This window comes from Actinocorallia sp. API 0066, from assembly GCF_020991275.1.
Taxonomy (GTDB): domain Bacteria; phylum Actinomycetota; class Actinomycetes; order Streptosporangiales; family Streptosporangiaceae; genus Actinocorallia.
In genome coordinates, this window is sequence record NZ_JAJLQY010000003.1 from 519045 (window position 1) to 574948 (window position 55904).

The 55904-nt window shown below is 71.9% G+C and carries 55 protein-coding genes, 2 pseudogenes and 1 CRISPR repeat array (2 of these 58 cut by a window edge); of the genes and pseudogenes, 27 read left to right on the forward strand and 30 right to left on the reverse strand.

From position 1 onward, the window contains the following. Positions 1 to 245: the 5' end (the start) of a DUF2306 domain-containing protein gene (locus LO762_RS10190; protein ID WP_230614293.1), read on the reverse strand. 505 nt of this gene lie to the left of the window's left edge; 245 of the gene's 750 nt are visible here — the first part of the coding sequence; the start codon lies at positions 243 to 245; the stop codon falls past the left edge of the window. Between the two features lie 88 nt (positions 246 to 333). Between LO762_RS10190 and LO762_RS10195 the strand changes: the two genes are divergently transcribed. The 6 genes from LO762_RS10195 to LO762_RS10220 all read left to right on the forward strand — a co-directional run bounded on the left by LO762_RS10195 (position 334) and on the right by LO762_RS10220 (position 4769). Then, positions 334 to 1371 (forward strand): sensor histidine kinase, encoded by a 1038-nt coding sequence (locus LO762_RS10195; protein ID WP_230614295.1) that lies wholly within the window; start codon positions 334 to 336, stop codon positions 1369 to 1371. Continuing rightward, a complete protein-coding gene (locus LO762_RS10200) occupies positions 1368 to 2012 on the forward strand; it encodes a response regulator transcription factor (RefSeq protein WP_230614297.1) in 645 nt (214 codons plus the stop codon). The genes LO762_RS10195 and LO762_RS10200 overlap by 4 nt, the downstream gene beginning before the upstream one ends. 91 nt (positions 2013 to 2103) lie before the next feature. Further along, positions 2104 to 2256, forward strand: a complete 153-nt coding sequence (locus tag LO762_RS10205; RefSeq protein ID WP_230614300.1) for a lasso RiPP family leader peptide-containing protein — start codon at positions 2104 to 2106, stop codon at positions 2254 to 2256. Next, entirely contained in the window at positions 2253 to 4088 is a 1836-nt protein-coding gene (locus tag LO762_RS10210; protein WP_230614302.1) for an asparagine synthase-related protein, read from the forward strand. Before LO762_RS10205 ends, LO762_RS10210 begins: the two co-directional genes overlap by 4 nt. Next, the gene (locus tag LO762_RS10215) at positions 4076 to 4333 is read left to right on the forward strand and encodes a lasso peptide biosynthesis PqqD family chaperone (protein WP_230614309.1); all 258 of its coding nucleotides are present in this window, start codon (positions 4076 to 4078) and stop codon (positions 4331 to 4333) included. Before LO762_RS10210 ends, LO762_RS10215 begins: the two co-directional genes overlap by 13 nt. A 4-nt stretch (positions 4334 to 4337) precedes the next feature. After that, the gene (locus tag LO762_RS10220) at positions 4338 to 4769 is read left to right on the forward strand and encodes a lasso peptide biosynthesis B2 protein (RefSeq protein WP_230614311.1); all 432 of its coding nucleotides are present in this window, start codon (positions 4338 to 4340) and stop codon (positions 4767 to 4769) included. On the opposite strand, the gene LO762_RS10225 is transcribed toward LO762_RS10220, so the two are convergent. Both LO762_RS10225 and LO762_RS10230 read right to left on the reverse strand, forming a co-directional pair. Continuing rightward, positions 4759 to 5397, reverse strand: coding sequence for an HAD family hydrolase (locus LO762_RS10225; RefSeq protein WP_230614316.1), 639 nt, complete (start codon positions 5395 to 5397; stop codon positions 4759 to 4761). The genes LO762_RS10220 and LO762_RS10225 overlap by 11 nt on opposite strands. Positions 5398 to 5565: 168 nt before the next feature. Beyond that, the gene (locus LO762_RS10230; protein WP_230614317.1) at positions 5566 to 6117 is read right to left on the reverse strand and encodes a YceI family protein; all 552 of its coding nucleotides are present in this window, start codon (positions 6115 to 6117) and stop codon (positions 5566 to 5568) included. Positions 6118 to 6209: 92 nt separating this feature from the next. On the opposite strand from LO762_RS10230, the gene LO762_RS10235 reads away from it, so the two are divergent. Continuing rightward, complete coding sequence (locus tag LO762_RS10235; RefSeq protein WP_230614319.1) at positions 6210 to 6740, forward strand: MarR family winged helix-turn-helix transcriptional regulator; 531 nt, start codon at positions 6210 to 6212, stop codon at positions 6738 to 6740. Here the strand turns inward: LO762_RS10235 and LO762_RS10240 are convergent. Next, positions 6704 to 7039, reverse strand: coding sequence for a hypothetical protein (locus LO762_RS10240; protein ID WP_230614321.1), 336 nt, complete (start codon positions 7037 to 7039; stop codon positions 6704 to 6706). The genes LO762_RS10235 and LO762_RS10240 overlap by 37 nt on opposite strands. A 161-nt stretch (positions 7040 to 7200) precedes the next feature. Here LO762_RS10240 and LO762_RS10245 point away from each other — a divergent pair, with 161 nt between their 5' ends. After that, positions 7201 to 7710, forward strand: coding sequence for an NUDIX hydrolase (locus LO762_RS10245; RefSeq protein ID WP_230614323.1), 510 nt, complete (start codon positions 7201 to 7203; stop codon positions 7708 to 7710). 58 nt (positions 7711 to 7768) lie between these two features. Next, positions 7769 to 8203 (forward strand): CoA-binding protein, encoded by a 435-nt coding sequence (locus LO762_RS10250; RefSeq protein ID WP_230614479.1) that lies wholly within the window; start codon positions 7769 to 7771, stop codon positions 8201 to 8203. A gap of 48 nt (positions 8204 to 8251) precedes the next feature. Here the strand turns inward: LO762_RS10250 and LO762_RS33420 are convergent. Next, positions 8252 to 9331, reverse strand: a pseudogene (locus LO762_RS33420) (PucR family transcriptional regulator); the annotation flags it as partial. Between the two features lie 481 nt (positions 9332 to 9812). Between LO762_RS33420 and LO762_RS10260 the strand changes: the two are divergent. Continuing rightward, positions 9813 to 13250 (forward strand): bifunctional glycosyltransferase family 2 protein/CDP-glycerol:glycerophosphate glycerophosphotransferase, encoded by a 3438-nt coding sequence (locus LO762_RS10260; protein ID WP_308103655.1) that lies wholly within the window; start codon positions 9813 to 9815, stop codon positions 13248 to 13250. A 474-nt stretch (positions 13251 to 13724) separates the two neighbouring features. Here LO762_RS10260 and LO762_RS10265 read toward each other — a convergent pair whose 3' ends face one another. The 3 genes from LO762_RS10265 to LO762_RS10275 all read right to left on the reverse strand — a co-directional run bounded on the left by LO762_RS10265 (position 13725) and on the right by LO762_RS10275 (position 16190). After that, positions 13725 to 13928 (reverse strand): EF-hand domain-containing protein, encoded by a 204-nt coding sequence (locus LO762_RS10265; RefSeq protein ID WP_230614324.1) that lies wholly within the window; start codon positions 13926 to 13928, stop codon positions 13725 to 13727. 178 nt (positions 13929 to 14106) lie between these two features. After that, positions 14107 to 15243 (reverse strand): serine hydrolase, encoded by a 1137-nt coding sequence (locus LO762_RS10270; RefSeq protein WP_230614326.1) that lies wholly within the window; start codon positions 15241 to 15243, stop codon positions 14107 to 14109. Positions 15244 to 15365: 122 nt separating this feature from the next. Further along, positions 15366 to 16190 (reverse strand): phytanoyl-CoA dioxygenase family protein, encoded by an 825-nt coding sequence (locus LO762_RS10275; RefSeq protein ID WP_230614328.1) that lies wholly within the window; start codon positions 16188 to 16190, stop codon positions 15366 to 15368. Positions 16191 to 16327: 137 nt separating this feature from the next. Between LO762_RS10275 and LO762_RS10280 the strand changes: the two genes are divergently transcribed. The 5 genes from LO762_RS10280 (at position 16328) to LO762_RS10300 (ending at position 23055) form a co-directional block, all read left to right on the forward strand. Continuing rightward, positions 16328 to 17920, forward strand: coding sequence for an acyl-CoA synthetase (locus LO762_RS10280; RefSeq protein ID WP_230614330.1), 1593 nt, complete (start codon positions 16328 to 16330; stop codon positions 17918 to 17920). A gap of 30 nt (positions 17921 to 17950) precedes the next feature. Beyond that, positions 17951 to 18646, forward strand: a complete 696-nt coding sequence (locus LO762_RS10285) for a DUF1266 domain-containing protein (RefSeq protein WP_230614332.1) — start codon at positions 17951 to 17953, stop codon at positions 18644 to 18646. Between the two features lie 96 nt (positions 18647 to 18742). Continuing rightward, positions 18743 to 19339, forward strand: coding sequence for a TetR/AcrR family transcriptional regulator (locus tag LO762_RS10290; RefSeq protein ID WP_230614334.1), 597 nt, complete (start codon positions 18743 to 18745; stop codon positions 19337 to 19339). A 33-nt stretch (positions 19340 to 19372) separates the two neighbouring features. Continuing rightward, positions 19373 to 21106, forward strand: a complete 1734-nt coding sequence (locus LO762_RS10295) for an ABC transporter ATP-binding protein (RefSeq protein ID WP_230614336.1) — start codon at positions 19373 to 19375, stop codon at positions 21104 to 21106. Continuing rightward, positions 21103 to 23055 (forward strand): ABC transporter ATP-binding protein, encoded by a 1953-nt coding sequence (locus tag LO762_RS10300; RefSeq protein ID WP_304523636.1) that lies wholly within the window; start codon positions 21103 to 21105, stop codon positions 23053 to 23055. Before LO762_RS10295 ends, LO762_RS10300 begins: the two co-directional genes overlap by 4 nt. Positions 23056 to 23125: 70 nt before the next feature. On the opposite strand, the gene LO762_RS10305 is transcribed toward LO762_RS10300, so the two are convergent. The 4 genes from LO762_RS10305 to LO762_RS10320 form a co-directional block, all read right to left on the reverse strand. Next, the gene (locus LO762_RS10305) at positions 23126 to 24121 is read right to left on the reverse strand and encodes an aldo/keto reductase (protein ID WP_230614341.1); all 996 of its coding nucleotides are present in this window, start codon (positions 24119 to 24121) and stop codon (positions 23126 to 23128) included. Positions 24122 to 24186: 65 nt separating this feature from the next. Further along, positions 24187 to 24822: a hypothetical protein gene (locus LO762_RS10310; protein WP_230614342.1), complete on the reverse strand. Its 636-nt coding sequence runs from the start codon at positions 24820 to 24822 to the stop codon at positions 24187 to 24189. 70 nt (positions 24823 to 24892) lie between these two features. Continuing rightward, positions 24893 to 25360 (reverse strand): helix-turn-helix domain-containing protein, encoded by a 468-nt coding sequence (locus LO762_RS10315; RefSeq protein WP_230614343.1) that lies wholly within the window; start codon positions 25358 to 25360, stop codon positions 24893 to 24895. 26 nt (positions 25361 to 25386) lie between these two features. Continuing rightward, positions 25387 to 25890, reverse strand: coding sequence for an ATP-binding protein (locus tag LO762_RS10320; RefSeq protein ID WP_230614344.1), 504 nt, complete (start codon positions 25888 to 25890; stop codon positions 25387 to 25389). Positions 25891 to 26033: 143 nt separating this feature from the next. On the opposite strand from LO762_RS10320, the gene LO762_RS10325 reads away from it, so the two are divergent. Then, positions 26034 to 27158: a helix-turn-helix domain-containing protein gene (locus LO762_RS10325; RefSeq protein ID WP_230614345.1), complete on the forward strand. Its 1125-nt coding sequence runs from the start codon at positions 26034 to 26036 to the stop codon at positions 27156 to 27158. 363 nt (positions 27159 to 27521) lie between these two features. Further along, positions 27522 to 27882: a CRISPR direct-repeat array (repeat unit 30 nt; unit sequence GTCCTCATAGCCCCTACAAGGGATCGCAAC). 310 nt (positions 27883 to 28192) lie between these two features. After that, the gene (locus tag LO762_RS10335) at positions 28193 to 29272 is read left to right on the forward strand and encodes a serine hydrolase domain-containing protein (protein WP_308103659.1); all 1080 of its coding nucleotides are present in this window, start codon (positions 28193 to 28195) and stop codon (positions 29270 to 29272) included. Between the two features lie 54 nt (positions 29273 to 29326). Here LO762_RS10335 and LO762_RS10340 read toward each other — a convergent pair whose 3' ends face one another. The 4 genes from LO762_RS10340 to LO762_RS10355 are packed head-to-tail and all read right to left on the reverse strand — an operon-like array spanning position 29327 to position 34032. Next, on the reverse strand, positions 29327 to 30763 hold the full coding sequence (locus LO762_RS10340) for an aspartate aminotransferase family protein (RefSeq protein WP_230614347.1): 1437 nt from the start codon (positions 30761 to 30763) through the stop codon (positions 29327 to 29329). A gap of 30 nt (positions 30764 to 30793) precedes the next feature. Next, positions 30794 to 32140: an MFS transporter gene (locus LO762_RS10345; RefSeq protein ID WP_230614348.1), complete on the reverse strand. Its 1347-nt coding sequence runs from the start codon at positions 32138 to 32140 to the stop codon at positions 30794 to 30796. A gap of 42 nt (positions 32141 to 32182) precedes the next feature. Next, on the reverse strand, positions 32183 to 32797 hold the full coding sequence (locus LO762_RS10350; protein WP_230614349.1) for a TetR/AcrR family transcriptional regulator: 615 nt from the start codon (positions 32795 to 32797) through the stop codon (positions 32183 to 32185). Positions 32798 to 32850: 53 nt separating this feature from the next. After that, positions 32851 to 34032: a thiolase family protein gene (locus LO762_RS10355; protein ID WP_230614350.1), complete on the reverse strand. Its 1182-nt coding sequence runs from the start codon at positions 34030 to 34032 to the stop codon at positions 32851 to 32853. Positions 34033 to 34216: 184 nt separating this feature from the next. Here LO762_RS10355 and LO762_RS10360 point away from each other — a divergent pair, with 184 nt between their 5' ends. Continuing rightward, on the forward strand, positions 34217 to 35497 hold the full coding sequence (locus tag LO762_RS10360) for an ammonium transporter (RefSeq protein ID WP_230614351.1): 1281 nt from the start codon (positions 34217 to 34219) through the stop codon (positions 35495 to 35497). Positions 35498 to 35501: 4 nt separating this feature from the next. Here the strand turns inward: LO762_RS10360 and LO762_RS10365 are convergent, their stop codons facing one another. The 3 genes from LO762_RS10365 to LO762_RS10375 form a co-directional block, all read right to left on the reverse strand. Next, complete coding sequence (locus LO762_RS10365; protein WP_230614352.1) at positions 35502 to 35981, reverse strand: MarR family winged helix-turn-helix transcriptional regulator; 480 nt, start codon at positions 35979 to 35981, stop codon at positions 35502 to 35504. Between the two features lie 40 nt (positions 35982 to 36021). Further along, positions 36022 to 36165 (reverse strand): hypothetical protein, encoded by a 144-nt coding sequence (locus tag LO762_RS10370; protein ID WP_230614353.1) that lies wholly within the window; start codon positions 36163 to 36165, stop codon positions 36022 to 36024. A gap of 112 nt (positions 36166 to 36277) precedes the next feature. Further along, positions 36278 to 37795, reverse strand: coding sequence for an MFS transporter (locus LO762_RS10375; RefSeq protein ID WP_230614354.1), 1518 nt, complete (start codon positions 37793 to 37795; stop codon positions 36278 to 36280). A 162-nt stretch (positions 37796 to 37957) separates the two neighbouring features. Here LO762_RS10375 and LO762_RS10380 point away from each other — a divergent pair, with 162 nt between their 5' ends. Further along, on the forward strand, positions 37958 to 38536 hold the full coding sequence (locus LO762_RS10380; RefSeq protein WP_230614355.1) for a TetR/AcrR family transcriptional regulator: 579 nt from the start codon (positions 37958 to 37960) through the stop codon (positions 38534 to 38536). 18 nt (positions 38537 to 38554) lie between these two features. On the opposite strand, the gene LO762_RS10385 is transcribed toward LO762_RS10380, so the two are convergent. From LO762_RS10385 to LO762_RS10400, 4 genes are all read right to left on the reverse strand, one after another. After that, positions 38555 to 39148 carry a TetR/AcrR family transcriptional regulator gene (locus LO762_RS10385; RefSeq protein ID WP_230614356.1) on the reverse strand — a complete coding sequence of 198 codons (594 nt, stop codon included), beginning with the start codon at positions 39146 to 39148 and terminating at the stop codon, positions 38555 to 38557. Next, positions 39138 to 39947, reverse strand: coding sequence for an SDR family NAD(P)-dependent oxidoreductase (locus LO762_RS10390; RefSeq protein ID WP_230614357.1), 810 nt, complete (start codon positions 39945 to 39947; stop codon positions 39138 to 39140). Before LO762_RS10390 ends, LO762_RS10385 begins: the two co-directional genes overlap by 11 nt. 64 nt (positions 39948 to 40011) lie before the next feature. After that, positions 40012 to 40629, reverse strand: a complete 618-nt coding sequence (locus tag LO762_RS10395; RefSeq protein WP_230614358.1) for a pentapeptide repeat-containing protein — start codon at positions 40627 to 40629, stop codon at positions 40012 to 40014. Between the two features lie 68 nt (positions 40630 to 40697). Continuing rightward, entirely contained in the window at positions 40698 to 41081 is a 384-nt protein-coding gene (locus tag LO762_RS10400; RefSeq protein ID WP_230614359.1) for a DUF6221 family protein, read from the reverse strand. 182 nt (positions 41082 to 41263) lie between these two features. Between LO762_RS10400 and LO762_RS10405 the strand changes: the two genes are divergently transcribed. After that, positions 41264 to 41659 carry a CopD family protein gene (locus LO762_RS10405; RefSeq protein ID WP_230614360.1) on the forward strand — a complete coding sequence of 132 codons (396 nt, stop codon included), beginning with the start codon at positions 41264 to 41266 and terminating at the stop codon, positions 41657 to 41659. Positions 41660 to 41774: 115 nt separating this feature from the next. After that, positions 41775 to 42161 carry a VOC family protein gene (locus tag LO762_RS10410; RefSeq protein ID WP_230614482.1) on the forward strand — a complete coding sequence of 129 codons (387 nt, stop codon included), beginning with the start codon at positions 41775 to 41777 and terminating at the stop codon, positions 42159 to 42161. A gap of 171 nt (positions 42162 to 42332) precedes the next feature. On the opposite strand, the pseudogene LO762_RS10415 reads toward LO762_RS10410, so the two are convergent. After that, positions 42333 to 43136, reverse strand: a pseudogene (locus tag LO762_RS10415) (acyl-CoA desaturase); the annotation flags it as partial. Positions 43137 to 43349: 213 nt separating this feature from the next. Here LO762_RS10415 and LO762_RS10420 point away from each other — a divergent pair. Genes LO762_RS10420 through LO762_RS10430 form a run of 3 tightly spaced genes read left to right on the forward strand, consistent with a single transcriptional unit; the run spans position 43350 to position 48528 of the window. Continuing rightward, positions 43350 to 44597, forward strand: coding sequence for a cytochrome P450 (locus LO762_RS10420; protein ID WP_230614361.1), 1248 nt, complete (start codon positions 43350 to 43352; stop codon positions 44595 to 44597). Beyond that, the gene (locus LO762_RS10425) at positions 44594 to 46177 is read left to right on the forward strand and encodes a peroxidase family protein (protein ID WP_230614362.1); all 1584 of its coding nucleotides are present in this window, start codon (positions 44594 to 44596) and stop codon (positions 46175 to 46177) included. The genes LO762_RS10420 and LO762_RS10425 overlap by 4 nt, the downstream gene beginning before the upstream one ends. Then, positions 46174 to 48528: a hypothetical protein gene (locus LO762_RS10430; protein WP_230614484.1), complete on the forward strand. Its 2355-nt coding sequence runs from the start codon at positions 46174 to 46176 to the stop codon at positions 48526 to 48528. The genes LO762_RS10425 and LO762_RS10430 overlap by 4 nt, the downstream gene beginning before the upstream one ends. A gap of 682 nt (positions 48529 to 49210) precedes the next feature. Here LO762_RS10430 and LO762_RS10435 read toward each other — a convergent pair. The 5 genes from LO762_RS10435 to LO762_RS10455 are packed head-to-tail and all read right to left on the reverse strand — an operon-like array spanning position 49211 to position 52743. Further along, a complete protein-coding gene (locus LO762_RS10435; RefSeq protein ID WP_230614363.1) occupies positions 49211 to 50452 on the reverse strand; it encodes a styrene monooxygenase/indole monooxygenase family protein in 1242 nt (413 codons plus the stop codon). A 15-nt stretch (positions 50453 to 50467) separates the two neighbouring features. Further along, a complete protein-coding gene (locus LO762_RS10440) occupies positions 50468 to 51043 on the reverse strand; it encodes an ATP/GTP-binding protein (RefSeq protein WP_230614364.1) in 576 nt (191 codons plus the stop codon). Beyond that, the gene (locus tag LO762_RS10445; protein WP_230614365.1) at positions 51024 to 51368 is read right to left on the reverse strand and encodes a DUF742 domain-containing protein; all 345 of its coding nucleotides are present in this window, start codon (positions 51366 to 51368) and stop codon (positions 51024 to 51026) included. Before LO762_RS10445 ends, LO762_RS10440 begins: the two co-directional genes overlap by 20 nt. Then, on the reverse strand, positions 51365 to 51799 hold the full coding sequence (locus LO762_RS10450) for a roadblock/LC7 domain-containing protein (RefSeq protein WP_230614366.1): 435 nt from the start codon (positions 51797 to 51799) through the stop codon (positions 51365 to 51367). Before LO762_RS10450 ends, LO762_RS10445 begins: the two co-directional genes overlap by 4 nt. Next, positions 51796 to 52743, reverse strand: a complete 948-nt coding sequence (locus LO762_RS10455) for an ATP-binding protein (protein ID WP_230614367.1) — start codon at positions 52741 to 52743, stop codon at positions 51796 to 51798. Before LO762_RS10455 ends, LO762_RS10450 begins: the two co-directional genes overlap by 4 nt. Before the next feature lie 195 nt (positions 52744 to 52938). On the opposite strand from LO762_RS10455, the gene LO762_RS10460 reads away from it, so the two are divergent. The 3 genes from LO762_RS10460 to LO762_RS10470 all read left to right on the forward strand — a co-directional run bounded on the left by LO762_RS10460 (position 52939) and on the right by LO762_RS10470 (position 55740). Further along, a complete protein-coding gene (locus LO762_RS10460) occupies positions 52939 to 54300 on the forward strand; it encodes a helix-turn-helix transcriptional regulator (RefSeq protein ID WP_230614368.1) in 1362 nt (453 codons plus the stop codon). 237 nt (positions 54301 to 54537) lie between these two features. Then, positions 54538 to 54984 (forward strand): cold-shock protein, encoded by a 447-nt coding sequence (locus LO762_RS10465; protein ID WP_230614369.1) that lies wholly within the window; start codon positions 54538 to 54540, stop codon positions 54982 to 54984. 51 nt (positions 54985 to 55035) lie between these two features. Beyond that, entirely contained in the window at positions 55036 to 55740 is a 705-nt protein-coding gene (locus tag LO762_RS10470; RefSeq protein WP_230614370.1) for a hypothetical protein, read from the forward strand. Between the two features lie 74 nt (positions 55741 to 55814). Here the strand turns inward: LO762_RS10470 and LO762_RS10475 are convergent, their stop codons facing one another. Next, positions 55815 to 55904, reverse strand: the 3' end of a protein-coding gene (locus LO762_RS10475) for an ABC transporter ATP-binding protein (RefSeq protein WP_230614371.1). Its footprint extends 945 nt past the window's final position; the window shows 90 of its 1035 coding nt (coding positions 946–1035); the start codon falls outside the window, past its right edge — the gene reads right to left on this strand; its stop codon occupies positions 55815 to 55817.

Here is a 55904-nt window from a genome sequence, read left to right on the forward strand (position 1 = left end):
GGCCGTCCCGCGACGTGCGCGGCGGTGCCGTGGTCGTCGGCGGCGAGCGAGTCGAGCGAGCTGAGCAGGTAGGGCAGCGGGGCGAGCAGGGCGATGGCCACGGCGCTGAGCGCGAGCCACCAGCCGCCCGCCCTACGGGCCGCCCGACTGCCGGGCTGTGTTTGATGTGCCCGGAAGACGGCCGCTTCGCGACCCCGACTTCGTCGGGAGCGGCCGTCTCCGGGCTGGTTCTGGGTCGTCGTCATGGACGGCACGCTAGGAACCGGCGGCGTCCGCGCGCCTCCCTCAGCCGAGTGATGTCGGGAATGCTGGTGTTCGGGCAGGATGCGGGGTATGCGCATCTGGCTGGCCGCGGGGTTCCTCGTGCTGGCGGGGCTGGCGACGCTGGCCACCCCGCCCGCGCCGCCCTACCGCGACCTGGACGCCCTCGGCCTGACGCTGAGCGCCCTCGCGGCCCTCAGCCTCGTCTGGGTGCGCTCGGCGCCGCTGCGGGCCTTCGTCGCCGCCTGCGCGGTGCTCGTGGCCAACGCCGCGCTCGGCTACCCGGCGACGCTCGTGCACTGGCCGCTCTGGGTCGCGCTGTTCGCCTGCTTCGCGCTGGACCGCGACGTCAGGTGGCGGATCGGCTGCGGAGCGCTCTTCGCCGTCGCGCTCACCGGGTTCTTCGTCCTGGACCGTGAGCCCGGCGAGACGCTGTCGGGCATCGCCGTCGGTGTGTTCATCGCCACCGTGGGCGGCGACGCCGTACGCAGCCGTCGCGCGGCCGCCGAGGCCGACCGGGCGAGGCTGCTGCTGGAGGAGCGCACCCGGCTGGCCCGCGAGCTGCACGACGCGCTGGGCCACGCCGTCAACGTCATGGTGATGCAGGCGGCGGTGGGGCGCCGGGTGCAGGCCACCGATCCGGGGTTCGGCGCGGAGGCGCTGCGGCACATCGAGACGCTCGGCCGCGGCGCGCTGGAGGAGCTGGACCAGGTGATCCAGGCGCTCTCCCCGGACGGCGAGACGCCCGGCATGACCGATCTCGCGGCGCTCGCCGACCGGGTGCGCGCAGCCGGGCGCGCCCTCGACCTCAACGTCGGCGCGGTCGACCTCACGCCCGACGGAGCGCGCGCGCTTCACCGGATCGTCCAGGAGGCGGTGACCAACGCGCTCCGCCACACCGACGCGGGACGGATAAGGCTGAGCCTCGCCCAGGCGGGCGACCGGGTGCGGCTGGAGGTGCTCAACGAAGGCCGGGGCTTCCCCTCGCCCGAGCCGGGCCGGGGCCTCGCCAACATGCGCCGCCGCGCCGACGCGCAGGGCGGCGAGTTCCACGCGGGCCCGGTGCCCGGCGGGTTCGCGGTGCGCGTCACCCTCCCGGCGGCGCCGTGATCCGGGTGTTCCTCGCCGACGACGAGCCGCTGGTCCGCACCACGCTGCGGGCGCTGCTCGCGGCCGAACCCGGCCTGACCGTCGTCGGCGAGGCGGCCAGCGGCCACCGGACGGTCGAGGGGGTGCGCGCGCTGCGCCCCGACGTGGTGCTCATGGACGTGCGGATGCCGGGCTGGGACGGGGTACGGGCGACCCGCGAGATCGCCGCGTGGGATCCGCCTCGCCCGCGCGTCCTGGTGCTCACCACGTTCGACCTCGACGACATCGTGGACGACGCGATCGCCGCCGGGGCCGACGGGTTCCTGTTGAAGCGGGCGACCCCTGAGGAGATCGTCTCGGCGGTGCGCACGGTGGCTTCCGGGGACGCCGTCCTTGCGCCGCGCGTCACGCGCCGTCTCCTACGCGACCTGGCGGCCCGGCCGCGCCCCGCGCCGCTGCCCGTGCCGCTCACCGACCGGGAGGAGGCGGTGCTGCGCGCGCTCACCGAGGGCCTGTCGAACCCGGAGATCGCGGACGCGCTCACCATCTCACTGGAGACGGTGAAGACCCACATCAAGAGCATCCTGCTCAAGCTCGGGGTGCGGGACCGAACCCAGGCGGTCATCTGGGCATACCGGACGGGCTTCGCCAACGAACACTGAACCCGTCACCCGTGATGTTTCCCTAAAGAGAGGGATATAACTCGCGGCCCGCTTTCTACCCTCGGAGCGCAGGCACCGAAGGGAGAAAGACATGCAGCCTCGCACCGACGGCCCCGTCCCCGTGGACGCGGTCTACGAACCGCCGCTGCTCACCGAGGTCGGCGGGTTCACCCGGCTGACCCTCGGCGGCGGCTACCTCGGCCTCGACAACTTCTGGCAGACCGACTGGTACGCCCGGCGGTGACCGCCGACTGGCTCGCCGTCGTCCCCGACGGCAGGGCGGGGAGCGCGGTCGCGGCCGGGCTCCCCGCCTCGCGGGTGCTCCGCCACGCGTCCGGACGGCCGTGGCTGCTCGCCTCAGGGCGGCGCGCGGCGGAGATCACCGAGGCGCGGGCGGGCGGCCTGCGCGCCGCCGTCATCGGGCCGTGCGGGACGGACGCGGACGGCCTCGCCCGGCTGCTCCGCCGCGTCCGCTCCCTCACCGACGTGGACCGCCTCGCCTCCCGGCTGTCCGGAAGCCATCACCTTGCCGTCTCACTTGATGGGAGGGTGCGCTTTCAGGGCACGGTCGCGCAGGTCCGGCGGGTGTTCTCGCGGCGTGTCGGCGGGGTCGTCGTCGCGGCGGACCGTGCCGACGTGCTCGCCGCGCTGCCGCCGTCCGCCGGGATCGACGACACGGCGCTGGCGCTGCGGCTGCTGTACCCGCTGGTGCCGCCGCCGCTCGCGGGCCTGCCCCTGTGGCGCGGGGTGCGGGCGCTGCCCGGCGACCACTGGCTCGGCCTCGACGGCGACGGAAGCGTCCGTGAGGTGCGCTGGTGGTATCCCCCGGAGCCTCGCCTTTTGTTGGACTCGGGTGCCGGACTCCTGCGGGAACGGCTTACCGAGGCCGTCGCGGCGCGGCGTGCCGAACGGCTCAGCGCCGACCTCTCCGGCGGGCTCGACTCCTCGACCCTGTGCTTCCTCGCCGCAGGGCGGGGCGCGGCCCTGACGACGCTGCGGGAGGCCGTCACCGATCCGGGCAACGACGACGCCCGGTGGGCCGCCCTGTGCGCCGCACGGCTGCCCGACGCCGCGCACACCGTGTTCGCCCCGACCGACCTGCCCGGCAGGTACGCGGGGCTCGACGGGCCCGCCGACCCGGAGGAGCCGTTCCCCTGGGTCCGCTCGCGGGCCGACCTCGCCGCGCTCGCCGGACACGCGGGCCGGGCCGGAACCGTCCACCTGGCCGGGCACGGCGGCGACGAACTCCTCACCGTGCCTCCGTCGCACCTGCACGACCTCGCCGGGCGGGCTCCCCTGCGCGCGCTGGCCGCCCTGCGTAGGCAGCGCGCCCGGTGGGGGTGGCGGCGGCGCGACCTGCTCGCGCTCCTCGACCGGACGGGCTACGCCGCCTGGCTGGCACGGGCCGCGCCGCACGTCGAGGATCGGGAGCCCCGCCTCGCGCCGTTCGCCTGGGGCACGCACGGGATGATGCCGCCCTGGGCGACCCCGGACGCCGTCGCCCTCGTGCGGGACGCCCTGCGGGAGGCCGCCTCCGATCGTCCCGAGCCGCTCGCCCCGCAGCGCGCCCACCACACCCAGCTCCACTTCGCCGCCCTGTGCGGACGGGCCGTCAGGCTGGCCGGACGCCACCACGACGCCCACGGCACCGCGCTCTCAGCCCCCTACCTGGACGACAGGGTGATCGAGGCCGCTCTCGCCGTCGACCTCGCCGCGCGGGCGCGTGCCGACACCGTCAAACCCGTACTCGCCGCGGCGGTGCGCGGCACCGTCCCGGACGCGCTGCTCACCCGGCGCACCAAGGGCGAGTTCAGCGCCGAGGTGTTCACCGCCCTGCACCGGCGGCGGGCCGACGTGCTGGCGCTGCTCAACGACCCTCTGCTGGCCGGACGCGGCCTGGTCCGCGCGTCCGCCGCCCGCGCCGCCGTGTTCGCCGTGGGCCCCACCGCGGGCCCGCTCTGGCACCTGGACATGACCCTCGCCTGCGAGACCTGGCTACGCGCGCGCCCTCCCGTCGTCGCCGCGCCCCCCGCCCCGTCCCCACCCGACCGATCGGAGGAGACATGCTCACCCTGAGACCCCACGTCGTGACCGCCGACACCAACGGCCTGACCGTCCTCCTGGACGCCCGCTCAGGCCGCTACTGGCAGCTCAACCAGACCGGCAGCACCGCCCTACGCGCCCTCCTCGCGGGCCGCCCCCCGGCCCAGGTCGCCGCCGACATCGCCGCCCACTCCCACACCCCCGAAACCACCGTGGCCACCGACATCGCAACCCTCATCCACGCCCTCATCACAGAACGCCTGGCCACCGATGAGTGAACCCATGGCCCTGGAACTCCCGCCTCCCGTCACCCGCCGCTCCCGAGCCATCGCCCGCCTCGCCGTCGCCCTCGCCACCCCCCTCTCCCACCTCGCTCCCGCCCGCCTCGCCACCGTCCTTCGCGCCGCCCGCCACAAAGCGCCCCCCGCCTCCCGGGACCTCGCCGCCACCGCCCGCGACGCCGTCGTGGCCGTCAGCGCCCACTGCGCGGGCCAGGGCTGCCTACGCCGCTCCATCGCCGCCGCCCTCTACTGCCGCCTCCACGGCGCCTGGCCCACCTGGCACGTAGGCGTCCGCACCACCCCCTTCCGAGCCCACGCCTGGATCGAAGCCCAAGGCACCCCGGTGAACGAACCCTTCCCGCCCGCCTACTACACCCCCATCCTCACCGTCCCCCCACTGACGGGCCTTCCGAAACGGGGGGTCAGAGGTTGAGGAGGTGGAGGGCGGCCAGGAGGGAGTCGACTACGGGGGCGCCGGTTTGTTCCAGGTCGGTGCGGCGTTGCATGCCGCCGGTGTAGAGGATGGCGCGGGCGCCGATGTGGGCGGCGGCCACCGCGTCGTCGGCGGCGTCGCCGATGACGGTGAGGTCGGCGGGGGCGATGCCGAGAGCGGCGGCGTGGCGGACCATGTGCTCGGCCTTGCCGCCGCCCGGAGCGCCTACGAGGCCGTCCACGCGGGTGAAGTAGGAGGTGATGTCGAAGCTTCCGACCGCGCCGGTGAGGTGGGCGTGCCCGGCCATCGAGAGGATCGACTGGGTGCGTCCGGCGCTCGCCACGAGGTCGAGCGCGGCGCGCGCCTCGGCGGCCAGCGGCGCGGTGGGCATCAGCCGCTCGTAGTGCGCGTGGAACTGGGTGTCCAGGTACTCCCACTCGCCCTCGCGCAGCGGCCGCCCCAGCAGCCGCTCGTAGGCGACCCAGATCGGCCGCGTGTAGGCCGCGACGACCTCAGGCCCGGTGACGCCCTCCGCCTCGGTGCCCTTGAACACCTCGTACGTCGCCCCCAGGACGACGTCCCGATCGTCGAACAGCGTCCCGTTCCAGTCCCACACCACGTGCTTCACCGGCCCAGTTTAGGCGCGCCCCCAGAACCCGCGTCCACCGGATTTCCACGCGGAAGGCGGAGCGGCCGGACACGAACGGCGGCCCCGTCGCCCCGGAGCCGCCGTTGGTCTGTGGGGAACTGTCCTGAAGCGCCCCGCGCCGACCCACAACGCCGGGGGCGGCGCGATCTACCCGGCGCTCTTGATGGCGGAGATCTCGAACTCCAGGGTGATCTTCTCGCTGACGAGGACGCCGCCGGTTTCGAGGGCGGCGTTGAAGGTGACGCCGAAGTCGCTGCGGTTGATCGTGGTGGCGCCCTCGAAGCCGATGCGGTCGTTGCCGAACGGGTCCTTGGCGGCGCCCTGGTACTCGAAGTCGATCGTGACGGGCTTGGTGACCGCCTTGATCGTCAGGTCGCCGCTGACGCGGAAGACGTCGTCCTTGATCTGCTCGACGGAGGTGGACCGGAAGGTGATCTCCGGGTAGGTCTCCACCTCGAGGAAGTCGTTGGTGCGCAGGTGCCCGTCGCGCTGCTCGTTGCGCGTGTCGATGCTGGCGGTGGCGATCTTGACCTCGACGGACGAGGCGGCCGGGTCGGCGCCGTTGACCTGGGCCGTCCCGGAGAACTCGTTGAACGCGCCGCGGACCTTGGTGACCATCGCGTGCCGGGCGGAGAAGCCGATCCGGGTGTGCGCCGGGTCGAGCGTGTAGGTGCCGGTGAGCTCGGTGAGGTCGGACATCGTTGACTCCTCGGGATCTGCGTGGGAAAGAAGTTGAACGTTCAACTCTGAGCATACGCAGCTTTGGTGACGTGTCAAGTAAACTGACGTCCATGACTCGATGGCTCTCCGACCTGGAACAACACGCGTGGCGCGGGCTCATGCAGATGCACGCGGAGGTCTGGGCCGCCGTCACCAGGGACCTCCAGGCCGACTCGGGCCTGTCCGCCGGCGACTACGCCGTCCTGGTGCCCCTCAGCGAGCAGGACGACCACCGGCTACGCGTCACCGAACTCGCCCGCGCGATGCGGTGGGAGCGCAGCCGCCTGTCCCACCAGTTGTCGCGGATGGAGAAACGCGGCCTGATCGTGCGCAGGGAGTGCCCCGAGGACGCGCGCGGCGCGTTCGCCGAGATCACCGAGCACGGCCGCACGGTGATCACCACGGCGGCGCCGCACCACGTGGCGAGCGTGCGCAGGCACTTCTTCGACGCGCTCACCCCCGAGCGGGTCGCCCAGCTCTCGGCGATCTCCGACGCCGTCCTGGCCGGGCTCGGCGGGCCGGACGGGCCGGACGGCCCGGGCGGATCAGAGGCCGAGCCGTGCCCTCAGTCGTCCTCGGACGGGATGAACGGGAGCACCTGAGTCTCCACCGAGCCGTGCTCCCTGATGCCCCGCTCCAGGGCGGCGACCCGGTGGTGCAGGGCGCCGTTCTCGCGGAGCAGCTCGTCGTTGTCGGCGCGCAGCGCGGCGAGCCGACGGGCGGTGCGCCACAGCGCCGCGGCGGCGCCGAGGAGGATCCCGACGGCGAGCGCGCCGAGCGCGGGCAGCCACAGCGCCCCCGCCCCGGCGACGAGCAGCAGGACCACCGCGCCGAGCGCTCTGCCGTGGCGCTCCGCCCGGTCCCACGCCCTGTCCACGCTCCTCGGAATCCGCACCCGCACCTGGCCCCCTCCGTGACGTCTCCAGCCTGCCGAAGGACAACGGCGGACGCGAACCGGGGTGTTCCCGTTCCGGCGGGATGCCGGGAATCTCACACGGTACCGCCTCCCAGGCCGGAAGAACCCCACCCAAAATGATCTTGTAAAAGGCTAAGATCGGGGGGATGAGCACTCCCCCGCACCGCCCGAGCGCCCGTGTCCTGCTGGTGGACGAGCAGGACAGGCTGCTGCTGTTCCTCGACGGGCTCAAGGACAAGTTCTGGCTCACCCCCGGCGGCGGGCTCGACCCCGGCGAGACGGTCGAGCAGGCGGCGGCGCGCGAGCTGTTCGAGGAGACCGGCCTCAGCGTCGAGCCCGCCGCGCTCGGGCCCGTGGTGGCGACGGCGTCGGGGTACTACATCGGCGAGTGGGACGGGGTGCTGCGCACCGCCACCGACACCTACTTCTTCCTGCGGACCGAGCACTTCGAGCCGGACACCGCCGGGTTCACCGACTACGAGCGGCAGACCGTCGACGAGCACCGCTGGTGGCCGCTCGCCGACATCGTGGCCGCGCCGCCCACCGTCGTCCCGTGGGGCCTGTCCGGGCTGCTGCCGGGCCTGCTGTCCGGACGGCCCCCGCAGGCGCCCGTCGCGCTCCCCTGGCACCACCCGGGCGTCGGCCCCGCTCTGTGACGGACAGCGGGCGGCGGACGGCGGAAATAACGGGACGGCGCGCCGGGTTGGGCCGGACATGAGCACCCCGTACACCGACGCCCCGTACGCGGACTTCACCACCATCCGCCGTCTCCTGTGGGACTCCAGGACATGGGCCTTCGTGGGCCTCAACGACGACCCCGAGCGGACGGTCCACAGCCAGGCCCGGCTGCTCCAGGGGCGCGGCAAGCGCATCATCCCCGTGCACCCGACGGCGACGACGGTGCTCGGTGAGCCCGTCTACCGGAGCCTCGCCGAGGTGCCCGAGCCGATCGACGTCGTCGGCGTGTACCGCAGGACGCCGGAGGCGGGCGCCGTCGTCGACGAGGCGATCGCGGCGGGCGCCAAGGCGGTGTGGCTGCCCCTGGACGTCATCGACGAGGCGGCCGCCGCGCGGGCCACCGCCGCCGGGCTCGACGTGGTGATGAACCGCTGTCCGGCCGTCGAGTGGACCGTCAGGCACCGCCGCTAATTCGTCGGCGCCGGGCGGGTTCAAGGCGAGCCAGCCGTGCAGCGCCAGGTGTAGTTCCAGCCGCCCCGCCGGGTCGTAGATGCTCTCGCCCAGGAGCCCTTCGAGCTGCCGCACGCGGTAGCGGATGGTCTGGGCGTGCATGTGGAGGCGCTGGGCCACCTCGGTGGCGTTGAAGCCCGACTCCAGGCACGCCAGCAGCGTCTCGGCGAGCACCCGGCGCTGGCGCGGCCGCAGGTGCAGCAGCGGGCCGAGCCTGCGGGCCGCGACGCGCCCCACCAGGTCCGCGTGCGGCACGATGGCGAGCGACGGCACGTGCTCGTCCGCGACGAGCACGCCCTCGCCCGGCAGCAGCCCGCGCCGCACCAGGTCGAGCGCGCGCCGCGCCCACTCCCGGGAGCGCGCCGCCTCGGCGGGCGGCACCGGCGGCCCGGCCGCCGCGTACCACTCGCCCAGGCCGTGCTCCAGCATGCGGCGGCGGCCGGGGCCGTCCGGGTCGGGCACGACCAGGCACGGCTCGGCGAGGTGCAGGCCGACGAGGACCTCCGACGGCAGCGCGGGCCGCCGCGCGGGCCCGCCGTCGCGCTCGTGCAGCGCCACGACGGCGACGGTCTGCGGCACGGTCCAGCCGGTCTTCACCGCGAGTTCCCGCACCTCCTTGAGCGCGCGTTCGCCGCCCTCCAGGAGCAGCTCCAGCATCCTGCGGCGACGGCCCTGGAACTCCCCCACCTCACGGGCGCCCGCCTCGGCGTGCCCGGCGGCGACGGCCTCGGCGAGGAAGTCGATGTAGGTGAGCACCGACGTGGTGATCTGCCCGACGACGGTGCCGGGCAGCTCGAACCCGCGCTCGGCGTTGCGCCGCGTGATGTGGTCGATCGCGGCGCGGGTGCCGACGCGGGCGGCGCTCTGCCACGCCTCCATCGATCTGCCCTCGCGTGCCTCCCCCACCCCGATCTCACGGAAGAACGCCAGTGTCTCGCGGGAGTCCACGGCGGGGTCGGCGACCATGTCGAACCAGTGTCCGAGCGCGATGTCCATCGAGAGCCGCATGACCTCGGCGTAGCGCGGGTCGTGCGGCCTGACGTACTCGGGGATCGCCTTCTCTATCGCGGCGACGCCCTCGGTGGTCATGGCAGGGAGTTCTGGCCGGTACAGGGCCACGAGCCGGTCGAGGGCCTCCCGGTGGGTCTCGTAGTCCAAGACCCCTTGGAGCAGCCCCACGCCACGTCTCTCCTCTCGACCAGGGAAAGAGCAAAGTTACTCCGCGTTGCGTCCGGGTTTCAACAGCGGTACGGGGAAATGTGCCGTGGCACGGGGCCGGTCCGGCAGATCCGATCACACGAACAGGTGTGAACACCGTGCCGGGTGGTGAGGACGTGATCAAGGGCGGAGGCGGCCATGTCGCGGAAGGGGTGGCCGCCTCCCGCCCCTTACCTCCCCGTAACAAACCCCCGGTAAATGCAACGGAACCGAGATTCGTCCGCTTCTTCTCCGCCGGGTGACCGAGCACTAAGATCACGGTAAGCGGACAGCAGCAGGTCATCAGCCTGTTCCCACCCTCTCGCCACGCCGCCTCCCCTTTTGGCATGCCTTGACGAGAGGTGCCCCTTCTGTGCCCATCCTGAGCGTCGTCGTTCCGTTTCACAATGTGGCCGAATACCTGGATGCCTGCCTTTTCTCCCTTGCCTCCCAGACCGTAACGGATCTGGAAGTGATAATGGTCGACGACGGTTCCACGGACGACGGCGCGCGCGTCGCCGAGTCCTGGACGGCACGCGACGAACGTTTTTTCCTCGTCCGGCGCGAGCACGGGGGGCCCGGCGCGGCCCGCAACACCGGCGTCGCCCGCGCGCGCGGCGCCTTCCTCGCCTTCGCCGACGGCGACGACATCGTCCCGCCCGACGCCTACGACCTCATGCTGCGCACCCTGGAGCGCACCGGCTCCGACGTCGTGTCGGGCGGCGTGCAGCGGATCGGCTCCTTCGGCACCAAGCCGTCCCACCTGCACGGACGCGCCATCGAGGCCGAACGGTTGAGCACCCACATCACCAGGACGCCGAGCCTCCTTTATGACGTGACGATGTGGAACAAGGTGATCCGGCGCAGCCTCTGGGACGAGCACGGCCTCGCCTTCCCTGAGGGCGTCCTGTACGAGGACATCCAGCTCGCGATAAGGCTGCACTGCCTGGCCCGGCGGGTGGACGTCATCACCGAGCCGATCTACCTGTGGCGTGAGCGGTCGGGCGGCAACCCGTCGATCACCCAGCGCCGTGACGCGCCGGAGAACCTGCGCGACCGGGTGGCGGCGCTGCTGAACATCGACTCCTTCCTGGCCGGGCACGCGCCGCGCGGGCTGCGCCGCGCGCACCACCACAAGGCGCTCACCAACGACCTGCCGCTGTACTTCAAGGAACTGCACCGGGTTGGCGACGACTACCGCGACCTGTTCCTGGACCGGGTGAACGCCTACCTCGACCGGGTGCCGCGCCGCGCCTACCGGCAGTTGCCCTCCGGCGAGAAGCTCAGGTTCCACCTGACGCGGCGACGGCGCATGGCCGACCTGCTGGAACTGCTCGCCTGGCAGCGGGCCGCCAAGCCGGGCGCGCTGCCCGTGGTGCGCGAGCGGCTCCGGCTGTACGCCGACCTGCCCTTCCGCGGCGACAAGGAGATCCCGGCGCGGGTGTTCCGGCTCACCGCGGCCGAGACCAGGCCCGTCACGCGCGTCGACGAGGTCGCCTGGAGCGACGGGCGGCTGCGGCTCGCGGGCCGCGCCTACGTGCCCTACCGGGACCTGGACGACCGGCGGCACACCTCCAAGTTCCTCGTGCTGCGCGCGCCCGGCAGGCTGCCGCGCCTGGTGCGGATGCGCAGCGAGCTGCACCCCGAGGCCACCGCCCGCTCCGGCCAGGACCGCTACGTCTACGACTGGTCCGGGTTCTCCTGCGCGGTGGACCCGGCCAGGCTCTCCGGCGAGTGGCGCTGCCATGTCGTCGTGCGCGGCCACGGGCTGGTGCGCTCGGCCCCGCTCACCGTGCCGGTGCGCGGCAGGCCCCAGCGCCCGCCCTACGCCGAGCTGGGCCGCGACGTGCGGATGGTGACGCGGTGGTCGGGCGACCAGCTGTGCGTCTCGGTGCAGCCGCTCCGGGTGCTGGCCACCGGCTTCCGCCTCGACGGCGACGCGCTGGAGCTCACCACCCGGCTGCGCGAGCCCGCCGAGCGGGCCGAGCTGCTGGTGAAGCGCGGCGCGACCGTGCTGGAGCTGCCCGCCGAGCTCACCGGGAGCCGCTGCGCCGCCCGGCTGCCGCTGGACGCGCTCGTGGACACCGAGAGCCCCGACGACTACGCGTCCTGGGAGACGTACCTGCGGCTCGACGGCGGCGAGCCCGTCCGGATCGCGGTGACCGACCGGCTGCCGGAGGAGCGGTTCACCTACCGCGCCCGCGAGGTGGCCGTGCTGCACACCCGCGACGGCAACCTCTCGCTCGCCGAGCGGACCTTCCGGCCCGTCATCGAGACCGAGGAGTGGACCGAGGACGGCGTGCTGGTGCTGCGCGGCTCCTACCTCGGGCCCGGCCCGCTCGTGGCGGTGCTGCGCAGGCGCGGCACCGGCGACCTGCACACCTTCCCCTTCACCCAGGACGGCGCCCGCTTCGAGGTGCGGCTCGCGCTGCGCGAGGCGGAGGCGTTCGGGCGGCGCGCCCCGCTGCTCGACGGCACCTGGGACATCACCGTGCGGGAGCAGGCCCCGCGCGAGGACCGGCTCATCTACACCAAGTTCGACCACGGGCACCTGCCGAACCTCGCCGAGAAGCCCGTCGTGTTCGACGGCAAGCGGCTGCGGTTCCTGTGCTCGCAGTTCGACACGCCCGTCATCGAGGTGGAGGCCGACTCGCGGCCGGACGAGCGCGGCGCGTACTCCCAGCGCCTGCTCCAGCAGCGGTACTACCCGCTGCACCGCGACCTGCGGATGCGCGACCAGCTCGTGTTCGTGAGCTGGAAGGGCAAGCAGTGCTCGGACAACCCGCGCGCCGTCGCCGACGAGCTGCGCCGCCGGGGCGACGACCGCGAGCACATCTGGGTGGTGCGCGACACCGCGCTGGAGACGCCGCCGGGCGCGACGGTCGTGCGGCAGTGGAGCCGCGACTACTACCGGGCCCTCGCGCGCTCCAAGTACGTGATCGCCAACGACGACATGCCCGCCTCGTACGTCAAGCGCGACGGCCAGGTGTACCTGCAGACGTGGCACGGCACCCCGCTGAAGAAGATCGGCTTCGACATCGGGCAGGTGCGGTTCGCCAGCGGCGACGCCTACCTGGAGCACCTGGAGCGGGACGTCGCCAAGTGGGACATGATGCTCTCGCCGAACCCGTTCGCCACGCCGATCCTGCGCGGCGCGTTCCGGTTCGACGGTGAGGTGCTGGAGACCGGATACCCGCGCAACGACCTGCTGCACTCGCCTGACGCGCCGCGGGTGGCCGCGCGGGTCCGGGCGCGGCTGGGCATCCCCGTGGGCAAGAAGGTGGTGCTGTACGCGCCGACGTGGCGTGACGACCAGTTCTACGGCGGCGGCCGCTACCGGTTCGACAACCGCCTCGACCTGCTGCGGGCCCGCAAGGAGATGGGCGAGGACCACGTGTTCCTCGTGCGCGGCCACCACCTCATCGCCGACGACCTGTACGACCCGTCCTACGGCGACTTCGTCATCAACGTCTCCGCCTACCCCGACATCACCGACCTGTACCTGATCAGCGACGTGCTCATCACCGACTACTCCTCGGCGATGTTCGACTTCGCGGGCACCGGCAGGCCGATGCTGTTCTTCACCTACGACCTGGAGACCTACCGGGACAAGCTGCGTGGCTTCTACTTCGACTTCGCCGAGCGGGCCCCGGGGCCGCTGCTCACCACGTCCGACGAGGTGCTGGACGCCCTGGGCGACCTCGCCACCGTGGCGGGCGCGCACGCGGCGGCGTACCAGCGCTTCGCCGCCGACTTCCACCCGGTGGGCGCCGCGCCGGCCGCGAGCCTGGTGGCCGACCGGCTCTGCTGAGGCGAGCTCCTGGGCGGCGGCACCCGCCGCGGCCCGGGAGCACCGCGCCGCAGCGCGCAGGCGATCTGATAGGGCAGCGAGGCCAGGTAGGCGCAGATGAGGTCGAGCATGAGCGGGCTGCCGTACCCCTCCGGCCTGGTGTGCAGCCCCGCCACCACCATCCCCAGATACCCGCAGCCGACCGCCCAGCCCGGCCACCCCCAGCCGCCGCCCGACGCGCAGCGCCACAGCACATAGCCGACGCCCGCCAGGTAGCCGAGCGAGGGCCCGAACACCAGCACGACAGCGCTCCGCCCCGTCCCCCGACCGGCGAGCTCCCACAGGACCGGCGCCCCGAACACCGTCGCCAGCGCCGCCACCGCCAGCGCCGCAAGACAAGCGCCCCCCACCACAACTCCTCGCACCCGCCAGAGCCAAGCCCCCGGCGCGTCCGTTCACCCGCCGCGACGCGCCGTCTTGACCGACTCCGGCTCTTCAAACGAGGAACGTGATGAACTCCTCCAGCGAGATGAGGCCGTCGTTGTCGGTGTCGGCCTTGCCGAAGATCGCGTCCTTCTCCTCGTCGCTGATCGGCTCGCCGTTGCGCTCGTACAGCCGGACCAGCTCCGCGGGCGAGATCTGCCCGTCGTTGTTGGTGTCCACGACCGGGAACAGCTGCCTTGCCTGCGCCTCGTTCATCGTCTTCGTCCCTTCTTTCCGGTTGGTGCCGGGCGGGTGCTCCCCGCCCCGACGGCCCCGCCGCGGCTCCGTCCGCGACTGATCAAAACCCTAACGCGCCCCACCGACACTTCGAGTTTTTCCACAGGCCGATCTCGCTCCGCCGCGCGAGCGCGCCGCCGGGTCCGCGCCCCCGGCGTCAACACGGGTTGTCGTCGGAGCCGGTGGCGATGCGGTACGCGGTTTCCATGAGGGCGGCGGGGGTGTCCTGATCGTCGGCGTTGGTGGCGGTGCCGGTGATCGTGAGGTCGCGGGACGGCACATATCCGGCGAAGGCGCCGAAGAAGCCGGTGTGGTACCAGGCGTCGTCGCCGTCGAGGTCGGTGCGGCGGAGTCCGAGGGCGTAGGAGTCGTCGCTTTCGGGGGTTGTCGTGAGGAACGCGGCGCGGGACGCCTCGGTGAGGAAGTCGCCGGTGATGACGGCGCGCAGGAAGGCGGCGAGGTCCTCGGCCGTGGAGACGAGGCCGCCGCCTCCGTGCGTGTCGAACGTGGGGTTCCAGTCGCCCGTGTCGGCGCCCCCGATGACGGCGTGCGCGTGCACCCGTTCCGCGCCGGGCCGCTCCAGCCGGGTGGCGGTGAGGTCGAGCGGTTCGGTGACCAGGGTGCGGTAGGCGTCGGCGAGGGACCCGCCCGTGACGCGCTCGATGACCATCCCGACGAGCACGTAGCCGGTGTCGGAGTAGTGGAAACCCTCGCCGGGCGGGAAGTAGGGCTGCCCCCGCTCGACGGCCCAGTCGACGAGTTCGCGGGCCGTCCATGTCCGCTGCGGCTCGTCCTGGACGCGGGCCAGCCACTCCTCGTCGGTGGCGTAGTCGTACAGGCCGGCGGTGTGGTCGAGCAGCCGCCTGAGGGTGATCCGCTCGGCGACCGACGTCCCGTCCCAGACGGCCACCCGGGCGACGAGGTCGGCGTCGAGGTGGGTGCCGATCGGGTCGTCGAGCCCGAGCACGCCGCGTTCGGCGAGGCGCAGGGCGGCGACGGCGGTGAACGCCTTGGTCACGCTCGCGGTCCGGAACGGGTCGCCGGGCCGGAGCGCCCTGCCGCCGGGCGCGAAGACCCCGGCCGCGCCCGTGTAGGCGATCCCCGGCCCTTCCAGCCGCAGCAGGGCCCCGTGGTCGTCGCCGGAGGCCGACTCCAGCAGGCAGGCGTACCGCTGGTCGGCGGGAGGCGGCGGCCCGGTAGCCTCGCGCACCCTCCAGACGACGACGGCCACCGCCGTCACCACCAGCGCGGCGACCGCCACCACAGCACCGACGCGTGCCGCCCTACCTGCCACGGGCACTCCACTCAACGGATCCGGCACCGGGCCCGACCAGCACAGCCCGCTCGCCGCGACGCTAGTCCCGTTTCATCACCGTACGGTGCCCGGAAAGCCGCGATCCGGCCGCATCCGCGCGGTCAGCGCGCCGCGTTCTTGACGAAGACCTCACGGGAGCCGTCGGCCGCCTTGTCCCCGGTGAAGTAGCCGCCCCGGATGTGCCGCCGGGTGGTGTCGTCGTCGGAGGCGCGGGCGGCCGAGTGCCAGAGGTAGGCGTCGTGCAGGAGGAGGTCGCCCCGCTCGCAGTAGACGGCGACCTCTCCGGGGATCTTCTCGAAGCCGAGCGGCATGGGGAAGGGCGCGGGGCTGGAGGTGTGCCCCCCGAAGGGCCGGGACGCCTCGGGCAGCGGCACGTTGCGGGGCGCCGGGGTGGCCCACAGGTGGCTTCCCGGCACGACGCGCAGGAACCCGTTGGCGGGGCTCGTCGCGTCGATGTGCAGGGTGAACGCGGTGGACGGCCAGATCGCCAGGTTGGGGGCGGCCTGCCAGTCCGCGTGCCAGCCGATCCGGGAGTAGCCGGACTCCCGTCCCGGCCGGGCGTCCTGATAGACGACGCCGAAGCGGTGCGCGTCGTTCAGCCAGCAGTCCGCGCCCAGCAGCCGCCGTAGCAGCGCGACGAGAGCGGGTTCGGTGACGGCGGCCAGGACGGCGGGCGACAGCTCGTTGACGTACTCGACGTAGTTGGCGAAGGCCGCGGCTTTGCTTTCGTCGTCGAGGAAGGCGGTGGAGCCGTACCGGGGCGGCAGCGCGCCCGCGACGACGTCGGACTGCGCGCCGACGCAGTCGGCCTCCACACGCTGGAGGACGTCCTCGGAGTACAGGCCACGGATGAGCGCGAAGCCGTGGGCGCGGTAGTGCCGCTCGATCGCGTCGAGGTCGGTGACGGAGAAGGCTGCGGGTTCCATGTCCGGAAGGTAACCCGTGCCGGTTTCCGGCCTTCTGTACTCCTGTTAAAGGACTGCTACCCCTACATAAGTACAGACTTACATGACGGCGGGAAGCCGGGGTACGTTGGGGTTCCCGCAGGGAAGGAGCCCACCCCATGCCGTCCTTCAACCTCGCCGACCTCTTCGAGATCGTCGCGGACGCCGCGCCCGACCGCCTCGCCCTCGTCGCCGGAGACGCCCGCCGCACCTACGCCGACCTGGAGGCCCGCGCCAACCGTGCCGCCGCCGCCCTGGCCGCCGCAGGGGTCGGCCCCGGAGACCGCGTGGCGATCCTCTCCTACAACCGCGCGGAGTGGCTCGAAGCACAGATCGCCGCTTTCAAGCTCCGCGCGGCCGCCGTGAACGTGAACTACCGCTACACGGCGGGCGAACTCGCCCACGTCATCGCGGATTCCGGCGCCAAGGCGCTCGTCGCCGAACGCTCCCTGGCGGCCCGGCTCAACGGCGTCCGGGACACCCTCCCCGAGTTGCGCCAGATCCTCCTCATCGAGGACGGCGACGACAGCGACGTCCCGGGAGCCGAGGGCTACGAGGAGGCCCTCGCGGCGGCCTCCCCGGAGCGGGTATCGGCCGAGCGGTCGGGGGACGACCTGTTCCTCCTGTACACGGGCGGCACGACGGGCCTGCCGAAGGGCGTCATGTGGCGCGCGGAGGACATGTTCTTCCAGGCGATGGGCGGCGGCCGGATGATCGGCGACCCCGTCACCCGGCCGGAGGAGGCGGGCGAGAACGCGGCGGCGGGCGGTCTGACGATCATGGTGACGGCCCCGCTCATGCACGCGGCGGGCATCTGGATCTCGTGGGCGGCCTTCACCTCGGGCTCCACCCTTGTCCTGTGGACGGGCCGCAGCTTCGATACGACAGCCGTCCTACGGGTCGCGGAAGCAGAGCAGGTCCAGGTGATGAACCTGGTCGGCGACGCGATGGCCCGCCCGATCGCCGACCTGCTCAGCGCGGACGCGGCGGCGTTCGACCTGTCGTCGCTGCTCGTCCTGGCCTGCGGCGGCTCCGCGACCTCCCCCGACGTCAAGGAGCGGCTGACGGCGGCGCTCCCCCACCTCATGACGGTCCTGGACGCCATGGGCGGCTCCGAGACGGGCGTGGCGGCCGCCGGGGTCGAGCCGGACGAGCACGGCAACGCGAGGTTCGCCGGACGTCCCGGCATGGCCGTCCTCGACGAGAAGCTCCGCCCGATCCAGCCGGGTTCGAACGAGATCGGGGTGTTCGCCCGCAGCGGCCGCATCCCGATCGGCTACTGGAACGACCCGGACAAAACGGCAGCGACGTTCGTCACCGACGCCGACGGAGTCCGTTGGGCGCTCCAGGGCGACATGGCCAGGGTGGACGCCGAAGGGTTCATGGTCCTGCTCGGTCGCGGCTCCACGGTGATCAACTCCGGCGGCGAGAAGGTCTACGCCGAGGAGGTCGAGACGGCCGTCAAGTCCCATCCGTCCGTCTATGACGCGCTCGTCGTGGGTGTCCCGGACGAGCGGTTCGGGCAGCGTGTCGCCGCCGTGGTCGCCACGACCGCCCCGCTGGACGCCGAGGAGTTGCGCGACCACTGCCGCCGCACCCTCGCCGGGTACAAGGTGCCGCGCGAGGTCCGCTTTGTGGCGGAGGTCAGGCGGACGCCGACAGGCAAGGCCGACTACCGGTGGGCCAAGCAGGCGGCGCTCGAAGGGGCCTGACCCGCCCACGGGGGCCGTGGCTGCGTCACAATGAGTCTCCTCGGGGCCGAGCGCGGGGAGATGCGGGTGGAGCGGTTGGACGACCTGCGACGATGGTGGCTTGCGCTGTCGGCGATCCAGGTGGAATGGGGCGGCGGCAGCCACGACGCGCTACGGATGGACGAAGGGTCGGCCGACGCCTACCGCAGGGCGCTCCACGACAACTGGGGCGTCGACTCCACCGCGTCGCTGCTGGACATGGCGCGCTGGCTGACGACGTCGGGCCACGCCCGCGAGTACCGGCGGCACCTGGGCCGCGCCCCCCTGGCCTGGGACGCGGCCCGGCTCGTGTTCCTCGTGCGCGCCGCCTATTCGGCGGGCCTGCTCGCCGACGAGGAGGCCGCCTGGGAGCTGTGCGAGCGGATGACGGTGCCCGTCCTGTGCCACTACTCGTCGTGGCAGGGGTACGCGGAGGACTTCCTGGCCGCGCGGCGGGTCTGGGTGGGCGACGGCCTGCACGACCCGCAGCACGCCAACCGCCAGGAGGAGTTCGCCAGGGCCGCCGAGCGGCTGCTCGACCCAGCGAACGGCGCGAGCCCGTGGCGGCGGCTCGCGTTCGCGGCGCCCGCGCCCTACCTGGTGGTCCGCAGGCCGCCCGTGGGAGGGCGCGCCGAAGCGGCCGAGGGCGGCGCGACGGAGAACCGGAACGCGGCGCTCAGGCGCGGCTTCGGGGTGCCGCTGCACTGACGACAAAGTTGCGCACTCCGAAATTTTGCGTGATGCGAAGATTTTCACCCTATAAATGATTGCGCGCCGCGCAAGGCCATGGATACCTTGTCCGGCGTGAACGAGGGGCTGCGCGAGCGCAAGAAGCAGGCGACCCGCCGCGCGCTCGGCGAGGCGGCCCTACGGCTCGCCCTCGAACACGGGCCCGAGAACGTCAGGGTGGAGGAGATCGCCGCGGCGGCGGGCGTGTCCACCCGGACGTACAACAACTACTTCACCAGCCGTGAGGCGGCCATCTGCGCCGTCGGAGTGGAGCGCGCGCGCCGGCTGGGCGACTCGCTACGGGCCCGCCCCGAGGACGAACCTCTGGCCGACGCGTGCGTCAACGCCTATCTGGCCCACTACCGGGGCCAGGAGGACCCGGACCGCGAGGCGATGCTGATGATCTTCTCGCACCCGTCGCTGCACGTGGAGTTCCTGCGCGACGCCGCGGCGATGTCGGGGCCGCTCGTCGAGGCCATCGCCGCGCGCTGCGGCCTCGACCCGAGGACCGACCCCTTCCCGCTGCTCCTGGCCACCACCCTGGGCAACGCGGTCAGGATCGCCACCCTGTTCTGGCTCGACGGCGACGGCTCCCACCCCTTCATCGAGGTGCTACGCGAGACGCTGGAGCGGGTCGCCCCCGTCGCCGCCGCCTACGAGCGCACCCGCTGACCCACCCTTCTACCCCCAGAGCGAGAAACCCCTGTGCTGATCCGACTCGTCACCGCGACACTGCGGCCCTACCGGCGCGACCTCGCCGTGCTCGTGGGGCTGCAGTTCCTCGCGACCCTCGGCATGCTCTACCTGCCGACGCTCAACGCCGACATCATCGACCACGGGGTCGTCGTCGGCGACACCGGCTACATCATGCGCGCGGGCGGCGTCATGCTGCTCGTGTCGGTGGCGCAGCTCGCCTGCTCGGTCGGCGGCGTGTACTTCGCCGCCCGCACCGCCGCCGCGCTCGGCCGCGACCTGCGCCGCGGCCTGTTCCGCCGGGTCCAGGACTTCTCGGCCCGCGAGGTCGGCCAGTTCGGCACCCCGTCGCTCATCACCCGGACGACCAACGACGTCCAACAGGTGCAGATGCTCGTGCTCATGGCGCTCACCATGGCGGTGGCCGCGCCCATCATGGGCATCGGCAGCATCCTCATGGCGCTGCGCCAGGACGCCCCGCTGTCCCTGCTGCTCGTGGTCATCCTGCCGCTGCTCGCCGCGGTGCTGGCCTGGGCGCTGACCAGGATGCACCCGCTGTTCTGGAGCATCCAGGGCAGACTCGACGACCTCAACCAGATCCTGCGCGAGCAGATCACCGGCGTGCGGGTGGTGCGGGCGTTCGTCCGCGACTCCCAGGAGACGGCGAGGTTCGCCAGGTCCAACGACGAACTCCTCGACGTCTCCCAGCGGGCCGGGTACTTCATGGGCACCCTGTTCCCGCTGATCCTCGGGGTGGTGAACGTGGCGAGCGTCGCCGTCCTGTGGTTCGGCGGGCACCGGATCGCGGACGGCGACATGCAGGTCGGGGCGCTCACCGCGTTCCTGTCGTACCTGATGCAGACGATGTTCTCCGTGATGATGGCGATGTTCATGTTCATGATGGCGCCGCGCGCCTCCGTCTGCGCCGAGCGTATCCAGGAGGTCCTGGACACCCGCTCCAGCGTCACGCCGCCCGTCGCGCCCGTCACCGAGACGCCGCTGCGCGGCACGGTCGAGCTGCGCGACGTCGCGTTCGGCTATCCCGGCGCGGAGGAGCCGGTGCTGCGCGGGGTGAGCCTCACCGCGCGGCCCGGCGAGACGGTGGCGATCATCGGCTCGACGGGCAGCGGCAAGACCACGCTGCTCAACCTCATCCCCCGGCTGTTCGACGCGACCGGCGGCACCGTCGTGCTGGACGGGGTCGACGTACGGGAGCTCGACCCGGTCCGGCTCGCGCGGATCGTCGGGCTCGTCCCGCAACGTCCCTACCTGTTCTCCGGCACGATCGCGTCGAACCTGCGCTACGGCAACCCCGACGCCACCGACGCGGACCTCTGGCACGCGCTGGAGATCGCCCAGGCGAAGGACTTCGTGGAACGGATGCCCGAGGGGCTGGAGACCCCCGTCGCGCAGGGCGGCACGACCGTCTCGGGCGGCCAGCGCCAGCGGCTCGCGATCGCCCGCGCGCTCGTGCACAAGCCCGAGGTGTTCCTGTTCGACGACTCCTTCTCCGCGCTCGACTACACCACCGACGCCCGGCTCCGCGCCGCGCTTGCCGCTGAGACGTCCGACGCCACCGTGATCATCGTGGCGCAGCGCGTCAGCACCATCCGGCACGCCGACCGGATCGTGGTCCTCGACCACGGCGAGATCGTCGGCGTCGGCACCCACACCGCGCTCATGGCGGACAACGAGACCTACCGGGAGATCGTGCTCTCCCAGCTCACCGAGCAGGAGGCGGCATGACCGGGGAAGAACGCCCGCAGACCAAACCCCAGCAGCGCCCGCCCGGGCCCGCCGCCTGGATGGCCGGGCCGACCCTGGAGAAGTCCTCGGACTTCGTCGGCTCGGCCAAACGGCTGCTGCGCGACATGCGACCCGAACGCGGCCTCATCATCGCCGGGACGGTCCTCGGCGCTGTCAGCGTCATCCTCACCGTGCTCGGTCCGCGGGTGCTCGGCGCGGCCACCGACCTGATCTTCGACGGCGCCGTGTCCGCCAAGCTCCCCGAGGGGCTCAGCAAGGCCGAGGCCATCGCCCAGCTTCGGGCCTCCGGCGAGGACACGTTCGCCGACATGGTCGCCGCGATGGACGTCGTCCCCGGCACCGGCATCGACTTCGGCACGGTCGGCGGCGTGCTCCTCGTCGTCCTGGGGATCTACCTCGTCGCCGCGGCGCTGGGCATCGTCCAGGGGCGGCTCACCGCCGCCGTCGTCCAGCGGTCCATGCACCGGCTGCGCGAACGCGTCCAGGCCAAGCTGGCGCGGCTGCCGCTCAGCTACTTCGACGGACGGCAGCGCGGCGAGGTGCTGAGCCGGGTCACCAACGACATCGACAACCTCTCCCAGACGCTCCAGCAGACGCTCAGCATGGCGGTGAACTCGATCCTCACCATCGTCGGCGTGCTCGCGATGATGCTGTGGATCTCGCCGCTGCTCGCGCTCATCGCCCTCGTGACGGTGCCGCTGACGGTGTTCGTCACGGCGAAGATCGGCGGCCGGTCCAAGCCGCAGTTCGTCCAGCAGTGGGCCAGCACCGGCAAGCTCAACGGGCACATCGAGGAGATGTACGGCGGGCACGCGCTCGTCACCGCGTTCGGCCGCAAGGAGGAGTCGGCGGAGGCGTTCACCGAGCAGAACGAGAGCCTCTACCGCGCGTCCTTCAAGGCCCAGTTCATCTCCGGGCTCATCCAGCCCGCGACCATGCTCATCGGCAACCTCAACTACGTGCTCGTCGCCGTCATCGGCGGCCTGCGGGTGGCGAACGGGTCGCTGTCGCTGGGCGAGGTGCAGGCTTTTGTCCAGTACTCACGGCAGTTCACCCAGCCGCTCACCCAGGTCGCGAGCATGGCGAACCTGCTGCAGTCGGGCATCGCGTCGGCCGAGCGGGTGTACGAGCTGCTCGACGCCGAGGAGCAGCGCCCCGAGCCGGACCAGGCGGCCGTCGTCGCCGAGCCGCGCGGAAGGGTCGCGTTCGAGGACGTGTCGTTCTCGTACGCGCCCGACAAACCGCTCATCGAGCACCTCTCGCTCACCGTGGAGCCGGGCCAGACCGTCGCGATCGTCGGGCCGACCGGTGCGGGCAAGACCACGCTGGTCAACCTGCTCATGCGGTTCTACGAGGTGACAGGCGGGCGGATCACCCTGGACGGCGTGGACATCGCCGCGATGGACCGGGCCGACCTGCGCGCCCGCACCGGCATGGTGCTCCAGGACGCGTGGCTGTTCGGCGGCACCATCGCCGAGAACATCGGGTACGGCGACGTCACCGCGTCCCGCGAGCGGATCGTCGAGGCGGCCAGGGCCACCCAGGTCGACCACTTCGTGCGGACCCTGCCCGACGGCTACGACACCGTCCTCGACGACGAGGGCGGCACCGTCAGCGCCGGGGAGAAACAGCTCCTCACCATCGCCCGCGCGTTCCTCGCCGAACCCGCGATCCTCATCCTGGACGAGGCGACGAGCTCGGTGGACACCCGCACCGAGGTGCTCATCCAGCGGGCGATGCGGAGCCTGCGGCAGGGCAGGACCAGCTTCGTCATCGCGCACCGGCTGTCCACCATCCGGGACGCCGACCTCATCCTCGTCATGGAGGACGGCTCGATCGTCGAGCAGGGCACGCACGACGAGCTGATCGCGGCGGGCGGCGCCTACCAGCGGCTGTACGCGGCGCAGTTCGCGGAGGCGCTCACCTGAGACGCGTGCGGCCGACCGCCACGGGGGACGGTCGGCCGCACGGATCTCACCGGCTCACTGGTTCACTGGTTCACCAGGCGAACGCCTCCGGGCTGGGGCCGGGGCCGGGGAACAGCTCGTCGAGGGCGGCCAGGAACTCGTCGTCCAGCTTCAGCTCCGCGGCGCGCAGCGCGGACGCCAGTTGCCCGTCGGTGCGCGGGCCCACGATCGGGCCGGTGACGCCGGGACGGCTGAGCAGCCACGCTAGGCCGACGTCGCCGGGGTCGAGGTCGTGCTTGGCGCTCAGCGCCTCGTACGCCTCGATCTTGGCGCGGTTGGCCGGGTCGGCGAGGTACTCCTCGCTGCGCCCTCCGAGCGACCTGCCGCCGGTGCCCTCCGCCTGCTTGCGCAGCACCCCGCCGAGCAGACCCCCGTGCAGCGGCGACCACGGGATCACGCCGAGCCCGTAGACCTCGGCCGCCGGGATGACCTCCATCTCCGCGCGCCGCTCGATCAGGTTGTAGATGCACTGCTCGGAGACGAGGCCGAGCGAGCCGCGCCGGTCGGCCTTCTCGTTGGCCTGGGCGATGGCCCAGCCGGGGAAGTTCGACGACCCGACGTAGAGCACCTTGCCCTGCTGGACGAGCACGTCCAGGGCCTGCCAGATCTCCTCCCAGGGCGTGTCCCTGTCCACGTGGTGGAACTGGTACAGGTCGATGTGGTCCGTCTGGAGGCGCTTCAGCGACGCCTCCACCGCGCGGCGGATATTGAGCGCGGAAAGCTTGTCCTCGTTAGGCCACGTCTTGCCTTCGGCACTCATCGACCCGTACACCTTGGTGGCCAGGACGGTCCTGTCCCGCCGTCCGCCCCCGCCTGCGAACCAGGTGCCGAGAATCTCCTCGGTACGCCCCTTGTTCTCCCCCCACCCGTACACGTTCGCCGTGTCGAAGAAATTGACGCCCGCGTCCAGCGCGGCGTCCATGATCCTGTGGCTCTCGGCCTCTCCGGTGACGGGCCCGAAGTTCATCGTGCCGAGCACGATCCTGCTCACGCGGAGCCCGGTACGTCCCAGGTGCACATAGTCCATGAACTGATGAAACCCCACCGCGCACGCCCTATTCCCAAGGCGGTGCGAACTTTCGGCATCCGTTCTCACGCGTCGCTGGAACCGGTGACGACCATGCCGCCGGGGTCGACGACGTCGTAGTCCTCCAACGTCACGTGCAGTTGCGCGGCCCGCAGCAGGCGGATACGGGGGTCGTCGTGGACGATGGTGACGGCGGCGCCGGGCATCAGACCGAACGGGGTGGGCTGGTACAGCATGCCCGAGATCGCGGCCGGAGCGACCCGCCGGGGACGCAACACCACATACCCGTCACGCAGATGCGGACACAACCGGCCCGACCGCTCCACACACCCCGGACACACCGGCGGATGAGCCGTCATGACCGGCGCAGGCCACGGCCCCTCCGCGCTCTCGTACTCCTTCCGCGAGAGCATCCACAACGCGTTCTTCCCACAGGGCGTCCCGCACACCTGACACAGCCGACGGCGCATCGCCCGACGGTGCCGCAGGAAGTGCACGGACTTGAACTCCGGAACCCCCACCCCCGGACTGAACCCGATCCGCGTCCACAACACCCCCGCCCCGTCCCGATCCACCACGCTCTCATCCGCATAAGCGATCCGCCCGTCCCGAATCACCATCGAGACCGGCGGGATTTCTTCCGACGACCACGACGTGATGTACGGCACCGCCCGCCACCGCGCCAGATTCACCCCGGACATGTGCACACACCTTCCTCAAAGCCGGGACAGCCATCCGATTCGGATCGGAGGCTCGCGTCCGTGCGGCAGTTCACTTTCGGTTCCCGCCCTTTGCGAAGTGCTCGTCATAGAGTCTGTCGAGTGTCTCCGTCGCGTTCTGGACGAGAATCTGTGCGGTCTTCTTGAAGATCCCGTGGTCTTCGAGGGAGATGCGCATGGCTTCCTGGATCATCCCCATGGCGACCGCACGCGGGACCGCGTCATGCGGCAGCCGGATGGTTTCCGGGGCGCTCTTCCCGATGAGGTCGCGATAGGCCAGCCAGCGCACCAGTTCCTTGCTGCACGCGGCCCTTCGGGCCTTCATCTCCGCCAGAATCCTGTCGACATCCGCGCGGCACACGTAGAGGAAACGGTCGGCCGGGTCCTTGTGGTGTCGGACCAAACCTTGCCGACACCAATTACGGAGCCGTTCGCGATGGATGGACATAAGCGTCGCCGCTTCGTTGACGGTGTAGAAACCATCGTCGAACCAGGACGGCTCGGCCTCAGAGGACAACATGACCCTTCCGGAGAATCGTGCTCGGGCTAGGTGAACTTCGGGCGGTAGATCGCGTACACCCATTTCCCGCCGCCCTCGGTCGACCGGGTGCCCACCCGGGCGGCGGAACCGGCCACGAGCCGGAGGCCCCAGCCGCCGAACTCGTGGTCGTCGGGAAGGGCGTCGATCTCCTCAAGCGTCAGGGCCGAGTCGTCCATCTTCGGCATTTCCGGACTGCCGTCCCACGCGGCGATCGTGATTTCCCGTGCCCTCGGCGCCAGAACGGCACGAAAACCCACCCTCGCCAGAGGCGTCTCCCGGCAGGCGTTCGTCACCAACTCGACGGCCGCGAGCGACAGCTCCCCAACGGACTCCCGAGCGACGCCCCACCACATCAACCGGTTGGTCACCATCTCCCGCACCGTCGGCGGAACATCCGGAGCCGGAAGCGTCACCAACTCAAGAACAAGGTCACCCGCATTGCGCGGCGCGGCCGGTACAACATGCGCACTGTGTACGAATATGGGAGAATGTGTCCAGATAAGGCTCATCGCGTCCCCGCCTTGGTGATCATGGATAGATGCGCGGCGATCGGGACCGATCCTGACGTCCGACCACGTGGGACGGAACCAGGCATCTCCTTTGAGGAAACGGGCGCTAGGCATCACGCGTCCTCTGGGGTTAGCCTCGCCTCATGGAAGCTCAGACCCTTCCCGACGCACTTAGAATGATCATGAAGGAAGAAGGATGGAGCCAGGCGCGCCTAGCGAGAGAGATGGGAGTACTGACCACGTGGGTATCCAGAGTGGTCAAGGGGCAGCGCGACACTTCGGTAGGCAACGCGATTGAGCTATTGGGACGGCTGGGCTACGAGGTAGTCATCCGGCGGAAGAGGGACGAGGCGGAAGTGAAACGACGCGCATTCATGGCCAGTGCGGCGACTGTGGCACTTGTGCCCAGTGCCAGCGGCAATCCGTATCGAGATCCGGAATACGTTCAAGTCCTTAGCGAAAGGGTCGAGACGAACCTCTACGGCTCGGGTGGGCTTGCGGCCGTCGAAGACGCCGCGAAGCACCTACGCCGCATCAAGGCAATTACCGCCGATGTCAAAGATGCTCGGTTTCTGAGTGCCGCATCGTCTCTTGCACGGCAGGTCTCTCTAGTCGAATACGATGCCCGCCGACTCCCGCAGGCGAAGGATGCTGGGAAAATCGCCGTGGTTTTCGCACGGGCCGCGAAGGACCGCACTGGCGAGGTCGGAGCACTCAACGAGCTATCCATGTTCAGTGCGTACGAGGGCGACGGGCTCCATGGCCAGCTGTACGCACGGCAGGCTCTGACTGTTCCTGACGTGACGCCGGAGGAAGAAGCGGCCGCACACGTCAACTTCGGCAGGGCTCTCGGGCTGCTCAATGAGAAGCGGAGTTCTGCTCTGCACCTTGACCGCGCCCGCGAGATCGGCGACGGTCTCGACCACTTCCAACGTCTGAACCTGATCGGCAATGTAGGTGTTGCCCTACATGACCAAGCCGCATGGGCTCCGGCGCACAACGCGTTCAAGGAAGCCGTGAACGGCCTCGCGCCGTCGTCACCATGGCTTGCGGCAAACCTGATGGCCCGCCAGGTCCAAGCGGCTCTCAAGGCTTCACAGCCACTCCTGGCCGCTGACCTGATGGAAACGTTGGGGCGCCTCGCACCGTTGGTGTCGTCGGCACGCTTGCACACGTACCTAACCGAGATCGCGGCTCTCTCGGGTCCATGGAAGGACATTCCCGAGGTACGAGCCATGCGGGAACAACTCCGAACACTGCTGACCTAGCAAGACACAAGTCGAACCCAGCATGGACCTCGTGAACGTCAGAGGTCCACTGTCGGTGACATGCCCCACCGGAACTTCCGGCCAGTCGGCCATCGGGCCGCTCGTCGTGACGATGCACACTGCCCCGTACGTCTCGGGGTAGGCCGATGACGCCGGTGCTATCGCCTCCCCCGCCATCAGCGCCTAGGCTGGTGGACACCAAGCCCAAACCAGCCGCCGCGATCCAGCCCCGTTCCTTGACATCTTCACATCACCAAGATCTTCAGCGCCACACCGGTCTCGCGTGCACTACCGGAGGTCCGCTGAAAAACACGGCACAACACCCCCGCAAACACCGGCCCCGACCTGCGGCTTTACCCTGGGGTCCTCATAGCCCCTACAAGGGATCGCAACACCTCTTCGGCGACGCGCGTCTCGTCCCAGTCCGGGTGTCCTCATAGCCCCTACAAGGGATCGCAACGATTTATAAGCCCTTCCGCCAGGGCTTGGAATTCGTCGTCCTCATAGCCCCTACAAGGGATCGCAACGGAAACTCCGACCAGCAAATAGACAGCGATTCGTCTAGTCCTCATAGCCCCTACAAGGGATCGCAACGTCAAGACCGCTCCGCCATGTCCGCAAGTGACGATGTCCTCATCGCCCCTACTAGGGATCGCAACTGCAGCCGACGACCGACTCCCCGGCGCCGCAGCTCGTCCTCATCGCCCCTGCAAGGGGATTCGAGCCTGTGTTGGGCTGTCCCGTGATGCGTTCTGCACGATAAGGATCGGTCAGTTGCACTGGTCATCGGCGGTCTGGCCGCCTCCGTTGGACTCCGATCGGCTCGTGCTTGGGTTCGGCTCGGGGTGGGCGGGTTGGGCGGGGGCACAGAGGTGGGGGTGGGGGGGTTCGTTGGGGGGTGGGGGGCGAGTAGGTTCCGGGCAGGAGACGGGTGATCGTGGGAGGTTGTGGTGACGGGTCAGGGTGTTGGTGTTGTTCAGGGGGACTGTGCGGCGGGGTTTGAGGGGGTTCGGGAGGCGTTTGAGGGGAGTTTTGTGGAGAGGGGGGAACTGGGGGCGGGGGTTGCGGTTCTGGTTGAGGGGGAAGTGGTGGTGGATTTGTGGGGTGGGTGGGCGGATGAGGGGAGGAGTCGGGTTTGGGAGCGGGACACGGTGGTGAACGTGTGGTCCACGACCAAAGGGGTGACGGCGCTGTGTGCGCATGTGCTGGTGGAGAGGGGGTTGTTGGAGTTGGATGCGCCTGTCGCGGCGTATTGGCCGGAGTTTGGGGCGGCGGGGAAGGAGTCCGTCCTGGTGCGGCATCTGTTGTCGCATCGGGCGGGGTTGGCGGGGTTGCGGCAGCCGCACACGTTGGAGCAGCTGTACGACTGGGAGCTGACGACGTCGCGGCTGGCCGCCATGGCGCCGTGGTGGGAGCCGGGGACAGTATCCGGCTATCACGTGCTCACCTACGGCTACCTGGTGGGTGAGGTGATCCGGCGGGTGACCGGGCTGATGCCTGGTGAGTTCCTGCGCCGTGAGGTCACCGGGCCGCTGGGCGTCGACTTCACGATCGGGCTGCCGGAGCAGGACGCGGGGCGGGCCGCCGAGCTCGTGCACCAGGCGGCCCCGTCCGACAGCGAGCAGGGCACCGTGTTCGCCCAGATGGCGCCGGTGGCGATCGCGGCGCTGGTGAACCCGGCGGCGGGCGCGGCCGAGGCCAACACGGCGGCGTGGCGGGCCGCCGAGATCCCCGCCGCGAACGGCCACGGCACCGCGCGGGCCGTCGCCGCGCTGTACGACGTGTTCACCGGACGGCCAGGGCCGGACCGGCTGCTGTCGCCCGAGGCCGTCGAACGGGCCCGCGAGGGGCAGGGCGCCTGCCACGACCTGGTGCTCGGCTCGGCCTTCCCGCACGAGACGGAACTGGGGCTCGGCCTCTGGCTGAGCGGGGCGAACCACTCCTACGGCCCGAACCCGCGCGCCTTCGGCCATGACGGCTACGGCGGCTCATTCGGCATGGCCGACCCGGAAGCGGGCGTCTCCATCGGTTACGTGATGAACCGGATGGGCCCGAACATCGCCGACGACCCACGCAAACGAGCCCTCATCGCAGCCGTCTACGACGCCCTGTAGCCGCGCCCCCGCCGCGGCGCCCGCGCCGCCCCACGATCTCCCGCTCGTGGGTGCTCATGCGCGGGTGCGGTACAGGGCCGACAGGAACCGGATCAGCAGGGCTTCTCGGGTGATGGCGGGCAGCGCGTCGAGTACGGCGTTGACCATGCCCATCTCCATCGGACCGTCGCCTTCAAGGTCGGCGCCGACGGCGGCGAGCAGCCCGGCGAAGCCCGCGTCGTCGACGGTGTCCAGGTCGAGGTCGGCCAGCAGCGCCACAAGGTCGGCGGGCACCTCCACCGGGCCCGCTTCGATCGCCTCCGCAGCGGCCTTGGCAAGGATGTCCAGGAGTGCGTCTACTCCAGTGAGGCTGACGCCCGTCAGGGTGAGGTGCACGTTGGCCGGGATGCCGGGGAACGAGAGTTGCGGCTGGATGAACCACCCGTGTGCGCGCGCCTTGTCCGACAGGACGAAGACGTCCAGGCGCGGGTCGTCGGAGGCCAGTGCGACGAGCGAGGCGTCCGGCGTGCCCAGCACGCGCAGCCCGGGGATCTCCGCGACGCCCTCGATGAGCCGCCGGGCCGCCGTGACGGCGTGCGCGGCGAGGTCCCGGTATCCCGCCGCGCCGACCGCGTGCAGCGTCGCCCAGGCGCCGCCGAGCGGCCCCGCGCCCTTGCTGGACTGGACGGTCGAGTTGATGATCGTGTACCCGGGCCAGCCTGCGGACGCGAAGTAGGCGTGGCGGCGCAACGCCTCGTCGGCGAACAGCAGCACCGAGGCGCCCTTGGGCGCGTACCCGTACTTGTGCAGGTCGCACGACAGCGAGGTGACGCCGGGGACGGACAGGTCGAAGGGCGGCACGGCGTGGCCCGCGTCCCGCATCCACGGCAGCAGCCACCCGCCGACGCACGCGTCCACGTGGCACGGGATGCCGCGCGCGGCGGCGAGCGCGGCGATCTCCGCGACGGGGTCGATGACGCCCTGCGGGTAGGACGGCGCGGACACGACGACAAGGACGGTCCGGTCGGTCAAAGCGGCCTCGACCGCCGCCGGGTCGGCCCGGAACGTCGTGGTGTCCACCGGCACCGCGACGAGTTCCACGCCGAGGTAGTGGGCCGCCTTGTGGAACGCGGGGTGCGCGGTGACGGGCGCGACGATCCGCGGCCGGTCCACGCCCGCCGCGTCCCGCGCCGCCTTCACCGCGAGGATGATCGACTCGGTGCCGCCGCTGGTGAAGATACCCGGTGTGGCGGGGCTTCCGCCGAGCTTGGCCGCGACGATGCCCACGACGTCCTTCTCCAGCGCGACGATGCTCGGGAAGGCCGTCGGGTCGAGGCCGTTGACCTCAAGCATCTCCAGGTAAGCCCGTGCGGCGACCTCGTGGACCTCCGGCCGTCCCGTGTCGTAGACGTAGGCCGTCACCTTGCCTCCGCGTACCGGAAGGTCTGCCTTCTTGAGCCGGGCCAGCGCGGCGAGCAGGTCGGCGCCGGAGCGCCCGTTCTCGGCGAGCAAGAGATGCACCTTTCTTCGGGGGGCCTGCTGTCAGGCGTTCTGGGTGAGGCTCTGGTGCGCCGCCGCACGCCGCGCGTACACGACAAGCAGGGGCGCGCTCACCGCGAGCAGGAGCGCGGGCACGAGGGTGAAGCCCACAGTCAGCCCGCTCAGGGCCGTCGCGGACTGCGCGACCTTCTCCGAGTCGTCGCTGGAGACGAACCCCGTCACCGCCAGGACGAGCGCGTAGACACCACTTCCCAGGGCCATCGCGCCCGTCTCGGCCGCCGTCCAGACGCCGGTGAACGCGCCGGACTGCGCCTGCCCGGTGCGTCCGGCGTCGGCGTGGACGGTCTCGGGCAGCAGCGACAGCGGGAAGAGCTGGAGCGCCGCGTACCCGGCCCCGACGAGCGCGGTGAGCGCGAACACGGGCAGTTTCACCCCGGCGGTGAGCGCCGGGTGCAGGCCGAGCGCGGCGGCCGTGAACAGCGCGACGGCGGCCAGGTAGCAGGGCACCGCGCCGAACCTCCGGCCGAGCCGGCTCCACACCGGGACGGCGACGGCGCTGAGCCCGACCATGCAGACGAACAGGACGGTGGTGAGGCCGTCGTCGCCGAGCCGGTATTCGGCGACGTAGGGCGCGCCCGCCAGCATCACCGCGACAGCGAGGGACTGCACCGTGAACGCGCCGAGCAACGCGAAGAACGGCCGGTTGCCTCGGGCGAGCCGCAGCGCGGCGGCGAACCCGAGCTGGCGCGGGCCGGGCGACGACCTGATCCACCGGGTGGAGAGCGTGGAGCCGAGGAGCGCGGCGGCCAGCGCCGTGCCGATGACCACGCCCATGAGGAGGTAGCCGCCGCGTCCGTCGCCGCCGAGCCCGACGAGCGCGGGCGCGAGGCCCCCGGCGAGCAGGATGCCGAACGTCAGCGCGACGATCCGCCAGGCCATCGCGCGGGACCGCTGTTCGGGCAGATCGGAGATCTCCGCAGGAAGCGCCACGTAGGGCACCTGGAAGGCGGCGAACGCGCTCGCGGCCAGCAGGAACGCGGCCATCGCCCAAGCGGCGCCCGCTCCCCCGGTGAAGGGCGAGGCGAACATGAGCGCGAACAGCACGGGCAGCGTCGCCGCGCCCAGCAGCAACAGCCTTGTGCGGCTTCCGGTGCGCACCGCCTCGCGGTCGCTGAGCGCGCCCACCCACGGGTTCAGGAGGACGTCCCACGCCTTGGGCAGCACGAGGACGACGCCCGCGACGGCGGCGGGCACGCCGAGCGAGTCGGTCAGGTAGTACAGCAGGAGCAGGCCGGGCACCGCGCTGAAGATCCCCGTGCCCACGGAGCCGACGGCGTAGCCGAACAGCCTGCCGCGCGGGACGGGCGCGGCCGGGAGGGCGTCGTTCATGGCATCACTTTCCGATCGCGAGGGGGAGGCGGGCGCGCGACGTCATGGGGCGGGCTCCAGGCCGAGGAGCCCGTCGGTGAGGCGGTGCAGGGCGGCGCGGAAGCGGGCGAGCGCCTCGGGGTCGTCGGTGCGGCGGCGCCTGCCCTGGGCGTCGGGGACGCCGCCGCGCGCGAACCCGTGCACGGTCCAGATGACGGACCAGATCGCGTACTCCACGTCGGCGCCGGGCGCGGCGACGGGGCGGGCCAGCGCGACGAGGCCGGTGACGAGCGGGTGGACGTGCGCGGCCTCGAAGGAGGCGACGTCGGCGGCGTCGGACAGCCACCGGTGCATCCACAGCGCGGGGATCTGCGGGTGGGCGACGCAGAAGTCCAGGTAGCGGTCCACGACGAGGTGGACGTCGGCCGGGCCGGAGAGCAGGCCGGGCCGCGCGCAGGCCGCGAGCGCGGCTTCCAGGGCCGCCCGTTCGGCTTCGGCGGCCCTGGTCATGACGGCGAAGTAGAGGTCGCGTTTGCCGCCGACGTGGTAGTTGACCGTGGCGATGTTGAGGTCTGCCGCGTCGGCGATGCGCCGGGTGGAGGCGCCGTCGAACCCGCGCTCGGCGAACAGCCGGGTGGCCGCGTCGAGGATGCGGGTGACGGCGGGCTCCAGATTCATACCGAGAAGGTAGGATAAATCCCTCGCCCGGTCAATCGTTTGATGGAGAGAGCTCAGAGCCGTTCGAGCAGTGTCGCGTTGGCCAGGCCGCCCGCCTCGCACATGATCTGCACCGCGTACCGCGCGTCGTGCCTGTGCAGGGCGTGGACGAGCGTCGTCATGATCCGCGCGCCGCTCGCGCCGAGCGGGTGGCCGACGGCGATGGCGCCGCCGTGCACGTTGAGCTTGGCCGGGTCCACGCCGGTCTCCTGGAGCCAGGCGAGCGGCACGCTGGCGAACGCCTCGTTCACCTCGAACAGGTCGATCTCGGACAGCGGGACGCCCGTCCTGCGCACGAGCCTCTCGGTCGCGGGCAGAATCGCGGTGAGCATCATGAGCGGGTCGTCGCCCGCCACCGCGAAGCCACTCAGCCGGGCCAGCGGACGCATGCCGAGCCGGGCCGCCGTCTCGCCGCTCATGATGAGCAGGGCGGCCGCGCCGTCGTTGATCGGGCTGCTGTTGCCCGCCGTCACCGACCAGCCGATCTGCGGGAACCGCTCGGCGAAGTGCGGGTGCTCGAAGGCGGGCCGCAGCCCCGCGAGGATCTCCGGCGTAGTGGACGGCCTGATCGACTCGTCCGCCGTGACCAGCCCCGACGGGGTCGGCACCGGCGTGATCTCGGCGTCGAACCAGCCCCGCGCGGCGGCGTGCGCGGCCTTGGCGTGCGACTCGGCCGAGAACGCGTCGAGCGCGGCCCGGCTCAGCCCCCACTTGGCGGCGATCAGTTCGGCCGAGATGCCCTGTGGGACGAGCCCGTCGGAGAACAGCTCGGCGACGCCGGGCCCGAACGGGTCGGTGCCGGGCGGCACGTTGGAGCCCATCGGCACCCGGCTCATCGACTCCACGCCGCACGCGACGGCGATGTCGTAGGCGCCGGAGATCACGCCCTGGGCGGCGAAGTGCACCGCCTGCTGGGACGAGCCGCACTGCCGGTCCACCGTGGTGGCCGGGACGGTCTCGGGCAGCCCGGCCGAGAGCCAGGCGTACCGCGTGGTGTTAGCGGCCTGCTCGCCCACCTGGCTGACCGTGCCGCCGATGACGTCGTCGACCAGCGCCGGGTCGATCCCGCTCCGGGTGACCAGCGCGCGCAGGGTGTGCGCGAGCAGCTCGACCGGGTGCACCTCGGCGAGGGCGCCGCCCGGCTTGCCCCTGCCCACCGGCGTCCTGACGGCTTCGACGATGACCGCGTCCCGCATGGCCCGCTCCCCACATCAATAAGTTGGAAAACCCAACCCATTATGCGCCCAGAAGGTTGGAAAAGGCAACCCTCGTTCGGTTGTCGAGGAAACCCAACGTTTACCGGCAAGTCACACGAAGCCGGGCGACGGAAACGCGGCGGGTGGAACCATGGCGCGGGGCGTTCCGGATCGGAGGTTGCGGATGCCTTTTGACTTCTCCACCGTCGATTCCGGCGCCACCGCCTGGGTGCTCGCCAGTTCCGCGCTCGTGCTGTTCATGACACCGGGTGTCGCGTTCCTTTACGGCGGCATGGTCAGGGCCAAGAACGTGCTCAACACCATGCTGCAGAGCTTCACCGTGATGGCGCTGGTCGGCGTCACCTGGGTGGCGGTCTCCTACTCGCTCGCGTTCGGCGGCGGCAGCGAGGTGATCGGCGGCCTGCACTTCGCGGGCCTGTCCAACATGGACGAGGTCGTGCCGGGCTTCACCGGCGACTCCGCCCAGTCGATCCCGCCGATCGCGTTCGCCGTCTTCCAGATGATGTTCGCGATCATCACCCCCGCGCTGATCACCGGCTCGGCGGTCGAACGCTGGCGGTTCGGGGCGTTCGTCCCGTTCATCGTGCTGTGGTCGGTGCTGGTGTACGCGCCCGTAGCGCACTGGGTGTTCTCACCGGACGGCTGGGCCTACAAGCTCGGCGCGCTGGACTTCGCGGGCGGCACCGTCGTGCACTGCAACGCGGGTGCGGCGGGCCTCGCCGTCGCCGTCGTGCTCGGCCGTCGCACCGGCTGGCCGCGCGCCCACATCGCCCCGCACAACGTGCCCTTCATCCTGCTCGGTGCGGCGATGCTGTGGTTCGGGTGGTTCGGGTTCAACGCCGGATCCGCCCTCCAGGCCGACTCCGTCGCCGTCTGGGCGTTCGCCAACACCAACACCGCGACGGCCGCCGCGCTGCTCACCTGGCTCGTCGTCGAGCGCATCCGGTACGGCAAGCCGACCGCGCTCGGCGCGGCCTCCGGCGTCGTCGCGGGCCTCGTCGCGATCACCCCGGCCGCCGGGTTCGTGGACGCCAAGGGCGCGCTGGCCATCGGGGTGCTCGCCGGGCTCGGCTGCTGCCTCGCCGTCCCGCTGAAGAGCCGCCTGAAGATCGACGACTCGCTCGACGTGGGCGGGCTGCACCTGGTCGGCGGCGTCATCGGCTCGCTGTGCGTCGGGCTCTTCGCCACCACCGAGATCAACCCGGGCGGGGCGAACGGCCTCGCCTACGGCGGCGACGCGCACCAGCTCGTCCTGCAGGTCGCGGTGGTCGCGGCGGTGACGGGCTACAGCTTCTTCGTCACTTACTTCATCGCGCTGGTCCTGGACAAGCTGCCGTCCCGGCGCAACCGCGTCTCGTCGCAGGACGAGACGGCGGGCCTGGACTTCGCGCTGCACGGCGAGACGGCCTACGAGAGCGACCGCCTGCACGGCGGCGCGCCCTGACGGCTCAGCACACCCCGATGTGCGGGGGCGGGCCGTCAGGGTCGAGCTTGCCCAGCATCGCCCGGCAGATCTCGCCGAGCTGCGCCGCCTGCTCGGGCGTGAGCTGGTCGAACAGGTTGCGGCGCACCGCCTCCACGTGGCCCGGCGCCGCCTCGACGACGACCGCGTAACCCGCGTCGGTAAGGGTGGCGATCGTGGTGCGGCCGTCCTCGGGGTGGCGGTGCCGGGTGACCCAGCCCTGCTCCTCCAGCTTGCGCACCGCGTGCGACAGCTTGCTGGCCGACCCCCGGGTGATCCGCGCCAGCTCGGTCATGGTGCGGGAGCGCTCCGGCGCCTCCGACAGCATCGCGAGGATGACGTAGTAGCTCTGCGGTAGGCCCGAATCCTGCTGGAGCTGGCGGTCGAGCGCCTCGCCCAGCAGCTGCGAGGCCCACAGATAGGCCCGCCACGTCGTCTGCTCCTCGTCGCTGAGCCACCGCACCATGGGGACGATTCTACGGATCTCGCGCGGGCGCGGGGCGCCGTCACGGCGGCTCCACCGGCGGCGGACCCTCCTCCTCGGTGAGGCGGGCGAACATCAGGAAGCGCGCGACCAGCTGCGGGTCGTCCAGGCGCAGGCGTTCTGCTATGTCGGCGAGGATCTTACGCTGCCGGCCGGGGGTCATCATGGCGCACCTGCCCCAACTCTGGTGATAAGCGGATATACCCACCAGGGACGCGTGCGACTCGTCCCAGATCCCGCAAAAGTTCACCTATAAGCAAGCACTTACTTTGTCGTGGTCAGGGCTCCTTGGCGGCGGCGTTGGCGGCCTCGATTTCCTCGGGGAGGTCGAAGGTCTCACGGAGGACGGGGGGCCTGAGGAAGACGGCCGCCAGGAGGCCGACGAGGGTGACGCCGGTGGCGACGAGGAAGATGTGGCCGGTCGCGTCGCCATAGGCGGCACGGACGATCTCCTGGATCGGAGCGGGCATCGCGGCGACGTCCAGGGTGCCGCCGCCTTGGTCGCCGGTGGTCGGGATGCCGGCCTTGGCGAGACCGTCCTTGATCTCGGCGGCGACGCGGGCGGCGAGCACGGCGCCGAGGATGGACACGCCCATCGTGCCGCCGAGCGAGCGGAAGAACGTCATGGCGCCGCTCGCCGCGCCGACGTCCCGCATCGAGACACCGTTCTGTACGACGAGGACGAGGTTCTGCATCGTCATGCCGACACCGACGCCGATCGCCGCCATGTAGACGCCGAGCAGCACGAGCGACGTCTTGTGGTCCATCGTGGACATGCCGACGAACCCGGCGAACAGCACGACGAGGCCGATGATGACGTGCGGGCGGACCTGCCCCGTCCGGGAGATGACGCGCCCCGACACCGCCGAGGAGACGAGCACGCCGAGCATCATCGGGAACGTCAGGAGGCCCGCCACGGTGGGCGAGTAGCCACGGCCGATCTGGAAGTACTGGCCGAGGAACACCGCGCCGCCGAACATCGCCATGCCGACGGCGAGGCTGGCGACGATGGCGAGCGCGGGCGTGCGCCGCCGCACCACGTGCAGCGGCACGACGGGCTGCGGGGCGCGCGCCTCGACCCGGACGGACGCGCCGAGCAGGACGACGGTGCCGCCGACCATCGCCGCGGTCTGCCAGGAGAGCCAGGCGTACTCGTCGCCGACGAACGTCACCCAGATGAGCAGCAGGCTGACTCCGGCGGCGATGAGCGTCGCGCCCAGGTAGTCGATCTTCACGTCGTCGCGCCTGAGCGTCGGCAGGCGCAGCGAGCGGTGCAGGACGAGGGAGGCGACGGCGAGGAACGGCAGCATGATGAAGAAGCACCAGCGCCAGCCGAGCGGCGAGTCCGCGATGACGCCGCCGAGCACCGGGCCGCCGACCGTCGCCAGCGCCATGACGCCGCCGAGGTAGCCGTTGTACTTGCCGCGCTCCCGAGGCGGGATGAGCGCGGCGATGACGACCTGCACGAGGATCTGCACCGCGCCCATGCCGACGCCCTGGATCGCGCGGAAGCCGATGAGCTGCCCCGTGCTCTGCGCGAGCCCGCACGCGACGGAGGAGACGGCGAACAGCACGATGCCGGTCTGGAGCAGCGCTTTTTTGTCGAAGAGGTCGGCGAGCCTGCCCCACAGGGGCGTCGTCGCGGTGGTGGCGAGGAGGGCCGCGGTGACGACCCACGTGTACTGCGACTGGGTGCCGCCGAGGTCCCCGAGGATCTGCGGCAGCGCGACCGACACGACGGTCGCGCTCAGCAGGCCCACGCCCAGCACGGCGAGCAGCGCGCCGAACGGTCTCATGATCTCCCGGTGGGTCATCCGATCCCCCGGTGTGTCGACTTGTGCCAACTCGGTTCTCCTCCGCTGTGGTCGAGCGCACGGCAGCCTATTGCACGTGATGCAAGTTTGCATCCCGTGCAGTTATTCCGCGACGGTGCGCCCGAACACCCCTAGGATGGGGACATGAGCGGAACGCAGGGCCTGCGCGAGCGGAAGAAGGCCGAGACGCGGCTGGCCGTGCACCGCGCGGCGCTGGGCCTCGCCGTCGAGAAGGGCTACGACGGCGTCACCGTCGAGGAGATCGCGGACACCGCGAACATCTCCCGGCGCACGTTCTTCAACTACTTCTCCGACAAGGCCGACGCGATGATGTACGGCGAGGAGGAACGGCACCGCAGGCTCGTCGCGACACTGCGCGACCGGCCCGCCGAGGAGTCCGGCTGGGTCGCGCTGCGCGCCGCGACCCTCGAACTGTTCGGCTCGTTCGACTCCCCCGACCGCGAGTGGATCGCGCGCACCCGGCTGGCCCGCCGCCACCCGCTACTGCTCGCCCGCCAGCTCGCCAACCTCATCCACCTGGAACAGCAGCTCGCGACACTCGTCGCCGAACGCGACGGCGACACCGGCGTCCGGCCGCGCGTCATGGTCTCCTCGCTGCTCGCCGCCCTGCGCGCGGCCACCAACGTCTGGCTCGACGACGAGGCGGGCTCGCTCGCCGAGGCGATCGAAGAGGGGCTCGACGTCCTGGCCGGGCCGTACTGACGGGGCCGTACGGACGGGTCAGGCGCGCACCGAGCGCCAGATCCGCTCGGGCAGCAGCCTCGCCGCCTCGTCCAGGTCGAGGCCCGGCGCCCCGGAGAGCCACCGTCTGACGGTCTCGGCGACCGGGCCGATGAGCAGCATCTCCACGTAAGCGGGCGGCAGATCCACCAGATCGCCCGCCGCGACGTAAGGGGCCAGCCAGTCCGTCATCCGGGCCAGCAGCGGGCCCTTCACCGCGGCGACGGTCGCGGTGTGCGCGGGCAGGAAGGCGGCGTAGGCGCTGGTGTGGATGAACGCGATCTCGGCGCGGTGCTCGCGCGCGAACGCCAGATAGGCGGCGGGAACCGCGCGGACCCCGTCGGCCGCGTTCGGCTGCGCCTCCAGGGCGAGCGTCACCTCGGTGAGCAGCGCGCCCATGCAGCGCGCGTACAGGGCGGCGGCGAGCCCGTCGAAGCTGCCGAAGTGGTGGTAGAGGCTGCCGCTGCTGACGCCGCTCTCCTTGATGACGGCGCTCATCGTGAAGCCCTCGCGGCCGTGCGCGGCGAAGACGGCGAGCGCCGTGTCCAGCAGGCGCCCGACCGTCTCGGGGGTGGTGCGGTGCCTAGGCGACATCGAACTCCGCGGCGGCGTCCCGCCACAGCCTGCGCGCCAGCGCCGTGTCCGTCGCGGGGGCGAGGAGCTCCTCGGGCTTCTCCTCGTTGTAGTACGTGCCCGACCTGGGCGCGTCCTCCAGCGCGAGCCGCACGACGGGCCTGGCGCCCGCCTCGGGCGTCCCCCACGAACGCTTGACGAGCCTCAGCAGCAGGCCGAGGGGGCCCGAGCGGGCGCCGAGGTTGGTGTTGACGACGCCGGGATGCACCGCGGTGATGGACACCCCCGCATCCTGCCACCGGTCCGCCCACAGCGGGACCGTCAGCAGGTTCGCCAGCTTGGTGTCGGCGTAGGTGCGGATCGTGCTGAAGTCCAGACCCTTCGGGGTGCGCTCGGGGTCCACCTTGCCCTTGAGGTACAGCCCTGCGGTCACCTGCACGACGCGTCCCCCGTTGGCCTTCAGGAGGTCCTCCAGGAGGTGGTTCAGGAGGAACGGCGCAAGGTGGTTGGTGAAGTACGCCTGCTCGAAGCCGTCCTCGTTCAGCGCCTTCTTACTCGGCCAGACGCCCGCGTTCTGCACCAGGACGTCGAGGTCGGGGGCGTGCTCGCGCAGCGCGGCGGCCGTCGCGCGGACGCCCCTGGCGGTGCCGAGGTCGCCGACGACGAGGCCCGCCAGGCCGCCGATCTCCGCGACCGCCCGCTCGCCCTGCTCCCTGTCGCGGGTGACGAGGACGACGCGGTGGCCGTCCCGCGCCAGCGCCGTCGCCGTCGCCCGTCCGATTCCGCGCCCCGCGCCCGTGATGACCACCGTCTTCGCCATGGGTGGGACCCTACGGTATTTCAGAGAGGTTCTCTAGAGATCCTCTCTGGAAAATCGCCCCGGCTCACGCGCTGACGTTCAGACCGAGGTTCGTCACCAGGTGGGCGGCCTGGGCGAGGTCCACCGTGGCGCCGCGCAGCGCCACCGCGTTCGGGTCCAGCTCGCCCAGCTCGCTGCCGCGCAGGTCGCACTCCAGCAGCGACGCGGTGCGCAGCCACGCCGCCGACAGGTCGCAGTCGCGCAGCGTCGAACCGTCAAGCCGCGCGCCGGTCAGATCCGCCTCCCGCAACCGCACCCCGGTGAACACGCTGCCCCGCAGATCCGCGCCCGGCATGCCCACGAACGACCAGTCCCCGCCGTCCACCTTCAGCAGCCCGTACTGACACCCGTCGAACATGCTGCCCGCCGCCTTGCACCCGGTGAACGCGGCGTCGAAGAACGAGCACCGGACGAACGCGCAGTTCACGTAGGCGCTCTCGGCGTGCGTCGAGGCGTTGAACCTCGTGTTCCGGAACGTGCACTCCTCGAACCTGCACCCCCGCACATCGACCTCCATCAGATCGACGTCCACGAACAGCACCCGGTGGAACTCCTCCCCCTCCAGATCACGCCACTCCCACTCCCCCGCCGTGACGGTGGACTCCGGCGGCAGCGCCGCCCTCCCACCCCTGCGATCAGCCATGTGACGACACTAGACACGGCCGGTGACAAAACGCGGCGGCCCCGTCGCGGCGCCCCACCGGGGCCGCGTCACCGCGCCCAGTCGGGCCGGTACGCCGGGTGGTGCGCGTACTGGGCGGCGAAGGTGCGCAGCAGCGTGGACAGCAGCGCCAGCTCGGGCGAGTCGCCGCCCTTCAGGCTGAGCTTCTCGAACCTCTCGATCACGGTCCGGTGCGCGGCGACGGCCCCGAGCACTCGCTGCGGGTCCATCCGCGCGATGTGCTCGGCGTAGGAGGCGTTCTCCGCGCGGGCGACGAACCCCAGCCGCTCCCAGTCCGTCCGGCCGGCCGCCTCGTCGGACGCCACCCGCACGACGCCGCCCGCGCCGACGGTCCAGGGCGCGCCCGCACACGCGCGCGCCACCGCCTCGTCCCGGTCGAGCCTCTCCTTCAGAAACCGCACGAGATCTTCCACATCCCCATCCTGCCCCGCACCACCCCGAACCATCGCCCCAACCATGAACTTCCCCTATTACCCCCGTTCTCCGACCAACCGCCCTCCGCCCGACGGGCGGTTCGCGCGGACCCGCGGGCGGGGTCGCGGGAGCCTGCAATACCCTGCTGATCGCGAACCCCGATCCCGAAAGGCCACCCCCTTTGCTCGCCGTCACACTCGCCGACATCCGGCTGTTCCTGCACGTGCTCGCCGCCACCCTCTGGGTCGGCGGACAGCTCACCCTCGCCGTCCTCGTCCCCGTGCTGCGCGGCTTCGACGGCGCCACCAAGGTGAGCGCCCGCCGCTTCAACCAGATCGCCTGGCCCGCCTACGCGGTCCTGCTCGTGACCGGCGTCTGGAACATGCTCGAACTCCCCGACGACTACCCCGCCGACGCGCAGACCACCCTGCACGTCAAGCTGGGCTTCTTCCTCCTCTCCGGCCTCGCCGCCTTCCTGCACACCCGCGCCACCTCCAAGCCCGCCCTCGCCATCTGGGGCGCCGTCGGCGCGCTCACCGCCCTCGGCGCGCTCTTCTTCGGCGTCCAGCTGGGCTGACCCGCCCTCGATAGGCAAGTCGCTGCCTGCCTATGCTGGGCGTGAAGGCAGACGATGTTCAAGGCGCTGGCCGATCCCCCCGGTGGCCCAGGCCCGGTCCACCGGAGGGCACACCATGAGGATCCACCTGACCAGCGTCTTCGTCGACGACCAGCGCAAGGCGCTGCGCTTCTACACCGAGGTGCTGGGCTTTGTGAAGAAGGTCGAGGTGCCCGTCGGCGAGGCGCTCTGGCTGACGGTCGTCTCGCCGGAGGACCCCGACGGCACCGAACTCCTCCTGGAGCCCAGCGGCCACCCCGCCGTCAAGCCCTACCAGACGGCGCTGGTCGCGGACGGCATCCCGGCCGCCTCCTTCGCCGTGGACGACGTGCGCGCCGAGTACACCCGCCTGCGCGGCCTGGACGTCCACTTCACCCAGGAACCGCTGGAGATGGGCCCCGTCACCACCGCCGTCTTCGACGACACCTGCGGCAACCTCATCCAGATCGTCCACACCAACTGACCCGTGCCGCCCGCCCACGGGTAAGGGCGTGGGGTGGGGAAGGCGGCGGTCGGTGAGGCGGGCGGGGTCGGGCCAGCGGACGTCGTGGGCAAGGCCGGCGCGTTCGAGGAGACGGATGAGGGCGGCGCTCGGGTCGCGCTGGCCGCCGAGCACGCCGTGCCGGGCGCAGGCGGGGTCGGCGTGGTGCCAGTTGTGCCAGCCCTCGCCGAAGGTGAGCAGCGCGACCCAGCGGACGTTCGTCGACCTGTCGCGGGTGGTGAACGCGCGGTCGCCGAAGCGGTGCGCGACGGAGTTCACCGACCAGGTGACGTGATGGACCACGGCGTACCTGACGAACCCGGCCCACAGCAGCGCCGTCCAGAAACCCGCCCAGGACCAGGAGAGCAGGCCGCCCAGGGCGGCGGGCAGCAGGAACGAGACGGCGACGAGCAGCGGATAGGCGGCGTCGATCCGGCGGATGTCCGGATCGGCGAGCAGATCCGGCGCCCAGTACCGGCGGCTCGACCGGCGGCGCGCGCTGTAGAACCAGCCGACCTGCGCGTGCAGCAGGCCCCGCAGCGGCGCGAGGCCGCGATCCCCGTACGCCCACGGCGAGTGCGGATCGCCCTCCTTGTCGGCGTACTTGTGGTGCCGCCGGTGCTCGGCCGCCCACAGCGTGGGCGGCCCCTGGACCGCGAGCGCCCCGGAGACGACCAGCGCCAGCCGCACCGGCCGGACACACTTGAACGACCGGTGCGTCAGCATCCGGTGGTACCCGACGCTGACGCCGAAGATGTTGACCGTGTAGAACACCGCGGCGAGCACCAGATCCCGCACGCCCAGACCGCCGCCCCACGCCGCCCAGGCGCCGACGCCGAGCGCCGCGAACGGCAGCACCACGAGCACCACGAGATAGGCGTGCCGCCGCGCAGGAGAGACCAGAACCGTCCCCCGAGCTGTGCTTGACGGGCCCGGGGGCTCCGGCATGTCGGACATTGGGCCTCCCCCGTTTCTCGTGTCGCCTCATGGGATCCGCTCGCCTCATTGGATCCGCACGAAGTGACGTTCGGTAGTGGCGCGGAGGACAGGAAATGCTCACCGTCAGAGGTGAAATGCCTACTCATCGCGACATCACACCTTGCGACCGGCGCGATCTTCCGTTTACGCTTCGAATCCGGCCGATCACACCCCCTCGCGTGGAGGCCAAACATGCGCACCGACGGTTATCTCGCCCAGTACGACGCACTCCAGCAGACCGACCCCGCGGCGGCGCTCGGCCTCCTCACCGGATGGCTGCGCACCGACTGGCGGCCGCTGTTCGCCGAGTTGCGCGCGCGCCGTCCGGTGCTCGCCACCCCCGCGTTCACGCTCGTCACCCGGTTCGGCGACGTCACCGAGGTGCTGTCGCGGCCCGCGTCGTTCACGGTCGCCGCCTACACCTCGCCGATGGAGGCGGCGCTCGGCTCCCCCATCATGCTCACCCGCGACGGCACCCCGATGAACTGGCGTGAGAAGGGCGTCATGCAGGTGATGCTCGCGCCCGAGGACGTGCCGCGCCTGCGCGCGCTGACGGGCGCGCTCGCGGACGCGGCGCTGGACGCGGCGGGCGATGTCATCGACGTCGTCGAGTCGCTGTTCCGGGCCGTCCCGCTCGCCGTGTGCGCCCGCTACTTCGGCTTCCCCGGGCCCGATCCGGCGACGCTGTCGCGGTGGTCGCGCGCCGTCATGACCGACACCACGGCCAACCTGATCGGCGATCCGGCGGTGCGCGCCGCGTCGGTGGAGGCGGGCGCGGAGATGATGGCGTACCTGCGCGCCCTCGTCGCCGAGCGCAGGGCCGGGCCGGAAGGCCCCGACGTGCTCGGCAGGCTGGTCCGCACCCGGCTGCCCGCCGAGCTCGGCTTCGACGACGAGCGGGTCGCGGTGAACGTCGCGGGCCTGCTGCTGGGCTTTGTGGAGAACGCGGCGGGCTCGATGACGAACGTGCTCGCCCATCTGCTCGCGCACCCGCCGCTGCTTGCCCGCGCCGCCGAGGCGGCCCGCGACTCCGAGCGGTTCGAGCCCTACGTCTGGGAGGCGCTGCGCTTCGACCCCTTCCTCAAGATGATCATCAGGTACCGGGCGCGCGACCACGTGCTCGCCTCGGGCGCGCACCTTCCGGGCGGCGGCCTCGTGCTCGCCGCCGTCGCGTCGGCCATGTTCGACGAGAACGTCGTCGCCGACCCCGGCGCGTTCCGCCTCGACCGGCCCGAGCACACCCGGCTGCACTTCGGGTACGGGCCGCACGCCTGCGTGGGCGTGCATCCGGGCCGCACCGTCATCGCCGAGACGCTGCGCCGCCTGCTGCTGCGGCCCGGCCTGCGCGCCGAGGGCGAGATCCGGCGCGACCGCGGCGTCTTCCCCGACAGCTTCCCGCTGCGCCTGGACGCGCCCGCCTGGAAGGAGAGCCGGGTATGAGCGGGCGCGGCGCACGCACCATCAGCACCGACGGCGCCGTCAACCGGCTGCGCTTCCTCGCCCTCACCCACGCCCGCCCCCTGTGGCGGCTGGCCGAGACGTCCACCCCGCTGCGCCGCAGGCTCAACGCGAAGCTCATCGACCAGGCCGTCCGGGAGATGCCGCCACGGCCCGAGCCGTTCAGCACCCTGGCGCCCTACACGTCGTGGCGGTCGCTCACCGACCGCGGCTACGCCGGACGGCACCTGCCGCCGGTCGCCGACGCCGAGAGCGGCAGGCCGCCCGTGGAGAAGGCGGCCGACCTCTTCATGCGCGAAGGCCCGATGGATCCCTGTCCGCGCTCCACCGTGCTGTTCGCCTACTTCGCGCAGTGGTTCACCGACGGGTTCCTGCGCGGCGAGTCCACCGAGCCGCGCGACCCCCGGCGCAGCACCTCCAACCACGAGATCGACCTGAACCCGCTGTACGGCCTGGACGAGCGCGCCACCCACACGATCCGCGCGCACGAAGGCGGCCTGCTCAAGAGCCAGACCATCAACGGCGGTGAGTTCCCGCCGTTCCTGTGCGCGGACGGCGAGGTCAAACCGGAGTTCGCGGCGCTCAGCGCGGTGCGGATGGAGCTGCTGCCGCCCGCGCACCGCGACACGCTGTTCGCGCTCGGCGGCGACCGTGGCAACGTCCAGGTCGGCTTCACCATGATGACGATCCTGTTCCTGCGCGAGCACAACCGGGTGGCCCGGCTGCTGGCGCGCGAGCACCCCCGGTGGGACGACGAGCGGCTGTTCCAGACGGCGCGCGCCATCGTCATCGTGGAGGTCATCAGGATCGTGGTCGAGGAGTACATCAACCACATCACGCCGTACCACTTCAGGTTCCTCCTCGACCCCAGGCTCAGCACCGCCCTGCGCGGGGCGCCCTGGCACCGGCAGAACTGGGCGTCGGCGGAGTTCAACCTCGTCTACCGCTGGCACAGCCTGATCCCCGGCGCCCTCGTTGTCGGCGACGGCGAGCTGCCGATGGCGCGGACGCTGTTCGGCGCCGCGCTGATCCCGGGTCCCGGCCTCGGCAGGCTGTTCGAGGACGCGTCCGAGCAGCGGGCCGGGCGGATCGGCCTGTTCAACACCGACCCCGGCCTACGCGACGTCGAGATCTCCTCGATCGCCGACGGCAGGAGCCTCGGTCTCGCCCCCTACAACGCCTACCGCGAGCACTGCCGCTTCCCCCGGGTACGCCGCTTCGACCACGTCTCGGGCGATCCCCGGGTCCACGAACGGCTCGCCGAGCTGTACCGCGACGTCGACGACCTGGAGCTCTACGTCGGCCTGTTCGCCGAGCAGCCGGGCTCGGCCGAGGCCATCCTCCCGCCCCTGCTCACCAAGATCATCGCCATCGACGCCTTCTCCCAGGCGCTCACCAACCCCCTGCTCGCCCCCCGCGTCGCCAACGCCGCCACGCTCACCCCCCTCGGCATGGAGATCATCGGCCGCACCCGCACCCTCTCCGACGTCCTCCACCGCAACACCCCCGAAGACCCCCAACCCCGCTTCGTCAGCATGACCTGGCGCGGAGCCCTCAGATGACCCCCGCGAACCCCCCGCCCACACCCGACGAGGCGCCCGAGACGCCGCGACGCCCGGACACCAAAGCCGAGCACGCGGCCAACCGTGCCGAGCCGCTCCAGCCCCCGGAGGGCACGGGCGCGGGTGCGGACGCCCACGGCGGCGTCGTCACGGAGGGGCGTTCGAGCGCGGCGGCGGAGGAGGCGCGGCGGCTGTTGGAGGCGGCGCGGGAGTTGGCGGAGGTGGCGCACACGCTGCGGGAGGTGGCTGAGCGGGTCACCGGGGTGTTGGTGGATCCGGGGGTGGCGGCGGGGCGGTCGCCACGGGCCGGGTTGCGGGCGCGGCGGGCGGTGTTGCGGGCCGTGACGAACGGGCGGGGGCTCGGCTGGGCCGTTGCCGGGGGCGTGGTCGGCACGTTCGGGGCGAAGCTCGGGGGGCTCGTGCACGCGGGGAACCTGCCGATCCGGGTGATGACGACGTCGTTGCGGCTGCGCATTGCCGCCGTCGTGCTGCGGCATCCCGAGCTCACCGGCGATCCGCTGCTGCGCCGCCTCCTCGACGCGGTCGGCGCCGACGGCGACCTCGCGGCGGGCCGCGCCCTGTACGCGCTCGTCAAGGACAGGGGCGCCGCCCGCGCGCTCTCGGGCGTCGCGCCGATCTTCGGCGAGCTGCTCGCGCTGCGCGCCCTGCTCGACAAGAACCCGCTGAACGACAGGACGGCGTGGCTCATCGCCACCGGCATGGGCACCGCGACCGCCGATCCGCTGACCGGCATGAGCAACCGCGCCGTCGCCCGGCTGGACCGGGGCCGGGGCGCCGCCGTCCGGACGGAGCCGAAACCGCACGAGGCCGAGCGGCTGAGCGCGCGCGGCTCGTTCCTCGACTTCCTCAACGACCTCCTGGTGATCCGGCCGAGCGGCAGGGCGCTGGTGCAGACGGTGCGCGGCCCGGACGGGGTGGAGCGGCACGTGGTGCTCGCGCCCGGCATGCGGATCGGGAGCCCGCAGGCCGAGCATCCCGCCGACCTCCTGGGCGCGTTCAGCAGCACCGTCCTGGACAGCGGCCCCTACAGCAGGTCACTCGCGGCCGCCATCGCCGACTACGGGGTGCCGGAAGGGGCGGAGGTCGCTTTTGTCGGGCACAGCGCGGGCGGTTCCGCGGTGATGAGCCTGGCCCAGGACGAGGCGTTCAACGCCCGCCACGTGCTCACCGACGTCGTGTCGATCGGCGCCCCCGTCGACTTCAAGGAGCCCGCCGCCCAGAGCACCCGCGTCGCCAGCGTCACCAACCAGCACGACATCATCCCGACGCTCGACGGGCAGGGCGCGGGCACCTGCTTCACCCTGCACCCCGACTGGTACGTCGTGGACTACACCGATCCGACCCATTTGTTCCCGGCCTGTCACGGGCTTGAGCAGTACGCCGCGAACCTGCGGGACGACCTGCCCGAGGCCCGCGCCCACCTCCAGGAGCAGCTCGCCCGTTACGACGGGCCCGTCCTACGCCGCCAGCTCTACCGCCTGCTCGACGAGGCGCCGGAGCCCACGGGCTTCCCGTTCCTCACCGTGCCCACCCACCGCGTGGACGGCCCTGCCGGTCCCGTCACGGTGCCCGTGCTCAGCGCGGACGCCGCGCTCGTCACCGCCTGGTTCGCGGTGCCCGCCGCCGAGGCCGCCGCCCAGCTCGCCGGGACGCCGTTCGTGCCCGTGACGGCAGGCTCGCGCGCGCTGGCGGCGCTCTGCCTCACCGACCACCGAGCCGGTTCCCTGGCCCCGCACCGCGAGGCGACCCTCAGCCTGCTGGTGCACTCCCCGCTGCGCCCCCGCCTGGCCGCCCTGTGCCGCGACGCCCTCCGCCCCGCCCCGCTCCGCCACGCGGGCCTGTATCCGCTCGCCTCGACCGTCTCCACCCCCGAGGCCCTCGACGCCGCCGCCCTCTGGCCCCACCCCACCCACCTGTCAGAGACGACCTTCACCCTGACCCCCTCCACCCTCACCTTCTCCGCCCTCCACGAAGACACCATCCTCTTCACCTTCACCGGCCCCCTGGGCCCCCGCTTCCTTAGCCCCCGCCCCCGCCTCTCACCAATCCCCTACTACTCCTCCCCCGCGACCCCGCCCACCCCGTCCGCCTACGCCGCGCCCCGGGCCATCGGCCCCCACCGCTCCGTCCACCACCGCCTGCTCCGCGCGCCCGCCCTCCACCCGGCCCCCCGACTCCGCCTCCACACCGGTCCCCCCACCCACCCCTTCACCGCCCTCCTCCACGCACTCTCCCTCACCCGATCACGCCCCCTCACCGTCCACGCCTCCCCCACCACCCACCTCCGCCGAGACCCCCCAACCCCTCTCACACCCCCACCCGACCCATGACCGCCTACACCCCCATCGCCTCCCCTACCGCCCACCACTGTCAGGACGCCGCCGTGCCACTCACGTCCCAGCCATGGCCGCCCCATCGGCTCGCCGCCGAGGCGCCCCTGGCCCGCTCACGCCCCCGCCCGACCTGGGGCCCTCCACGCCCCTCATCGTTTCCCGGCCGTCTGCCTCTGCCGGGACTCCGTCGTGCGGCTCGTGTCCCGGCCATGGCCGTCTCGTGGGCTCGTCGCCGCCGGGAGGCTCCGGGGCGTCCCCCAAGGTTGTGCCGACGTGGTCATCCGTCGTTCTTCGGCGGGTGCTCGGTGTGGGCGGTTGGTGGTGTGGTGCTTGAAGGGGGTGGTGCGGCTGTCTTCTCGTCGGCTTCTTGGGCGTTGTTCGACTGGGGGCGCCCTGTTCGTTTGGAAGGTGTGTGATGACCGTGTCGAGTGATCCGGGGGGCACGGTCGCCGGGGCTGCGGCTGAGGTGGCCGTTTGTGGTGAGCGGTTGCGGGTTCTGCTTCGGCGGCTCCGGGCTGATCCGGCGGCTCCGGCCTGGCTGGCGGCCGCGCTCGACGCGCAGGTCACCGCGTGTGCCGTGGCGGCCCGCGACCTCGGCGACGCCGCTGCGCTCCTCCGGGCCGCTGCGGCGGGCTGCGGCGGGGCCTCGGAGGAGGACCCGCCGCAGGGTGGGGGTCGGTTAGGAGGGGGCGGGCTGGCGGGAGGCCAGGTAGGCGCCGGTGGCGGTGGGGTCGAAGAACCAGGAGGCCAGGGAGGGCGGGTCGGAGTAGCCGGAGGCGAAGCGGCGGGCCACCTGGTCGTCCTGGGTGGCGGCGCCCAGGATCTGCTGGATGTGGTCCGGGAGGCCGTCGCCGATGAGGCCGTTGGTGAGGGCGGTGGACCACTGCGCGTAGGCCCAGTAGCGCTCGAACGTCTCGCGCATCCAGTCCTCGTCGAACGGGAGGTCGCCGCGCGCCACGATCGCGTCGAGGTAGATCTTGGCGCAGTGCGCGGCGTTGTTGGCGCCCTGCCCGGCGGCCGGGTCGTTCAGCACGACGACGTCGCCCATGCCGAGCACCTTGCCGGACCCGACCTTCGCGACGGGATGCCGGACGGCGGGCGCGTAGCCGCCGCACAGGGTCGACTTGTCGTCGGTGGGGCGGGCCTCGGCGTACAGGTCGGCCTCCCACGGGAACCACTGCGCCAGCAGCCCCTTGAGCTTGTCGAGGTGCTCCTCGGCGCTGAGGCGGCGCTCGGTGAACACGTCGAGCGGCCCACCCGGCACACCCTCGATGAACGCGGCGTCGCCGACACCCGTCCGGGTGAGGACGGGCATGACGAACAGCTCGCCGACGCCCGGCACCACGTTGATGCGTACCTGCGGCACCGGGTGCGACGGCACCGGCTTCACCCCGTGCAGGTAGATCGCGGCCAGCGCGCGGCGCGGCACCGTGTAGGGCGAGCGCGCGTCGTCCCGCTCGAACAGCTCCACCAGGGGTCCACGACCCGCCGCGACGACGGTCAGGTCGTACAGGGACGCCAGGGACTCCAGCTCGCTGGTCGCCACCGGGTGCAGCACAACCTTGCCGCCCGCGCGCTCCAGCCGCTCCAGCCAGCCCGCCATCTTCACCCGCTGGTCGACGGACTGGGCGTAGCCCTCCAGCGCCCCGTAGAAGGCGAGCGCCGCCCCGTCCGGGCCGCCCACGGTGACCCGCAGCCCCTCGATCTGGGGCGTGTCGGCCTCCCAGGTGTTCAGCCCCGCGTCGCGCTCGATGGCCAGAGACGGGTGGAACATGCACTGCGTCGAGAGGATCCGGCCGTCCCGGATCTCCTCGGGCGTCTGCGCCGTCATGAGGGTGACGTCGTAGCCGCCGTGGTCGACGAGCGTCAGCGCGAGCTGCAGCCCGGCCTGGCCCGCGCCGACGATGAGGATCTTGCGCATGGGGTCTCCGAAGGGTTACCTGTACAGGGAACGTGTGGTGTTCAGCGTGTGCTGGACGGCGGTCACGAGCGCGCTCACGGTCTGCCCCCGCAGCCTGACGTCCGCGGCGATGAGCGGGACGTCGGGCGAGATCTGGAGCGCGTCGCGGACCTTGTCCATCGGGTGCGTCGCGACGCCGTCGAAGAGGTTCACGACGACGATGAAGGGGAGCTTGCGGTCCCGCTCGAAGTAGTCCACCGCGGCGAACGAGGACTCCAGGTCGCGGGTGTCCACGAGGACGACGGCGGCGCTCGCGCCGCGCGCCACGTCGTCCCACATGTGCCAGAACCGGGGCTGGCCCGGCGTGCCGAACAGGTACAGCACGAGGCCGGTGGACAGCGAGATGCGGCCGAAGTCCATCGCGACGGTGGTGCGGACCTTGCCGGGCCGTCCCGGGTCGACGCCGAGCGCCTCGGAGGTCATCCAGGCGTCGGTGTTGACCGGGTCGATCTCGCTGACCGCGCCGACGAAGGTCGTCTTGCCGACGCCGAACCCGCCCGCCACGACGATCTTGGCGGCGGCGGGGACGGCGTCAGAGTGCGCGGAGGCCATCGAGCAGCCTTTCGAGGATGAGCGGGTTGAACGGGTCGAGATCGGCGTGCACGGTGACCAGGCCCCGCCCGGCCAGGTCGCCGAGCAGGACGCGGGTGAGGCCGAGCGGCACCCCGCAGGCCGCCGACAGCTCCGCGACGGTCTGCGGCCCCGCGCAGACCCGCTGGTAGAGCGCCTGCGCCTCGGGCCGCGGGCCCGCCGCGGCCACCGGCATCGCGCCTGTGGCGCTGATGAGGGTGTGCATGAGCATGCGCCACTGGGTGCTGGTGCGGCCCCCGGCCAGCACGTAGTTGCGCACCCAGGGGTGCCGCGGGGGCGGGCTCACAGGATCCCGCCCCCGGTCATCAGCGGCGACGGAGCGAGCCGCGCGCCCACCGCGCCGATCAGCCGCTGCAGCTCGTTGACGACCGAGGGCAGCGACGCGCCGGGCTCGACGGCGACGCCGATGCCCGCGGTGACGCTGACCGCGCCCACCACGAAGTGCCCGCCCGACGGGAACTGGCAGATCATCTGGCCGCCCCGTTCGTCGCGTTCGCCGACCTCCTTGGCCAGGGCCCGGCCGGTGCCCAGGGCCGAGCAGGTGAGCGCGGCGAGGCGTTCGGCGGTGTCGCGTTCGAGGCCGGACGACCAGAGCATCGCCAGGCCGTCCATGGACAGCAGCACCACATGACGCACGCCCGGCACCCGGGCGAAGTCGTCGATCATGAAGCCCAGGTCGGCGCCCGCGTGGCCGAGCGGGCGGGACGTTCCTGTCACAGTGGTCGCTCCCGGGGTTCGGTAGAGAACGCGGCAGCCAGGTCGGCCAGGGTGGCGCCCGGCGGTGTCGGGGTGCTCTGGGGCGGCGACGACGGCGGGGGCTCGTCGGTGCCGTAGGCGGTGCCCGGAACCCTGCGCGGCAGGTCGGGGGCGCCCGCGGGAGGGGGCGGCGGCGCGGCGGGGGCCGGGGTGGGCGCCTGCGCCTGGACGGGCTGGAGGAGGCGGGCGGGGACGAAGACCGTCACGACGGTCCCCGGGAGGCCGTGGCCGGGCGGGGCGACGGACACGTTGACCTGGAGGCCGTGCTTGCGGGCCAGGTGGTGCACGACGGTGAGGCCGCTGTGCCTGCCGTTCTCGGCCAGCACGACCTGGACCGTTCCGGCCAACCAGGCGTTGACGCGGGCCATCCACTCGGGTGGACAGCCTGTGCCGGAGTCCTTGACGTACACGGCGAGCGAGCCGTCTTCGAGCCGGTAGACGCCGGTCGTGGCGGAGCCGCCGTAGCGGGTGCCGTTGTCGAGGAGTTCGGCGAGCAGGAGGGCGAGGTCGTCGGCCAGGTGCGGGGCCGCGACGAACCTCGCGGCCAGCGCGTCGGGCTCGGCCTTGACGCGCTGGTACTGACCGACCATGCCGGTCGCGATGGTGATGACGTCCTGGAGGGTCGCGGACGGGCCGCCGTAGCCGTCGGTGTCGCCGCTGAGCACCTGGAGGCCGCGGACCAGGCGGCGGACGCGGGCGTTGCCGTGGTCGAGCTGGTAGAGCCGCTCCAGGACGCGGGGGTCGTCCTCGTCCTGTTGCAGGGCGTCGAGGACCTCGCGCTGCTCCTCCACGAGCGCCAGCAGCCGGAGCGCCACCGCGCCCGCCACCTGCGGCGGCCAGGACACCGCGACGGGCGCGGGCGCCGCCGCCGGGGCGGGTGCCGCGCGCCGCTTCCACCAGCTCAAAAGCAGGACACCTCCGCGCCGAAGATCACCGCATCCACCCCACTCCGGCCGCCCCCGAAGGTGAAGAGCGTTGGGGTGGGCGTTCGCCGCCACTAGGCGTTTATCCGGCGTTTTTTGGCAAAACGCCGCCCTAGAACGGCGTTCGGCACAACAATGCGTAGGCGGAACTCTCACAACGACATACGCGGGGCGGGTGTGGACGCCAAGCAGGGACCGAGCCCGAGGCGGGCTCTGAAAGCGGCAAGGGACCGGTTCGGGTGGGGGCAGGAGGAGGCGGCCGAGGCGGCGCGGGTGTCGGTCTCGACCTGGTCGCGCTGGGAGCGCGGCGTGCAGGACCTGCGGCCCGCGCACCGGGCGAGGCTGGCCGAGGTCTTCAACGCCACGCCCGAGGAGGTCTCCCGCTGGGTGGGCGCGGACTCCCCCGCGCCGGGGCCTCGGTCCTGCCCGGGTGACGCCGCCTCCGACGCCGTCGCCCTGTGGCGCGCGGACGCCGACCCGGAGCGGCGCCCCGGCCTTACCGCCCTCGCGGTGGACCCCTCCGCCTGGCCGGATTCCCTGCTGCACTGGACGCTCGACCCGGCGCCCGCCGTCCCGGACTGCGCGGGCAGACGGCTCAGGGTGGGCATGTCCGACGTGGCGCGGATCGAGGAGGCCACCAGGGCGTTCGCCGCGATGGACCGCAGGTACGGGGGCGGCATGGTCCGGCCCGCCGTCGTCGACTTCCTGCGCACCCGGGTGACTCCGCTCCTGTCGGGCACCTACAGCGAGCCGGTGGGCTCGGCCCTGATGTCGGCCGCCGCGACCATGACGGGCCTGGCCGGATGGGAGTCCTACGACCTCCGCCACGACGGCCTCGCTCAGCGCCTCTACGGGCACGCCCTACGGCTCGCCAAAGCCGCCCGCGACCCCATGACGGGGTCCTGGGTCCTCACCGTGATGTCCCAGCAGGCGATCGACCTCACCCAGCCGCTCTGGGCGACCAGACTGGCCAGGGCCGCCCTGGACTCCGGCAGGCGGGCGGGCGCCCCGCCGCGCGTCAGGGCGGCGCTGCTGCTGCGGGAGGCCCGCGCGACGGCCCTCATGGCCGCGCAGGCCGACACGCCCGACCCGCACACACGACGGCGGGTGGAACGCCTCCTGAACGAGGTGGAGACGACCTTCGGCAGGGCGACGCCGAGCGACGCCGAGCCGCACTGGATCAGCAACCTGGGCCACGCGGAGATCGCCGCGGAGGCCGGGTGCGCCTGGCGGCTCGTCGGAGACCACGTGCGCGCCGCGGACTGCGCCAGGACGGCTCTGGCGGGCTTCGGGGAGGCGTATCCCCGCTCGGCCCAGTTCAACGTCGTCCACCACGCCCAGGCGCTGCACGGGCAGGGGGCGCTGGACGAGGCGCTGTCGGTGGCGCGGCCCGCGGTGCCGATGGCCAACGGGCTGTCCTCGCACCGGGCGCTGTCGCTGCTGCGGTCCTTCACCCGCTCGCTGACCCCGCACCGGGCCCATCCGCTGGTCCGGGAGTGGCACGACTATCTCGCCACGGAACTGTCACCGGCGGCTTGACGAACACGCCGTGCCGTTCACGTCGCGAGCACTCGCCAGAACAGGTATCGTCAAAAGGTCAAGGTAGACGCCGGTGCACGTGCACCGAACCGTGGTACCGCGCCGTGGCACACCACTGTGCCCGGCCGCACACCAGGCCGGGGGGACGTCCCGCAGGGACGGTCCGGGGGATCGGGTGGCGGAGATCGCGGACGGTGCCGCGGGGCGTCGTCGATGGTTGGTGCTCGGGGAGTTTCTGTGGCGCTGTCGGGAAGAATCCTGCGTTTCGATGATGTACGTGGTTATGGCTTCATCGCCCCTGACGGGGGTGGCGCGGACGTTTTCGTCCACGCGAATGAGCTGACCGCTGACAAAGGCACGTTCAAGGCGGGGACACCGGTGGAGTTCGAGGTGATGGACGGGGAACGCGGTCCCAAGGCGTTCTCGGTCCGGCTCCTGGACCGACCGAAGACCTCGTCGGGGGCGTCCTACGCCCGAGATCTGGAAGGACCGTTCGATCTGCCGGACCGAGACTGGTCGTCCGACGACGACAGCCTGTGCGACGTGCTGACGCCTGGCGAGCTCAACCGTGAACTGACGGAGCTGTTCCTGGCCGCCGTTCCGGAGCTCACCGGCGCGCAGATCGTCAAGCTGCGGGAGAACATCCTCACCGTGGCCAAGAAGCACGGCTGGGTCGAGGACTGACCCAAACGCCGCCCGCACGCCGGGCGGAACACCTCCGTGGAGGGACGTCGTATGCCGGTGGAGATCCCCGCGAGGTTCAACGGGCCGCCGGGCAGCGGCAACGGAGGCTATGCCTGCGCGGTGTTCGCGCGTGCCGTCACCGGGTCCGCCCGGGGCGGTGCGCAGGTGACGCTGCGCAGGCCGCCGCCGCTGGACACCCCGCTGACGGTCGAGCGCGGCGCCGGTCGGATCCTCGACGGCGCGGTGCTGATCGCCGAGGTCGGGGCGGACGCCGCGGGTGCCTGGCCCGTGCCCGGATTCGTCACGGTGGCCGAGGCCGAGCTGTGCCATGCCTCCTACCAGGGGCTGACCGCTCATCCTTTTCCGACGTGTTTTGTCTGCGGCACCGACCGGACGGACGGCCTCGCGCTGACGCCGGGCGCCGTGCCGGGCCGGGAGGCCACCGCCGCGTGCGTGTGGCGGCCCGATCCAGGGCTCGCCGACGCCACGGGCGAGATCGGCGCGGAGTTCGTCTGGGCCGCGCTGGACTGCCCCGGCGCCTGGACGCTCGATCTTGAGGCACGGCCGATGGTGCTGGGCCGGATGGCCGCGACCGTCACCGCCCTGCCCCGGCCGGGCGAGCCGCACGTCGTGGTGGCGGCGGCCGAGCCGCCGCGGGGCCGCAAGGTCACCAGCCACACCGCCCTGTACACCGCCGACGGCACACTCCTCGCGTCGGCGACGGCGGTCTGGATCATCATCGCCGAACCCGGGTGAACAAGACCGGGTGAGCCGGAAGCCGCGTCGGTGGACGCGGCCCCGGCTCATGGCCCGTCACGGGCCGATCCGGGTCAGGGCAGCAGGACGGCGTGGGCGGGGGACCAGCCGAGCTGTACTTCGGCGCCCTGGGCGACCGGGGAGGCGCCCGCGGCCGTCACCTC

Bases quoted from the DNA above. Each gene is read 5' to 3' on its own strand.
- LO762_RS10195 (WP_230614295.1), top strand. From the start codon at position 334: ATGCGCATCTGGCTGGCCGCGGGGTTCCTCGTGCTGGCGGGGCTGGCG.
- LO762_RS10205 (WP_230614300.1), top strand. From the start codon at position 2,104: ATGCAGCCTCGCACCGACGGCCCCGTCCCCGTGGACGCGGTCTACGAA.
- LO762_RS10215 (WP_230614309.1), top strand. From the start codon at position 4,076: ATGCTCACCCTGAGACCCCACGTCGTGACCGCCGACACCAACGGCCTG.
- LO762_RS10220 (WP_230614311.1), top strand. From the start codon at position 4,338: ATGGCCCTGGAACTCCCGCCTCCCGTCACCCGCCGCTCCCGAGCCATC.
- LO762_RS10230 (WP_230614317.1), bottom strand. From the start codon at position 6,117: ATGTCCGACCTCACCGAGCTCACCGGCACCTACACGCTCGACCCGGCG.
- LO762_RS10235 (WP_230614319.1), top strand. From the start codon at position 6,210: ATGACTCGATGGCTCTCCGACCTGGAACAACACGCGTGGCGCGGGCTC.
- LO762_RS10245 (WP_230614323.1), top strand. From the start codon at position 7,201: ATGAGCACTCCCCCGCACCGCCCGAGCGCCCGTGTCCTGCTGGTGGAC.
- LO762_RS10250 (WP_230614479.1), top strand. From the start codon at position 7,769: ATGAGCACCCCGTACACCGACGCCCCGTACGCGGACTTCACCACCATC.
- LO762_RS10265 (WP_230614324.1), bottom strand. From the start codon at position 13,928: ATGAACGAGGCGCAGGCAAGGCAGCTGTTCCCGGTCGTGGACACCAAC.
- LO762_RS10275 (WP_230614328.1), bottom strand. From the start codon at position 16,190: ATGGAACCCGCAGCCTTCTCCGTCACCGACCTCGACGCGATCGAGCGG.
- LO762_RS10280 (WP_230614330.1), top strand. From the start codon at position 16,328: ATGCCGTCCTTCAACCTCGCCGACCTCTTCGAGATCGTCGCGGACGCC.
- LO762_RS10285 (WP_230614332.1), top strand. From the start codon at position 17,951: ATGAGTCTCCTCGGGGCCGAGCGCGGGGAGATGCGGGTGGAGCGGTTG.
- LO762_RS10300 (WP_304523636.1), top strand. From the start codon at position 21,103: ATGACCGGGGAAGAACGCCCGCAGACCAAACCCCAGCAGCGCCCGCCC.
- LO762_RS10305 (WP_230614341.1), bottom strand. From the start codon at position 24,121: ATGGACTATGTGCACCTGGGACGTACCGGGCTCCGCGTGAGCAGGATC.
- LO762_RS10310 (WP_230614342.1), bottom strand. From the start codon at position 24,822: ATGTCCGGGGTGAATCTGGCGCGGTGGCGGGCGGTGCCGTACATCACG.
- LO762_RS10315 (WP_230614343.1), bottom strand. From the start codon at position 25,360: ATGTTGTCCTCTGAGGCCGAGCCGTCCTGGTTCGACGATGGTTTCTAC.
- LO762_RS10320 (WP_230614344.1), bottom strand. From the start codon at position 25,890: ATGAGCCTTATCTGGACACATTCTCCCATATTCGTACACAGTGCGCAT.
- LO762_RS10325 (WP_230614345.1), top strand. From the start codon at position 26,034: ATGGAAGCTCAGACCCTTCCCGACGCACTTAGAATGATCATGAAGGAA.
- LO762_RS10345 (WP_230614348.1), bottom strand. From the start codon at position 32,140: ATGAACGACGCCCTCCCGGCCGCGCCCGTCCCGCGCGGCAGGCTGTTC.
- LO762_RS10350 (WP_230614349.1), bottom strand. From the start codon at position 32,797: ATGAATCTGGAGCCCGCCGTCACCCGCATCCTCGACGCGGCCACCCGG.
- LO762_RS10355 (WP_230614350.1), bottom strand. From the start codon at position 34,032: ATGCGGGACGCGGTCATCGTCGAAGCCGTCAGGACGCCGGTGGGCAGG.
- LO762_RS10360 (WP_230614351.1), top strand. From the start codon at position 34,217: ATGCCTTTTGACTTCTCCACCGTCGATTCCGGCGCCACCGCCTGGGTG.
- LO762_RS10365 (WP_230614352.1), bottom strand. From the start codon at position 35,981: ATGGTGCGGTGGCTCAGCGACGAGGAGCAGACGACGTGGCGGGCCTAT.
- LO762_RS10370 (WP_230614353.1), bottom strand. From the start codon at position 36,165: ATGATGACCCCCGGCCGGCAGCGTAAGATCCTCGCCGACATAGCAGAA.
- LO762_RS10375 (WP_230614354.1), bottom strand. From the start codon at position 37,795: ATGAGACCGTTCGGCGCGCTGCTCGCCGTGCTGGGCGTGGGCCTGCTG.
- LO762_RS10380 (WP_230614355.1), top strand. From the start codon at position 37,958: ATGAGCGGAACGCAGGGCCTGCGCGAGCGGAAGAAGGCCGAGACGCGG.
- LO762_RS10385 (WP_230614356.1), bottom strand. From the start codon at position 39,148: ATGTCGCCTAGGCACCGCACCACCCCCGAGACGGTCGGGCGCCTGCTG.
- LO762_RS10390 (WP_230614357.1), bottom strand. From the start codon at position 39,947: ATGGCGAAGACGGTGGTCATCACGGGCGCGGGGCGCGGAATCGGACGG.
- LO762_RS10395 (WP_230614358.1), bottom strand. From the start codon at position 40,629: ATGGCTGATCGCAGGGGTGGGAGGGCGGCGCTGCCGCCGGAGTCCACC.
- LO762_RS10410 (WP_230614482.1), top strand. From the start codon at position 41,775: ATGAGGATCCACCTGACCAGCGTCTTCGTCGACGACCAGCGCAAGGCG.
- LO762_RS10420 (WP_230614361.1), top strand. From the start codon at position 43,350: ATGCGCACCGACGGTTATCTCGCCCAGTACGACGCACTCCAGCAGACC.
- LO762_RS10425 (WP_230614362.1), top strand. From the start codon at position 44,594: ATGAGCGGGCGCGGCGCACGCACCATCAGCACCGACGGCGCCGTCAAC.
- LO762_RS10430 (WP_230614484.1), top strand. From the start codon at position 46,174: ATGACCCCCGCGAACCCCCCGCCCACACCCGACGAGGCGCCCGAGACG.
- LO762_RS10435 (WP_230614363.1), bottom strand. From the start codon at position 50,452: ATGCGCAAGATCCTCATCGTCGGCGCGGGCCAGGCCGGGCTGCAGCTC.
- LO762_RS10440 (WP_230614364.1), bottom strand. From the start codon at position 51,043: ATGGCCTCCGCGCACTCTGACGCCGTCCCCGCCGCCGCCAAGATCGTC.
- LO762_RS10470 (WP_230614370.1), top strand. From the start codon at position 55,036: ATGCCGGTGGAGATCCCCGCGAGGTTCAACGGGCCGCCGGGCAGCGGC.